53 protein-coding genes, 7 pseudogenes and 1 riboswitch (2 of these 61 running past the window's edge) are annotated in these 54770 nt (G+C 69.4%); of the genes and pseudogenes, 27 read left to right on the top strand and 33 right to left on the bottom strand.

Features of this window, described 5'->3' with window-relative positions; all coding sequences use genetic code 11:
* Positions 1-179, top strand: partial view of a hypothetical protein gene (locus ACZ5WE_RS07405; RefSeq protein WP_467684872.1) — the 3' portion only. The gene continues 61 nt to the left of window position 1, outside the view; 179 of the gene's 240 nt are visible here — the last part of the coding sequence; its start codon lies beyond the left edge, outside the window; it ends in the stop codon at positions 177-179.
* A gap of 89 nt (positions 180-268) precedes the next feature.
* Here ACZ5WE_RS07405 and ACZ5WE_RS07410 read toward each other — a convergent pair whose 3' ends face one another.
* Positions 269-556: a methyltransferase domain-containing protein gene (locus ACZ5WE_RS07410; RefSeq protein WP_467684870.1), complete on the bottom strand. Its 288-nt coding sequence runs from the start codon at positions 554-556 to the stop codon at positions 269-271.
* Between ACZ5WE_RS07410 and ACZ5WE_RS07415 the strand changes: the two genes are divergently transcribed.
* A complete protein-coding gene (locus ACZ5WE_RS07415) occupies positions 481-2151 on the top strand; it encodes an amidase family protein (protein WP_467684868.1) in 1671 nt (556 codons plus the stop codon). The two genes, ACZ5WE_RS07410 and ACZ5WE_RS07415, sit on opposite strands and share 76 nt — an antisense overlap.
* A gap of 36 nt (positions 2152-2187) precedes the next feature.
* Here ACZ5WE_RS07415 and arsB read toward each other — a convergent pair whose 3' ends face one another.
* Together arsB and ACZ5WE_RS07425 are read right to left on the bottom strand one after the other, a co-directional pair.
* The gene (gene arsB, locus ACZ5WE_RS07420) at positions 2188-3321 is read right to left on the bottom strand and encodes an ACR3 family arsenite efflux transporter (protein WP_467684866.1); all 1134 of its coding nucleotides are present in this window, start codon (positions 3319-3321) and stop codon (positions 2188-2190) included.
* Complete coding sequence (locus tag ACZ5WE_RS07425; RefSeq protein ID WP_467684864.1) at positions 3321-3626, bottom strand: ArsR/SmtB family transcription factor; 306 nt, start codon at positions 3624-3626, stop codon at positions 3321-3323. Before ACZ5WE_RS07425 ends, arsB begins: the two co-directional genes overlap by 1 nt.
* 104 nt (positions 3627-3730) lie before the next feature.
* Here ACZ5WE_RS07425 and ACZ5WE_RS07430 point away from each other — a divergent pair, with 104 nt between their 5' ends.
* Entirely contained in the window at positions 3731-4150 is a 420-nt protein-coding gene (locus tag ACZ5WE_RS07430) for an arsenate reductase ArsC (RefSeq protein WP_467684862.1), read from the top strand.
* A gap of 90 nt (positions 4151-4240) precedes the next feature.
* Here the strand turns inward: ACZ5WE_RS07430 and ACZ5WE_RS07435 are convergent, their stop codons facing one another.
* The gene (locus ACZ5WE_RS07435; protein ID WP_467684860.1) at positions 4241-4717 is read right to left on the bottom strand and encodes a DUF488 family protein, N3 subclade; all 477 of its coding nucleotides are present in this window, start codon (positions 4715-4717) and stop codon (positions 4241-4243) included.
* Between the two features lie 80 nt (positions 4718-4797).
* Entirely contained in the window at positions 4798-5193 is a 396-nt protein-coding gene (locus ACZ5WE_RS07440; RefSeq protein ID WP_467685197.1) for a RidA family protein, read from the bottom strand.
* Positions 5194-5329: 136 nt separating this feature from the next.
* Here ACZ5WE_RS07440 and ACZ5WE_RS07445 point away from each other — a divergent pair, with 136 nt between their 5' ends.
* Positions 5330-6310: a helix-turn-helix transcriptional regulator gene (locus ACZ5WE_RS07445; protein WP_467684858.1), complete on the top strand. Its 981-nt coding sequence runs from the start codon at positions 5330-5332 to the stop codon at positions 6308-6310.
* A gap of 82 nt (positions 6311-6392) precedes the next feature.
* On the opposite strand, the gene ACZ5WE_RS07450 is transcribed toward ACZ5WE_RS07445, so the two are convergent.
* Positions 6393-7067: a hypothetical protein gene (locus ACZ5WE_RS07450; protein WP_467684856.1), complete on the bottom strand. Its 675-nt coding sequence runs from the start codon at positions 7065-7067 to the stop codon at positions 6393-6395.
* A gap of 310 nt (positions 7068-7377) precedes the next feature.
* Here ACZ5WE_RS07450 and ACZ5WE_RS07455 point away from each other — a divergent pair, with 310 nt between their 5' ends.
* Both ACZ5WE_RS07455 and ACZ5WE_RS07460 read left to right on the top strand, forming a co-directional pair.
* Positions 7378-7611, top strand: a complete 234-nt coding sequence (locus ACZ5WE_RS07455; protein WP_467684854.1) for a hypothetical protein — start codon at positions 7378-7380, stop codon at positions 7609-7611.
* An 893-nt stretch (positions 7612-8504) separates the two neighbouring features.
* A riboswitch (cyclic di-AMP (ydaO/yuaA leader) is annotated at positions 8505-8661 on the top strand.
* A 2-nt stretch (positions 8662-8663) separates the two neighbouring features.
* On the top strand, positions 8664-9389 hold the full coding sequence (locus tag ACZ5WE_RS07460; RefSeq protein WP_467684852.1) for a LysM peptidoglycan-binding domain-containing protein: 726 nt from the start codon (positions 8664-8666) through the stop codon (positions 9387-9389).
* 68 nt (positions 9390-9457) lie between these two features.
* On the opposite strand, the pseudogene ACZ5WE_RS07465 reads toward ACZ5WE_RS07460, so the two are convergent.
* The 5 genes and pseudogenes from ACZ5WE_RS07465 to ACZ5WE_RS07485 all read right to left on the bottom strand — a co-directional run.
* Positions 9458-9760: pseudogene (locus ACZ5WE_RS07465) on the bottom strand (DoxX family protein); the annotation flags it as partial.
* A gap of 138 nt (positions 9761-9898) precedes the next feature.
* The gene (locus ACZ5WE_RS07470; protein ID WP_467684850.1) at positions 9899-10750 is read right to left on the bottom strand and encodes a carbohydrate ABC transporter permease; all 852 of its coding nucleotides are present in this window, start codon (positions 10748-10750) and stop codon (positions 9899-9901) included.
* Positions 10747-11700, bottom strand: coding sequence for a carbohydrate ABC transporter permease (locus ACZ5WE_RS07475; protein WP_467684848.1), 954 nt, complete (start codon positions 11698-11700; stop codon positions 10747-10749). The genes ACZ5WE_RS07470 and ACZ5WE_RS07475 overlap by 4 nt, the downstream gene beginning before the upstream one ends.
* On the bottom strand, positions 11697-12953 hold the full coding sequence (locus ACZ5WE_RS07480) for an ABC transporter substrate-binding protein (protein WP_467684846.1): 1257 nt from the start codon (positions 12951-12953) through the stop codon (positions 11697-11699). The genes ACZ5WE_RS07475 and ACZ5WE_RS07480 overlap by 4 nt, the downstream gene beginning before the upstream one ends.
* 859 nt (positions 12954-13812) lie before the next feature.
* On the bottom strand, positions 13813-15060 hold the full coding sequence (locus ACZ5WE_RS07485) for a glycosyltransferase (RefSeq protein WP_467684844.1): 1248 nt from the start codon (positions 15058-15060) through the stop codon (positions 13813-13815).
* 417 nt (positions 15061-15477) lie between these two features.
* Here ACZ5WE_RS07485 and ACZ5WE_RS07490 point away from each other — a divergent pair, with 417 nt between their 5' ends.
* The 5 genes from ACZ5WE_RS07490 to ACZ5WE_RS07510 all read left to right on the top strand — a co-directional run bounded on the left by ACZ5WE_RS07490 (position 15478) and on the right by ACZ5WE_RS07510 (position 18889).
* Positions 15478-16524, top strand: coding sequence for a YncE family protein (locus ACZ5WE_RS07490; protein ID WP_467684842.1), 1047 nt, complete (start codon positions 15478-15480; stop codon positions 16522-16524).
* A 194-nt stretch (positions 16525-16718) separates the two neighbouring features.
* Positions 16719-17852 carry an ATP-binding cassette domain-containing protein gene (locus tag ACZ5WE_RS07495; RefSeq protein WP_467684840.1) on the top strand — a complete coding sequence of 378 codons (1134 nt, stop codon included), beginning with the start codon at positions 16719-16721 and terminating at the stop codon, positions 17850-17852.
* Positions 17782-18408: an ABC transporter ATP-binding protein gene (locus ACZ5WE_RS07500; protein ID WP_467684838.1), complete on the top strand. Its 627-nt coding sequence runs from the start codon at positions 17782-17784 to the stop codon at positions 18406-18408. Before ACZ5WE_RS07495 ends, ACZ5WE_RS07500 begins: the two co-directional genes overlap by 71 nt.
* Before the next feature lie 11 nt (positions 18409-18419).
* Positions 18420-18713, top strand: coding sequence for a hypothetical protein (locus tag ACZ5WE_RS07505; protein WP_469157282.1), 294 nt, complete (start codon positions 18420-18422; stop codon positions 18711-18713).
* Positions 18710-18889 carry a hypothetical protein gene (locus ACZ5WE_RS07510; RefSeq protein WP_467684834.1) on the top strand — a complete coding sequence of 60 codons (180 nt, stop codon included), beginning with the start codon at positions 18710-18712 and terminating at the stop codon, positions 18887-18889. Before ACZ5WE_RS07505 ends, ACZ5WE_RS07510 begins: the two co-directional genes overlap by 4 nt.
* A 14-nt stretch (positions 18890-18903) precedes the next feature.
* On the opposite strand, the gene ACZ5WE_RS07515 is transcribed toward ACZ5WE_RS07510, so the two are convergent.
* From ACZ5WE_RS07515 to ACZ5WE_RS07530, 4 genes and pseudogenes are all read right to left on the bottom strand, one after another.
* Positions 18904-19416, bottom strand: a complete 513-nt coding sequence (locus ACZ5WE_RS07515) for a hypothetical protein (RefSeq protein ID WP_467684832.1) — start codon at positions 19414-19416, stop codon at positions 18904-18906.
* Between the two features lie 33 nt (positions 19417-19449).
* Positions 19450-20154 (bottom strand): annotated as a pseudogene (locus ACZ5WE_RS07520) (GNAT family N-acetyltransferase).
* Between the two features lie 94 nt (positions 20155-20248).
* Complete coding sequence (locus tag ACZ5WE_RS07525) at positions 20249-21361, bottom strand: ABC transporter substrate-binding protein (RefSeq protein WP_467684830.1); 1113 nt, start codon at positions 21359-21361, stop codon at positions 20249-20251.
* Between the two features lie 210 nt (positions 21362-21571).
* Positions 21572-22285, bottom strand: coding sequence for a haloacid dehalogenase type II (locus ACZ5WE_RS07530; RefSeq protein ID WP_467684828.1), 714 nt, complete (start codon positions 22283-22285; stop codon positions 21572-21574).
* An 80-nt stretch (positions 22286-22365) separates the two neighbouring features.
* On the opposite strand from ACZ5WE_RS07530, the gene ACZ5WE_RS07535 reads away from it, so the two are divergent.
* Both ACZ5WE_RS07535 and ACZ5WE_RS07540 read left to right on the top strand, forming a co-directional pair.
* On the top strand, positions 22366-22905 hold the full coding sequence (locus ACZ5WE_RS07535) for a CGNR zinc finger domain-containing protein (RefSeq protein WP_467684826.1): 540 nt from the start codon (positions 22366-22368) through the stop codon (positions 22903-22905).
* 30 nt (positions 22906-22935) lie between these two features.
* Positions 22936-23526, top strand: a complete 591-nt coding sequence (locus ACZ5WE_RS07540; protein WP_467684824.1) for a TetR/AcrR family transcriptional regulator — start codon at positions 22936-22938, stop codon at positions 23524-23526.
* A 3-nt stretch (positions 23527-23529) separates the two neighbouring features.
* On the opposite strand, the pseudogene ACZ5WE_RS07545 reads toward ACZ5WE_RS07540, so the two are convergent.
* Positions 23530-24103: pseudogene (locus ACZ5WE_RS07545) on the bottom strand (SMP-30/gluconolactonase/LRE family protein); the annotation flags it as partial.
* Between ACZ5WE_RS07545 and ACZ5WE_RS07550 the strand changes: the two are divergent.
* The 3 genes and pseudogenes from ACZ5WE_RS07550 to ACZ5WE_RS07560 all read left to right on the top strand — a co-directional run.
* Positions 24097-24831, top strand: a pseudogene (locus tag ACZ5WE_RS07550) (NAD(P)/FAD-dependent oxidoreductase); the annotation flags it as partial. The pseudogenes ACZ5WE_RS07545 and ACZ5WE_RS07550 overlap by 7 nt on opposite strands.
* Before the next feature lie 219 nt (positions 24832-25050).
* Positions 25051-26598 carry a glycine betaine/L-proline transporter ProP gene (gene proP, locus ACZ5WE_RS07555; protein ID WP_467684822.1) on the top strand — a complete coding sequence of 516 codons (1548 nt, stop codon included), beginning with the start codon at positions 25051-25053 and terminating at the stop codon, positions 26596-26598.
* Positions 26599-26662: 64 nt separating this feature from the next.
* Positions 26663-26935 carry a hypothetical protein gene (locus ACZ5WE_RS07560; protein ID WP_467684820.1) on the top strand — a complete coding sequence of 91 codons (273 nt, stop codon included), beginning with the start codon at positions 26663-26665 and terminating at the stop codon, positions 26933-26935.
* Positions 26936-26947: 12 nt separating this feature from the next.
* Here ACZ5WE_RS07560 and ACZ5WE_RS07565 read toward each other — a convergent pair whose 3' ends face one another.
* Positions 26948-27448 carry a carboxymuconolactone decarboxylase family protein gene (locus ACZ5WE_RS07565; RefSeq protein ID WP_467684818.1) on the bottom strand — a complete coding sequence of 167 codons (501 nt, stop codon included), beginning with the start codon at positions 27446-27448 and terminating at the stop codon, positions 26948-26950.
* Between the two features lie 162 nt (positions 27449-27610).
* Between ACZ5WE_RS07565 and ACZ5WE_RS07570 the strand changes: the two genes are divergently transcribed.
* Positions 27611-28669: a vWA domain-containing protein gene (locus tag ACZ5WE_RS07570; RefSeq protein ID WP_467684816.1), complete on the top strand. Its 1059-nt coding sequence runs from the start codon at positions 27611-27613 to the stop codon at positions 28667-28669.
* A 30-nt stretch (positions 28670-28699) separates the two neighbouring features.
* Here the strand turns inward: ACZ5WE_RS07570 and ACZ5WE_RS07575 are convergent, their stop codons facing one another.
* Both ACZ5WE_RS07575 and ACZ5WE_RS07580 read right to left on the bottom strand, forming a co-directional pair.
* On the bottom strand, positions 28700-29503 hold the full coding sequence (locus tag ACZ5WE_RS07575) for an MBL fold metallo-hydrolase (protein WP_467684815.1): 804 nt from the start codon (positions 29501-29503) through the stop codon (positions 28700-28702).
* Positions 29504-29588: 85 nt separating this feature from the next.
* On the bottom strand, positions 29589-30041 hold the full coding sequence (locus ACZ5WE_RS07580) for a winged helix-turn-helix transcriptional regulator (protein WP_467684813.1): 453 nt from the start codon (positions 30039-30041) through the stop codon (positions 29589-29591).
* 106 nt (positions 30042-30147) lie between these two features.
* Between ACZ5WE_RS07580 and ACZ5WE_RS07585 the strand changes: the two genes are divergently transcribed.
* Positions 30148-31395, top strand: a complete 1248-nt coding sequence (locus tag ACZ5WE_RS07585; protein ID WP_467684812.1) for an MFS transporter — start codon at positions 30148-30150, stop codon at positions 31393-31395.
* Here ACZ5WE_RS07585 and ACZ5WE_RS07590 read toward each other — a convergent pair.
* Complete coding sequence (locus tag ACZ5WE_RS07590) at positions 31388-32644, bottom strand: glycosyltransferase (protein WP_467684810.1); 1257 nt, start codon at positions 32642-32644, stop codon at positions 31388-31390. The two genes, ACZ5WE_RS07585 and ACZ5WE_RS07590, sit on opposite strands and share 8 nt — an antisense overlap.
* Positions 32645-32919: 275 nt before the next feature.
* Between ACZ5WE_RS07590 and ACZ5WE_RS07595 the strand changes: the two genes are divergently transcribed.
* The 4 genes and pseudogenes from ACZ5WE_RS07595 to thpR all read left to right on the top strand — a co-directional run bounded on the left by ACZ5WE_RS07595 (position 32920) and on the right by thpR (position 36012).
* Positions 32920-34089 carry an acyltransferase family protein gene (locus ACZ5WE_RS07595; RefSeq protein WP_467684808.1) on the top strand — a complete coding sequence of 390 codons (1170 nt, stop codon included), beginning with the start codon at positions 32920-32922 and terminating at the stop codon, positions 34087-34089.
* Positions 34090-34094: 5 nt separating this feature from the next.
* Positions 34095-35010 (top strand): annotated as a pseudogene (locus ACZ5WE_RS07600) (RNA polymerase sigma-70 factor).
* A 268-nt stretch (positions 35011-35278) separates the two neighbouring features.
* Complete coding sequence (locus ACZ5WE_RS07605) at positions 35279-35413, top strand: hypothetical protein (RefSeq protein ID WP_467684806.1); 135 nt, start codon at positions 35279-35281, stop codon at positions 35411-35413.
* Positions 35410-36012: an RNA 2',3'-cyclic phosphodiesterase gene (thpR, locus tag ACZ5WE_RS07610; RefSeq protein WP_467684804.1), complete on the top strand. Its 603-nt coding sequence runs from the start codon at positions 35410-35412 to the stop codon at positions 36010-36012. Before ACZ5WE_RS07605 ends, thpR begins: the two co-directional genes overlap by 4 nt.
* On the opposite strand, the pseudogene ACZ5WE_RS07615 reads toward thpR, so the two are convergent.
* Positions 36005-37501: pseudogene (locus tag ACZ5WE_RS07615) on the bottom strand (glycoside hydrolase family 30 protein); the annotation flags it as partial. The gene thpR and the pseudogene ACZ5WE_RS07615 overlap by 8 nt on opposite strands.
* A gap of 335 nt (positions 37502-37836) precedes the next feature.
* Here ACZ5WE_RS07615 and ACZ5WE_RS07620 point away from each other — a divergent pair.
* Entirely contained in the window at positions 37837-38379 is a 543-nt protein-coding gene (locus ACZ5WE_RS07620) for a TetR family transcriptional regulator C-terminal domain-containing protein (protein WP_467685195.1), read from the top strand.
* A gap of 108 nt (positions 38380-38487) precedes the next feature.
* On the opposite strand, the gene ACZ5WE_RS07625 is transcribed toward ACZ5WE_RS07620, so the two are convergent.
* From ACZ5WE_RS07625 to ACZ5WE_RS07660, 8 genes and pseudogenes are all read right to left on the bottom strand, one after another.
* Entirely contained in the window at positions 38488-38676 is a 189-nt protein-coding gene (locus tag ACZ5WE_RS07625) for an antitoxin (protein ID WP_467684802.1), read from the bottom strand.
* Positions 38677-38804: 128 nt separating this feature from the next.
* Positions 38805-39845 carry a LacI family DNA-binding transcriptional regulator gene (locus ACZ5WE_RS07630; RefSeq protein WP_467684800.1) on the bottom strand — a complete coding sequence of 347 codons (1041 nt, stop codon included), beginning with the start codon at positions 39843-39845 and terminating at the stop codon, positions 38805-38807.
* A gap of 62 nt (positions 39846-39907) precedes the next feature.
* Entirely contained in the window at positions 39908-42355 is a 2448-nt protein-coding gene (locus ACZ5WE_RS07635; RefSeq protein WP_467684798.1) for a glycoside hydrolase family 3 C-terminal domain-containing protein, read from the bottom strand.
* 41 nt (positions 42356-42396) lie between these two features.
* Positions 42397-44151, bottom strand: a complete 1755-nt coding sequence (locus ACZ5WE_RS07640; protein WP_467684796.1) for a discoidin domain-containing protein — start codon at positions 44149-44151, stop codon at positions 42397-42399.
* 89 nt (positions 44152-44240) lie between these two features.
* Entirely contained in the window at positions 44241-45329 is a 1089-nt protein-coding gene (locus ACZ5WE_RS07645) for a DUF1996 domain-containing protein (protein ID WP_467684794.1), read from the bottom strand.
* Between the two features lie 243 nt (positions 45330-45572).
* Entirely contained in the window at positions 45573-46151 is a 579-nt protein-coding gene (locus ACZ5WE_RS07650; RefSeq protein WP_467684792.1) for a hypothetical protein, read from the bottom strand.
* 132 nt (positions 46152-46283) lie between these two features.
* Positions 46284-46636 (bottom strand): annotated as a pseudogene (locus ACZ5WE_RS07655) (hypothetical protein).
* 76 nt (positions 46637-46712) lie between these two features.
* Complete coding sequence (locus ACZ5WE_RS07660; RefSeq protein WP_467684790.1) at positions 46713-46952, bottom strand: hypothetical protein; 240 nt, start codon at positions 46950-46952, stop codon at positions 46713-46715.
* 119 nt (positions 46953-47071) lie between these two features.
* On the opposite strand from ACZ5WE_RS07660, the gene ACZ5WE_RS07665 reads away from it, so the two are divergent.
* Positions 47072-48088 (top strand): YdcF family protein, encoded by a 1017-nt coding sequence (locus tag ACZ5WE_RS07665; RefSeq protein WP_467684788.1) that lies wholly within the window; start codon positions 47072-47074, stop codon positions 48086-48088.
* Between the two features lie 33 nt (positions 48089-48121).
* On the opposite strand, the gene ACZ5WE_RS07670 is transcribed toward ACZ5WE_RS07665, so the two are convergent.
* On the bottom strand, positions 48122-48961 hold the full coding sequence (locus ACZ5WE_RS07670) for a LysR family substrate-binding domain-containing protein (RefSeq protein ID WP_467684786.1): 840 nt from the start codon (positions 48959-48961) through the stop codon (positions 48122-48124).
* A 58-nt stretch (positions 48962-49019) separates the two neighbouring features.
* Here ACZ5WE_RS07670 and ACZ5WE_RS07675 point away from each other — a divergent pair, with 58 nt between their 5' ends.
* From ACZ5WE_RS07675 to ACZ5WE_RS07685, 3 genes are all read left to right on the top strand, one after another.
* On the top strand, positions 49020-49418 hold the full coding sequence (locus tag ACZ5WE_RS07675) for a DUF5997 family protein (RefSeq protein ID WP_467684784.1): 399 nt from the start codon (positions 49020-49022) through the stop codon (positions 49416-49418).
* Positions 49419-49545: 127 nt separating this feature from the next.
* Complete coding sequence (locus ACZ5WE_RS07680) at positions 49546-50310, top strand: YqjF family protein (RefSeq protein WP_467684782.1); 765 nt, start codon at positions 49546-49548, stop codon at positions 50308-50310.
* Positions 50311-50452: 142 nt separating this feature from the next.
* Positions 50453-50743 (top strand): hypothetical protein, encoded by a 291-nt coding sequence (locus tag ACZ5WE_RS07685; protein ID WP_467684780.1) that lies wholly within the window; start codon positions 50453-50455, stop codon positions 50741-50743.
* A gap of 54 nt (positions 50744-50797) precedes the next feature.
* Here the strand turns inward: ACZ5WE_RS07685 and ACZ5WE_RS07690 are convergent, their stop codons facing one another.
* The 3 genes in view from ACZ5WE_RS07690 to ACZ5WE_RS07700 are tightly spaced (each overlapping or abutting the next) and all read right to left on the bottom strand, a layout consistent with a single transcriptional unit that may run on beyond the window.
* The gene (locus tag ACZ5WE_RS07690) at positions 50798-51949 is read right to left on the bottom strand and encodes an XdhC family protein (protein WP_467684778.1); all 1152 of its coding nucleotides are present in this window, start codon (positions 51947-51949) and stop codon (positions 50798-50800) included.
* Positions 51942-54068, bottom strand: coding sequence for a xanthine dehydrogenase family protein molybdopterin-binding subunit (locus tag ACZ5WE_RS07695; protein WP_467684776.1), 2127 nt, complete (start codon positions 54066-54068; stop codon positions 51942-51944). Before ACZ5WE_RS07695 ends, ACZ5WE_RS07690 begins: the two co-directional genes overlap by 8 nt.
* Positions 54065-54770: the 3' portion of an FAD binding domain-containing protein gene (locus ACZ5WE_RS07700; protein ID WP_467684774.1), read on the bottom strand. It continues 287 nt past the right edge of the window; only the last 706 of its 993 coding nucleotides appear in the window; the start codon falls outside the window, past its right edge; its stop codon occupies positions 54065-54067. The genes ACZ5WE_RS07695 and ACZ5WE_RS07700 overlap by 4 nt, the downstream gene beginning before the upstream one ends.

Genomic DNA, 54770 nt, shown 5'->3' on the forward strand with positions numbered 1-54770 from the left:
AAACCGCCGCCGAGGAAGTCCTCGACGAGGCCGAGGAAGCGGAGACCCGTGTGCCCGGCGAGGAACGAGACAGCGAGAGGGACGGCGAAGCCGCGGACGCGCTCACGCCCAACCCGTCCGCACAGGCGGACGTCCAGCGCGGCAACGGCCACAGGACGCACGACTCCGACGAGCGGTAGCGACCCCCAGGAGGGGGTACGACGGCGTCGCCTACCGTTTCGACGCGGCGTAGATGTTGTACCGCCATGCTTCCTGGCGCCTGTAGAGCTCAACACCGCTCATCGCGTTCACAGAATTCCGTCAGGGCCCCCACGGGGTCGGGGGAATGCACGAACGTCTCCATGGTGTAGAGCCCGTCGAAGGAAGCGTCCCGGAAACGGAGTTGGGTGGCCCGGCAGGATGTTGCCCGGCTGCTGAAGTATCCGAGTGGGGACCCCGCACCCTTGCGCCGGGCGGTGGCCGTGTAGTCCGCTGATCCGCATGGGGAAGAGAAGCATTGCCGCAATGACCGCAGCCCTTGCCGCGGGGTCCCTTCTGACCGGCCTGACGAATGCACCGAACGCCGGTGCGCGAGCCGCCGAGCATGGCACCGCCGGCTCGTCGCCGCCGACCGGGGCGCCACTCGCCGCCGGGGTCGACCTGGACACCGTGACGATTCCGGAGTTACAGGCGCGCATGGCGGGCGGTTCGCTGACCTCGTCGACGCTGACCCGGTCCTACCTGCGGCGGATCGAGGATATCGATCCCAAGATCCACTCGGTGCTGCGTACCAGCCCGACGGCCCTGCGCGATGCGGCCGCCAGCGACGTGAGGCACCGGCGTGGCAAGACCCTCGGACCGCTGGACGGCATCCCCGTTCTGCTCAAGGACAACGTGAACACCCGTGACATGCCGACGACGGCCGGGTCGCTCGCGCTCGCCGGGAGCCCGCCGGACACCGATGCCGCGCTGGTGACCCGGCTGCGGAAGGCGGGGGCGGTGATCCTCGGCAAGACCAACCTGTCCGAGTGGGCCAACTTCCGTGCGACCAAGCCGACTTCCGGGTGGTCGGCGGTGGGCGGACAGACCAACAACCCCTACGTCCTCGACCGGAACCCGTGCGGTTCCTCCTCCGGCTCGGCCGCCGCGCTCGCCGCGTCGTTGTCGCAGGTGGCGATCGGCACCGAAACGGACGGCTCCATCGTGTGCCCGGCAGGGATGAACGGCGTCGTCGGCCACAAGCCCAGCCTCGGCCTGGTCAGCCGATCGGGCGTGGTGCCGATCTCGGCCGAGCAGGACACGGCCGGGCCCATGGCTCGCAACGTGATCGATACCGCGCTCACGCTTTCGGTGCTGAGCGGGGGCGAGGGCTCGCGTGGAGGACCCCCGGGCCTCCCCGGCCACCCCGGCCTCAAGAGCCGGCCGGACGCATCGGACCTCCCGGCCGAGGACGCGGTGGCAGGCTTTGGCACCAGCCTCCGCGGCAAGCGGATCGGCCTGTGGCGCCTGCCCTCACTAGGACCCGACGTGGACGCGGTGATGACCCGTACGGCGAAGAAGCTGCGCAAGGCCGGGGCCATGGTCGTCGAGGTGACTCCCCCGTACCAGGCGCGGCTCGCCGAACTCGAATTCCCTGCGCTGCTCAGCGAGTTCCACCGGGACATCGACGCCTACCTCGGCACGCGCGAAGGCCCCCGAGGCCTCGCCGAGCTGATCGAGTTCAACCGCGGTCACTCCGAGGAAAAGACCTGTTTCGCCGGCCAGGAGCTGTTCGAGCAGGCTCTCGCCGCGCCGCCCACCACCGACCCCGAGTACCGGGCCACGCGCGCCGAGTTGAAGGACCTCTCCCGACGCTCCCTCGACGAGACCATGGTCTCCCATCGCCTGGACGCCATCGCCGCGCCCACGAACCCGCCCGCCTGGACGACCGACTGCGCGCGCGGCGACAACGACGTCATCCCGTCCTCCACACCAGCGGCCGTCGCGGGATATCCGTCCCTCTCGGTACCCGCCGGGACCGTGAACGAACTGCCGGTCGGTCTGCTCCTGATGGCCCAGGACCGCCAGGACGCCGAGCTCCTGTCCCTGGGAGCAGCAGTGGAGCACCGGCTGAAGGCCTGGCGAGCACCGCGCTACCTGCCGACGGTCGGGTCCGGCGCTTCAGGTCGATGACCGGCGTGCCGGAGACCGCGCCGAGGCCCACCACCGTCAGTTGGCGGCCTTGGACGGAGTCGATGGCGCAGGAGGTTCTACAGGAGAGAACTTCTTGCGCCAGGCCAGTGAGACGTACACCAGAGCCACAAGAACCGGGACCTCGATCAGCGGACCGACGACCCCGGACAAGGCCTGACCGCTGGTGACACCGAAGGTGGCGATCGCCACCGCGATGGCCAGCTCGAAGTTGTTGCCCGCCGCGGTGAAGGCCAGGGTGGCGGTGCGGTCGTAGGCGAGCCCGATCGCCTTGCCCAGCGCGAAGGTGCCGAACCACATGACCGCGAAGTACACGAGCAGCGGAAGGGCGATCCGTACGACGTCGAGCGGCTGTGAGGTGATCGTCTTCCCTTGCAGGGCGAAGAGGATGACGATCGTGAAGAGCAGCCCGTACAACGCCCACGGACCGACCCTGGGAAGGAAGTTGGACTCGTACTTCTCGCGACCCAGCTTCTTCTCGCCGACGCGGCGGGTGAGGAAGCCCGCGAGGAGTGGGACGCCGAGGAAGATGACGACGTTCAGCGCGATCCTCCACATGGAGATGTCGAGGTGCTCGCCGTCGCCGAGCCCGAGCCAGCCGGGCAGCAGGTCCAGGTAGAGCCAACCGAGCAGGCCGAAGGCGATGACCTGGAAGACGGAGTTGAGCGCGACCAGGACGGCGGCGGCCTCGCGGTCGCCGCAGGCAAGGTCGTTCCAGATGATGACCATCGCGATGCAGCGGGCCAGGCCGACGATGATCAGACCGGTGCGGTACTCGGGCAGGTCGGGAAGGAAGATCCAGGCCAGTGCGAACATGACGGCGGGGCCGACGAGCCAGTTGATGACCAGCGATGACGCCATCAGCTTCTTGTCGCCGGTGACCGTGTCGAGCTTGTCGTAGCGCACCTTCGCAAGGACCGGGTACATCATCACGAGCAGACCGAGCGCGATCGGCAGGGAGATTCCACCGACCTCGATCCTGGCGAGTGCGTCGTTCATGCCCGGGATCATCCGGCCCAGGCCCAGGCCGACGGCCATGGACAGGAGGATCCACACGGCCAGGTAGCGGTCGAGGGTGGAGAGCTTCGCCACGATGCCCTCGCCGGACGCCGCACCCCGGTCCACGTCCCGGGTGATGACGGCGCGGCTCATCAGCAGGCCCTCTTGTTGTCAGCGGCAGTGCGGGCGGAGGCGGCCAGCTCGGCGAACCGCGCGGAAACCGAGGCCAGCACCTCGGGGCGCAGTTTGTAGTAGGTGAAGCGGCCGCACGGCTCGGTCTCCACCAGCCCCGCCTCGCGCAGCACCTTCATGTGGTTGGAGAGGTTGGTCTGCTTGGCGCCGGTCTCCTCCACCAGGTGCGTCGTGCAGAGCGTCTCCTGGGCGAGCAGGGTCATGATCTTCATGCGGAGCGGGTCACCGAGGACCCGGATCGCATCAGTATCGACTGAAGTCAGCATGGGCTGATACTCTCACATCACCCGGAGCTGATACGAGTCCGCACGGAACCGCAGGGCCCCGCGAAAGGGACCCCCTCATGACCACATCGGCGAAGGAAGACCTCATGCCCCCCGCTCCCCTCGCCTCCGTGCTCTTCGTCTGCGTCCACAACGCCGGGCGTTCACAGATGGCCGCCGGATTCCTCACCCATCTCGCGGGCGACCGGATCGAGGTCCGGTCCGCAGGCTCGATCCCCGGCGACGAGGTCAACCCGGCCGCTGTCGAGGCCATGCGGGAGGCCGGCGTCGACATCGCCGCCCAGCAGCCGAAGGTCCTGACCACCGAAGCCGTCCAGGCGTCCGACTACGTCATCACCATGGGCTGCGGCGACGCCTGCCCGATCTTCCCCGGCAAGAAGTACCTCGACTGGGCGCTGGAAGACCCCGCAGGCCAAGGCGTGGATTCCGTGCGCCCGATCCGCGATGAGATCAAGACCCGCGTCGAAGCCCTGATCGCCGAAATCGACGCCGTACCGGGCGAGTGAGGACGCCGGGGCGCCGGACTGCTGCCCTGCGCATGGGCTGTCGTGGCGACGGCGACTCGTCCGTCACCACGGGCACCACGGGCTCGTGCATCAGCACGGGCGCAGGTGCTCGATCGTGACGCGGTGTTGCTCGGCCAATCGCCGGGCGATCAACGAGCGATGGCAAGCCTCCGGGTCGCGCTCGACACAGAACAGCGCTGCGACCCCACCCTTCGACAGCGCCGACACGATCGGCGTGAGGTCGGCACTGTCGAGAATCTCGGCACAGTAGCGGCGGGTGTACTCGGGGGCGAGTTCGCGGCGCGAACGCTTGCCGACCCCCTGGCGATCGTCCTCGGCGTACTGGAGCCGGCGCAGCTCGGTGGTCGGCGCGAGCTCGAGATGGTGCTCGTAAGCGATCCGGGCTCGAGCGAGGGCCGCCTGCAGCCGGCGTGAGTTCGCCCAGGCGTATTCAGGTCCACGGACACCGCGGCGCTGACGTACATCGAGCAGCAGGCGGACGTCTGCACGCCGCAGGCGTCGCAGGAAGGACTCGGCGTCGAGGCCATAGACGCCGATCGTCACCATTCTGAGCACAGGCGATCCCCCATCTGTCGGCTCCTCGTGCCGGCTCGACCGGCACGAGGAACAGGGGCGGCGAGGTCGCTTCACGCGACGGCGGTTCCCTCGAGCTCGACCATCTGGCCGGCGATCGCCAGTCGCGTCACGCCGACCATCGTGGTGGTCGGCGCCACCCCGGCGGCGCCCAACTGCCCCGCCAGGACACCGTAGTGCTGGAACAGCAGGTCGACGTCGGTCGTGTGGACGTTGAGCCGGACGAGGTTCGCGAGAGACATGCCCGCCTCGCCGAGCACGGCCCGCAGGTTGTCGACACTCAGGGCCAACTGCGCCGCCATGTCGCCGTCATGTTGAGGCTTGCCCTCGTCGCTCATCGCGGTCTGACCGGAGATGTACAGGGTCCGGGTGTGTCCGGAGACGACCTCGCCCTGGTTGAACCCCATCTCCACCGACCACGTCACCGGGTTGACCGCCGTTCGTTCCACTGCCACGTCAGCTCCATTCGATGCATGGGGAGTACGTACGGCCTTCGGCTCGGTAGCCGCCGGCTTCGACGTCGTGTGGACGAGCCTCGCAACGAATCACGACACCCTTGGTCATGTATTTCGATAAAGTTCGCGCATGCGCGCCGACCGGTTGGTCTCGCTGGTGCTGCTGCTGCGTCAGCGCGGTCAGCTGACTGCGGACACACTCGCCCGCGAGCTTGAGGTATCCACCCGCACTGTCCTGCGCGACATCGAGGCGCTGTCCGCGGCCGGTGTCCCGGTCTACGCCGAACGCGGCCGGCACGGCGGTTTCGCCTTGTCGCCCGGGTTCCGAACCGAGCTCACCGGTCTGAACCACGAGGAGGCCCTTGCCCTGCTGACCGCCGGGTCAGGGCGTGGCGAGCAGACGTTCGGCCTCGGCTCGGCACTCGCCTCGGCCATGCGGAAGGTGGTCGACGCGCTGCCCGAAAGCCACCGGGCCACCGCGAGCGACGCGGCCAAGCGATTCCTCGTCGACCCGGACACCGACCTGCTCTCACGCCGGTTGACCACAGAGGAAGTACCCGACACCACCATGATCGAGGTCCGGCGCGCGGTGCTCGCCGGACGCAAGCTGCGCATCCACTACGCGGCCACGGGCCAGCCACCGCGGTGGCGCACGGTCGACCCGATCGGCCTGGTCACCGCGCGCGACCGGAGCTACTTGCTGGCCACGAGATCCGGCGAGGACCGCACCTACCGGCTCTCGCGGGTGCTGGCCGCCGAGGAACTCCCCGAACCGGCCCAGCGACCCAAGCGAGTCGATCTGGACCGGATCTGGCGGGACCGCTCCACGCAGTTCCTCTCCGGGGGCAACCACATCACGGCGCTCGTACGGGTCGACCCGACGCGGCGGGAGGAGTTGCTCGACACCGCGCTGGCCGTCCGCGCGGAAGAACCCGACACGGACGGCCGGCTGCGACTGGAGGTGACCTTCCAAGATCTACGACACGCCGAGTGGGCGCTGTGGCAGCTCAGCACGGACGCGGAAGCTCTGTCCCCGCAGTCGTTGCGCGCCTCACTGCGCCACCGGGCCGCGGCGATCGCCACCCGCTACGCAGACGCGTCCCGAGACTGACCCACCCCCCGACGGGTCGACGCCGAGCCGCGTCGAGCCCGACTCAGCAGCCGCCCACTGCCACGTGCCGGCTCACCTCCGGTCAGGTCGCGGGTGCGTCGAGAAGGTCGGTGACGAATTTGCGCAGGCGGCCTGCACCTACGGGCAGGACGCCATGGATGACCTGGGCGCCATAGGCGACGGCTACGCCGGGGCCGGCGTCGGTGATCCAGCGGCTGCGTGCCGCGTCGCGCAGCCACTCCGGCTCGCTGTCGTGCTGGTGGACGTCCGGGCCCGGTGAGTGCGGCAGCTTGTGGGTAAGTGCTGTGCCCGGCTGGAAGCCGTCTGCCTCGCCGGCCACCGCTCCGGTCCAGACGCCGTCGTGGGAGGTGGTCTCGACGTAGAACTCTCCGCCGGCGTCCGCCTCTTCGAGCACGACTCCGATACGGCCGATCCGGTGCGGGATAGTGCCGAGGGCGGGGATGCCGTCCAGGTGCGTGGGGACTCGGCCGCCGGAGGTCAGTTCGGTGTATCCCCAGTCGGCGCAGGCCTGGATGGACGGCATGGCCCGTTGGATGGCGGGCAGGGCGCGTTCGGTGGCGTGCCGCAGGAGCTCCTGGGCTGCTGGGGGGACGAGGACGACTTCGGCCTGGAAGCGGGGCGTCCAGCCGGTGGTGTGCTGCTCGTCGTCCATGATCTTGCGGAGCTGGGACAACTCCTCGGGTGTCAGGAAGTCCTCCACGGTCTGCAGGACGAGCGTTTCGCTGATGTGGATCACGGGCTCTCCTTCGCAGGGGAAGCTACGGCTACTTCGCCCACCCTCCTGAGAGACGATGACCGGGTCCAGCGAGCGCGTCGGGCGCATCGGAGCATGCCTTGTCGCCTTGCGCGCCGTCGGCTTCCCCCTGTGCTGCGCCCACCGACGCCGCGTGTCCGCCAAGGTGTTGAACGCCGTCCTGGAATGACCCCCTGCCCCGCTCGGGGTACGAAGCAAGGGGTCGCTGCGCATCTGCCCCTGATCCGTGCCGGGATGCACAGATCACCCGGTCGGCGCAGCGTCCCTTCGGTCGGTCCGCTACGGTCGGTCCGTGATGATCCATTCCGGCGGGGCGCGCAGGCTCGGCGTGCCGGTCCCTCACTGGGGCCTGACGCACTTCCTCCTGGACGGCCACCACAAACTGGAGGCCGCGGCCGCAGTCGGCCGGCCGGTGCAGCTCCTGTCGCTCCTGGCCCTGGGCGAAGGCCTGGCCACGTCCGAAGACTGCGCCCGGCTGCCCGCCCTGCGCGCTCAACTCCGCTCGCCCCGAACGCCCGGCGCCTGAGCCCACGCCGAATGGATCACGCCTGCCGACGCACACCCGGGCGAACGTCCGCGTGAACACCGACACCACACCCAGGTAACTACCCAGTGTGCACTATCAGTTCGGTCAAAAGACGGCCCGCAATTGGTTGGAGCCGCCCCGATTTCCTCTCACCCCCTCCCCCACACATATGAGTTGCTGTAACCGCTCAGGTCATTTGCTTGGCTCATGGGGGAATTGTTGGTGCATTCCCATCCGCCTGCGGTCCGGCGCGCTCCCGCCCCCCCCTCGCCGGGACGGCGTCAGCCACAGGGATAGGGTCGATGCCATGACATCCGATCGGCCCCAGACGTTGGCCATGGCGTTCCTGGAATCTCAGGAGATAACGACGACGGACTGCCGCCGGTGCGGCACGGAGGTGTCAGGCGTCAATGGCCGCTACGCATGCGGGGTGTGCGGATGGGTCAACAACTGGACTGAGGGCCACAACGAACTACCCAGCGGCGACAGCGACATTTAGCGTCGTGACAGCTCGCAGCCATGTCCGGCTTGCCCGCAAAACATCCTGTTTCAAGCGATTAGTGGCGCATATAAAGCCCCGCCCTTATTGCGGGACACTCACACGAAATGGCGTAATCCGATACGCCGTCGAAGCGCCTTCAAGTCCGGCCCCCAAACAGTGGAATGGGTCACACCGCCAGTTCGGGACCCCAGGGCAGTCACTGAGCGCATTTCCGTTCTGCGCAAACAAAGTTGGGGCTTTTCGATCAAAGAGGGTGAGGGGTTCCGGTCACCTGGGACGGTCCTCGCGCATTCCCTATTCGAATTCAGCTCTTGTTCCGTCCGGTCTTTCTCGCTTAACGTCACCCTCAATCCGGATGGAACGCCGAATCCTGCCGCTGTCCGGAAACCCTTCCCATCAATCACTTACGCCCGGCAGGAGCGGGGGACCCAGGTAAGCCGCCGTTCCGGATTCCGGAACGGCTCGGGGTGAAGACGCATGCGCAGTGCGACCGGACATCTCCCGTCCGAACCCGACAGCTCACCTCGTAGGCGACGGAGAGGAATTCGTCATGCCTGCAAAGGGTAAGCACCGCCGTCCCAAGTCCAGCTCCCTCAGCCGGGGCATCGCCGCCGCGGGCACAGGCGGGGCCGTGCTCGTGCTCCCGGTGCTCGGCGCGACCGCCGCCGGCGCCGCGCAGGCCGCTCCGGCCGCCAAGCCCGCCGCCGCCCCGAAGACCTACGTCGTCGCCGCGGGCGACACCCTCTCCAAGATCGTCCGAGAGCACTCGCTGAGCGGCGGCTGGAAGAAGCTGTACCAGGACAACCGCGACGCCCTCGGTGGCGACCCTGCACTGATCCACCCCGGTCTCGAGCTCACCCTCGGCGAGAAGGCTCCGGCCGAGCGCGCGGACCGCTCCGAGCGCAAGGACGCGCCCGCCGCCAAGCCCGCCTCCGCCCCGGCGAAGAAGTCGTACACCAACGACCTCGACGGCTGGATCAAGGAGTCGCTCGACATCATGGCCCAGCGCGGCATCCCCGGCTCCTACGAGGGCATCCACCGCAACATCATGCGCGAGTCCTCCGGCAACCCGCTGGCTATCAACAACTGGGACTCCAACGCCGTCGCCGGAACCCCCTCCAAGGGTCTCCTGCAGGTCATCGGCCCCACGTTCGACGCCTACCACGTGCCCGGCACCTCGCTGGACAGCTTCGACCCGGTCGCCAACATCACCGCCGCCTGCAACTACGCGGCCGACCGGTACGGCTCGATGGACAACGTCAACGGCCCGTACTAGGCCGCATCCCCTCTGAGCCCCGGCCCGCCAGGTGTCCGGGGCTCAGGCCTGCCTGCGGCCACGCACCGCTACGGATTCCGGCGGGCGCGCTGACGAGGCATCAGCCGGTCCAGGGACAGGGCGCCCGGCCCGGTGAAGACGAGCAGCAAGAACGCCCAGCAGTGGAACGCGGCGACCTCTCCGCCGTTGTCCAGGGGAATCAGCCCCTGGGACGCATGGGTGTCGAAGTACGCGTACGCCATCTCCGCGGAACAGAGCAGGGCCGCCGTACGTGTGCCGAGGCCGAGCATCACCAGCGTGCCGCCCACGAGTTCGTTGACGCCCGCGTACCAGACGGGCCATGCGCCCGGAAATGCATGGGCCGTCTCCATGTGCAGGCCGGTCGGACGAAGGTGAGAACCGCTCTGCCGTCCTCACCTTCACCCGAGGCGTCCCCGCCGCGCGTCGTACGGCTGATGGCGGCTGTCCTACTCCCTGGGTAGTACGAGTTCGCCCTCTGCCCGGCCAGGTCAGTCGTCGATGCCCGACCGCTCCACCCCCGCCACGATCCACCGCTGGAAGAACAGGAACACCACGAGCAGCGGCACGATCGACACAGCGGCCGCGACGAAGAGTTCGTGCAGTCTGATCACCTGGGATGTGGTGAACGACGACAACGCCACCTGCACCGTCCACGCGTTGCGGTCCTGGCCGATGACCAGCGGCCACAGGAACGAGTTCCACGCGCCGATGAAGACGATCGTGCCCACCGCGGCGAAGACCGGCCGGGAGTTGGGCACCACCACCCGCCAGTACGTGCGCCAGTATCCGAGCCCGTCAACGCGCGCCGCGTCCTCCAACTCCCGTGGGAATCCGAGGAAGTACTGCCGGAAGATGAAGCACGCGAAGGCGGAGAACAGAGTCGGGACGATCAGCCCGCGCAGCGTCGACACCCAGCCGAGCGACGACACCAGGACGAACGTCGGCACGAAGGTGACGGAGGCCGGGACCATCAACGTGCCGAGAATCGCGTAGAACACCTTGTTCGCGTGGCGGTACGGGATGCGGGCCAGGCCGTAGCCGGCCAGCGAGGCCAGCAGCAGCGTGCCGACCGTCGTCGCGACCGCGATCAGCGAGGAGTTGAGCAGAGAGCGGGCGAACGGCACCGACGTGTCGTCGAAGAGTTCCTTGATGTTCCCCCACCGCAGCGAGGAAGGGAAGAATGTCCACTCGGGCGAGGTGATGTCACTCTCGGACGACAGGCCGTTGCGTACGAGGAGGTAGAAGGGGATCAGGAACAGGAGCGCGAGCGCGATCAGCAGCGAGAGCCGCAGCGCGCGGCCCGCCCTGACCCTCGCGTCGTCCCTCGAGTGGTCTCTCATTCCGCCTCCTTCCTGCCGAGCCCGAACCACTTCGCCTGACCCACCGTCACCACCGCGATGATCAGGGCGAGCAGTACGGCGCCCGCGCTGCCGAGGCCGAGGTTCTGTCCCTGGCCCAGTGCCGTGTAGTAGAGGTAGACGAGTGGGGGTCTGGCGTAGGGCGGGTAGCCGCGGGAGTCCGAGAGCAGGTTGTAGAACTCGTCGAATGCCTGGAAGGCGTTGATGACGAGCAGCAGCACGACCGCCACGGACGTGGCGCGCAACTGCGGGAACGTGATGTGCCTGAAGACCTGCCAGCCGGGCCGCGCCCCGTCCACCGCCGCCGCCTCGTAGAGGGTCGGGCTGATGCGCTGGAGTCCGGCGAGGAAGAGCACCATGTAGAAGCCCGCCTGGAGCCAGAGCCGCACGGTGACGATGACGGCCCAGTACCAGGGCGGGTCGGTGGTCGAGAGCCAGGCGATCTGGTCGCCGCCGAACCAGCCGAGGACGGTGTTGGCGAGCCCGAACCGCACTCCGTTGAAGATCGACATCTTCCAGATGAGCGCGGCCACGACGTAGGAGCAGGCCGCGGGCAGGAAGAAGACCGAGCGGAAGAAGGCCTGGGCGCGGCGTTGGCGGTGGACCATGAGGGCGAGGGCGAGCGAGAGCGCGTAGGTCGTGGGCACGATGAAGAGCGAGAAGACCAGGAAGGTCCACAGGCTGTCGGTGAACGCCTCGTTCTGCAGCATCTCGGTGTAGTTGCCGAGGCCGACGAAGTCGTTCGGGGTGACGGTGTTGTGTGCGTCGAAGAAGCTGAGGTAGACGCTCCAGCCGAGCGGGATGTACGTGAAGACGCCCAGGCCGAGCAGGAAGGGCCCGACGAACACCCAGAACCACAGGGTGCGGTTCTGGTGACCCCACAACTTCCTTCGCGCTGTTGCCTTTTGCTCGCGAGGGTCTGCTGTGGTCACGACTTCTTCTTCACCCGGCCGAGCTCGTCGGACACCTTGCGCACGACCTTCTTGAGCTCGCCGTCGGGGCTCGCGCCGTCCTTGATGATGCGGCTCAGGGCGTCCTGGTAGGCGCTTCTGCTGGCCGGGGTCCACAGGAGGGGCTCGGCATGGCCGTAGTCCGTGCTGTAGCGGACGGCGTCGGCCGCCGCGCCCTTGCTGAGCTTCTCGGTCTTCTTCGCCAGTGACATGCGGGCCGGGATGTGGAATCCGTAGGAGAGGGCGAAGTCCTCTTGGCGGTCGGTGCTGTCGATCCACAGCCACTTGAGGAAGTCCATGCCGGCCTTCTGGTGCTTGCTGCGCGTGCTGAGCGCGGCGGCGTACGCGCCGACCGGCACCGAGGGCTTGCCCGCAGCTCCGTCCTTCGGGAACGGCAGGACGCCGAAGTCGTCGCCGAGTTCCTTCTGCACGGTGGGCAGCGCCCACAGACCCGACCACTGCATGGCGGTCAAACCCTGGACGAAGGCCGACGGGTCGGACCAGTCGGCGGGCGCACCCAGGAGCAGCGACTTGTCGGCGTACAGCCGGTGGATCTTGCCGAGGGCACGGGCGGCGGCCGGGTCGTCGAAGCCGACCTTGCCGTCGGCGGTGACGAGTTCGAGGCCGGCCGCGTTCAGGGGCGTGCCGCCCAGGACGCCGGCGCCTCCGTCGTTGCCCAGGAACAGACCCTTCGTCTTCTTCGACGTGAGCTTCTTCGCGGCGTCCACGAGTTCGTCCAGCGACTCGGGCGGCCGGACACCGGCGTCGGCGAGCAGGCTCTTGCGGTAGTAGAGCATCTGCATGTCGATGACTTGAGGGATGCCCCAGATTCTGCCGTCGTACGTCTTCGGGGCGAGGACGGCAGGGTTGAAGTCGTCCTTGACGCCGTCGAACAGCTCGGTGAGGTCGGCGACCTGCTTGCCCTGGATCTGGTCGAGGGACGGTCCGTTGACCTCGAAGACGTCCGGTCCGGAGTCGGTGAGAAGTGCGGCCGCGGTCTGCTCGTCGTAGTTTCCGGGCCGCCACTGGACGGTGACGTTCGCCTTCTTGTAGGCGGCGGCGTACCTCTTCACGGCCTGCTCGGTGCCCTGCTCGCCGTACTGGTGGTACCACTGCGACAGCTTCGGCCCGTCACCTGAACCCCCGTCGTCCCGGCCGGTGTTGGAGCCACACGCGCTCAACAGCCCCAACGCCGCGCCCGCCCCGAGCAGTCCCCTGCGGCTGATGGTCGTCATGGGTAGTCCCCCTGTTCGGTGCACGGCTGATTCCGACGGCCCAACGATCAACCATGCAGGCGGATTACGACAGAGGGACTACGGCCGTGTGTCGGCTGATCCGCGGGGGTGGGTCCGCCCCGCCGGACGGCCACGGCCCCGGGCGTCGGCTTCCTGGCCATCCGCCGGGCAGAGAAGTGGACCTTGGGAAGCCAGTGAGCGCGCTCGAAGGAAAGCGATGAGTTCCGGGAACGGGCACGGGCTGTATGTATGTGCAAACACCGGCCTGTGGGCCGGCTCCGAGGACATCGCCGCGCGCTACGGCCCGGGGGACGCATCGGCGGTGTCATGGGGCCAGCGTCCCGCGTCGCCCTCCACGAGGGAATTGAGGCGTGCCCGGGGTCGGGGACTACTACCCCTCGGCGGTGGCCCCGGGGGACGTGCGCCTGCGCTCACGGAGGGCCTTGCAGAACTCCAGGCACACCCAGATGCCCACGGCACCGACGGTAGCCAGGATGGTAAGGCCCACAATACCTGGGATGATCATACGGTGAGAGTAACGCCCCCCCCTGTGCCGGAGGTGACACCGCCCGTCCCATCCCGCCTGCTCAGGCCCGTTCCCGGGGGCTCCTGGCCGTCGGCCACGTCACCTCATCCGTCAGCCCTCATCCGTCCCCGGCCCTCGACGCCGACCCCGATCAACGCACCACGCGCCCGCGCCCACCACTACGGCCGCTCCGGCGGCGTACACCGGAAACCACAGGGTCGTAGTGGCTGACAAGCGCGATGCCGATGACCCCCGGCTGGTCGGTAGCGTCATGGCCCGCTCCGGAGGGTCCCGGCTTCCGGCTGCCCCGAGTCCCGCGATCGTCCACCGTCCTCACCGCCGGCCGAGACGCTCGATGGCCTCGAGGACCTGGCGGGTGCCGTCCTCCCGGGCGAGGACTGCGGCGGTGGCGCGGGCGCGGGCGCGCAGGACCGGGCTGTGGACGGCTGTGGTGATCGCCTGGGAGAGACGGTCCGCGGTCAGGCGCTGGTAGCGCACCGGGCGCGGTGAAAGGCCCAGGGTGTGCAGTCGAGTGGCCCAGAAGTTCTGGTCCAGCTGGACGGGGACGGGAACCGAGGGGGTTCCGGCGCGCAGTCCGGCCGCGGTGGTGCCGGCGCCCGCGTGGTGGATGACGGCGGAGGTCTTGGGGAACAGCCAGGCGTGGGGGACTTCCTGGACGGTGATCAGGTCGTCGTTCTCGGCGTGCAGACCGCTCCAGCCCGCCTGGATGATGCCGCGCACCTTCGCGCGGCGCAGGGCGTCCGCGAGCAGGGTGCTCAGCCGCTGGGAGTCGGCGGTGACGAAGCTGCCGAAGCCGGCGAAGACAGGCGGCGGGCCTGCGTCGAGGAAACCCACCAGTCGCGGATCCGGCTGCCAGTCGGAGGCGGTCGGGGGCCACCAGTAGCCGCCCACCTCGTGTCCCGAGGGCCAGTCCACGGGGCGGGGGACGATCCGCGGGCTGAAGCCGTGCAGGACGCCGCGCCCGCGCGGAAGGCCCAGCGGACCGCTGAATCTCTGGCGCGGCAGGCCCAGTTCGCGGCGCAGGGCGCTGACCGCGGGGGCGAAGATCGGGTCGCTGCCGAGCCACAGGGCCTGGGCGGCCAGGCGGTTGCCGCGAGCTCCGAGGGAACGGGCGCCGCTGATGAGCGGAGGGAAGGCGCCCGTGGGGTGGACCGGCTGGAGGTAGACCCCGATGCTCGGCAGGTTCAGTGCCTCGCCGAGTGCCGCGCACATGGGGTCGGTGACCGTGGAGCTCAGCACCACATCGGCGCCTTCTCGCACAGCGTCGGCGACACCGGCCGTCAGCCGGGGCATGAACGCCCGTGCCATACGCATCAGTCGCGCCATGGCCACGGGTGGACTGACCGCTCTGGCCAGGCCCTGGCCGTCCTGCGAGGCCAGTTCCTGCCGCGGGTCGACCGGCAGGGGTCTGAAGCCGAGGCCGTGGGCGGTCACCGCCTGCTCGAAGCGTTCATGGGTGGCGAGGACCACCTCGTGTCCCGCCGAGCGCAGTCGCACGCCCAGTCCGGTAAAGGGGGCGACGTCGCCCCAGCTTCCCGCCGTAACGATCAGTACGCGCACCGCGTCAGGATGTCAGACCACGAGGTCGTGCGCCGAGCGCTTCTGGTCTGATCACCAGCGTGTCGGCGCATGAAGCCGGGCCCGCGCCCCCTGCGCCCATGGACGCCGGCGCATTCCCGCTTCGCCGGCGTCCATGGTCGGACTGCACCGGCCGTGGAGGGGAGCTCGTCGCGGTCGGTACGCCCTACCCCTACCGTCCTCCCCTGACGCAGTCGAAAACAGGCTGACCCTGCGCATTTCTTCTACGCCACAAGGCTCCGGCCCCACGGGCGACAGCTGCTGGCCGAAACCTCCGCGCATTCCGGACGGGCCGTCTGGACGCGACGCTCCCGCTTCACGCAAGCTCTTGCTCGCGCGCGAGGGAAGCGTCCTCGCCGAAGGCGAGGGCAGGCCGGCGAGAGAGCGGAGTGCGGGACTGTGGCAACGCGTCGAGCAGTGATCAAGGCAGTGGGCGCGGGGACGTTGGCGAGCGGGCTGTCCACGCCCGCGTCGGGCGCCTCCCGGGCGGCAGAGGCCGACGTACTGATGGTGGTGGAGAAGAGCAGCCACGCGGTCAGCTTCTACGACGTCGAGTCGGGGCAGCGCCGGAAGACTGTCCGGCTGCCCGACTACCCCCATGAGATGGTCGTCGACTCGCGCAGACGATTCGCCTACGTCGGGCACTACGGCGTGCGCATGTCCTCCACCGTCGGCGAGGGCGGCGCCGCCGTCTTCGTCATCGACCTCGCCGAGCGATCGCTGGCCCGGACGATCGACACCCGGCCCTTCAACCGCATCCACGGCATGGGCATCGACCATCACGACCGGCTGTACGCCCTGAGCGAGGAGAAGGCGGTTCTGCTCGGTTTCGACGATCCGTCCACCGACCTCGCACCCACCAGGGCGGTGCCAACCGGCGGGGTGAAGACCCACTTGTTCACGCTCAGCCGTGACGGCGAACGGGCCTATGTCACCGGCCTGTTGTCCCACACGGTGAGCCTTGTGCGCCCTCACGACGCCGCTGTCCCGCCTGTGCTGGTCACACCCGGTCAACTGCCCGAGAGCAGCTGTCTGAGCCGGGACGAGAAGACGCTGTTCGTCGGGGCTCGCAGGAGTTCCTCACTGGTCGCCGTGGACGCCCGTTCCATGAAGGTGCGGCGGACCAGGAAGACGGGCGGAGACCCGCTGCGGGTCTACACGCTCGATGACGAACGGCTGTTGGTGACGGACATCGTCGCCAACACCCTCGCCCTGTGGGGAACCGATCTGCGGCCCATCCGTTCCCTTCGACTCGACGGAACCCCCGCCGCGGTGACGCTCCATCCGGGCAGGCCACTCGCTTACGTATCCCTGTTGGGCACTCATCGGATCGCCGTCGTCGATCTGGACCGGTTCGCCGTCGTCGGCGGCTTCGGCACCCAGTCGGAACCGGACTCCGCGGTGCTGTTGCCCGCTGCTTCCGGCCGGGATGCGCACGCTGGGTGACCGCGCCCGCTGTCCCCCGAACGGACCAGCGCTCCTGCTGGCCTGATCGTCATGGCACGAGGTATCTGGTCGCAGAAGGTCCGCTCCGCCCGCTGACGGTGGCGCCTTCTGACTGCTGAATTCGCCGCCGTTCCGGTTCCCGCCGGGCGGCCGTTTCCTGCTGCCCGGCTCCACTGCGAGCTGCGGAGCATCCGTTGAACCTCACTCCTTCCCCCGAAGCCATGCCCCTGCCCGTCGAGGCGGGTGGCAGTGCGCATGTCCGCGCCCAGGGCCTGGGCGTCACCCGCGGGTCCCGGCGCGTCCTGAACGACGTCTCGGTCACGCTCTCCGCCCGGTCACGTATCGCCGTCGTGGGCGAGAACGGCCGGGGCAAGACGACGCTGCTGCATGTCCTGGCCGGTCTGCTCACGCCCGATGAGGGCGCCGTGCACCGGGCAGGGACGATCGGCCTTGCCCGCCAAGAGCTGTCGGTGGGCGACGGGGAGACCGTCAACACCCTGACGTCCCAGGCGCTGGCCGCTTCGCTCGCGGCCCTCTCCGCGCTGGACGAGGCCACCCTCGCCATGGCCGAGGGCGACGTCGCCGCCGACGACCGCTATGCCGCCGCGCTCGACGCCGCAACCCGGCTCGACGCGTGGGACGCCGTACGCCGCGTCGATGTCGCCCTGGAGGCGCTCGGCGCGTGCACCGACCGCGATCGGCCCCTGTCGACCCTGTCGGTCGGGCAGCGCTACCGGGTCCGCCTCGCGTGTCTGCTCGGCGCGCGGCACGACATCCTGCTGCTCGACGAGCCGACCAACCACCTCGATGCCGCCGGGCTGGATTTCCTGACCCGCAGGCTGCGCGAGCACGACGGCGGCCTCGCTGTCGTCAGCCACGACCGGGCCTTGCTGCGCGACGTCGCGAACCGGTTCCTCGACCTGGACCCGTCCCGCGACGGGAAGCCGCGCCTGTACGCCGGCGGCTACGACGCATGGCGCAGCGCCCGGCGTCGCGAGCGGGAGCGCTGGGAGCAGGACCACGAGGAACAGCAGGTCGAGCACCGGCGGCTGCAGGACTCCGTGTCGGCGGCTCGCGACCGTCTCTCCACCGGCTGGCGACCTGACAAAGGCACCGGCAAGCACCAACGCCAGTCCCGTGCACCCGGCGTCGTACAGGCCCTGAAGCGGCAGCAGGATGCCCTGGAGGCGCATCGGATCGATGTGCCGCAGCCGCCGCCCATGGTGCGGTGGCCGGACCTGGATGTCCGGCCCGGGCGTGCCACAACTGCGGGCGCACGGCGTCGCGGTCGACGGGCGTCTTCGCGGGCCGGTCGACCTCACTCTTGACGGCGGCGAGCGGCTCCTTGTCACCGGACCCAACGGCGCCGGGAAGTCCACGCTGCTCGCGGTGCTTTCCGGCGCCCTCCAGCCCACGCACGGGCACGTCCGGACGGCGCAGGGCGCCCGGATCGTCCAGGTCACCCAGGAGACCGCCCGGCAGGACCCCCACCTCACCGCCCGCGAGGTGCACGCCCGTCGCGTGGGACGGCTGGTGGCCGGTGGGGTGATCCGCGACGCCGACGCCGTACCGCTCGGGGCGCTCGGGCTGCTGGACTCCGAGGCGATGCGCACCCCGGTCGGGCGGATGTCACAGGGCCAACAACGGCGTCTCGACCTGGCACTGGCACTGGCCGGGCGGCCCGGCCTGATCCTGCTCGACGAGCCGACGAACCATCTGTCGTCGACGCTGGTCGACGAGTTGACCGAGGCGCTGCGTGCCACCACTGCCGCCGTCGTCCTCGCGACGCACGACCGGCAGCTTCGACGGGACCTCTCGCACTGGCCGCGTCTCGAAGTGGGCGAAACCACCGACCGCTACAACCAGTCGTGTTCCCGCGCATAGCGCGCTGCTTCGTGCCGGGTTCGGGTCACGGTGACCACGCTGGCCTCGCGGCGTCAGACCCTCTTCCTCACGCGGCTGCGGTCCACGCCGGGGGCGACGCCGGCATCCTCTCCGGCCTGGTACTTCCGGTCACCGTCCTCGCGCTGGTCCAGGTGACCGCGATCCTCGCCGTGCTCGCCGCGGTCGCCGGCGAGCCGGACAACATACTGCTCCTGATGGCGGCGGTTCTCTCCACGTTGGTCATGATGCTCGGTCTCGGCCTGGCCACGCGGGGCTGTCCAACTCCCCCGAGCACGCCCAGGTGACCACGCTGCCCGCCGTCAGCCTCGGCGCCATCGCCGTCGCCAACTGGGTGGCCATCACCGGCACTGGGGAGCAGGCCCTGCTCAAGCGGCTGCTTCCCGGCGGCTCGGCCACCGAACTCGTCCTCAACGCCTGGAACGGCGGCGTTCCCGTCGCGGAATCCCAGGCCCTTCCCTGACGGCTCCGGAGCCGTCAGGGAAGGGCCTGGGGCGTCTCCTGCGGACCCTCCACGCGCCCCGCCTTCCCCTCGGTCCGCGTCCGGTACTCGTCCACAATCCCCACCGCGATCAGCAACAGCACGGCAACCAGGGAGAACGCGGCGGCCATGACGTTGAGCGAGCTGTAGAGCCCGCCGGCCTCGACTACGCGGCCGCTCTCCAGCAGACAATCGAAGCCCAGCGGGAAGTAGGACGGTTCGTGGCCGGTGAGTTGGTCGAGTGTGCCGGGCGGGAGGGAGCGGCAGGGAACGGCGGGAGAGGATCCCGCGCCGGACTCGGCTTCGCTCGCGTCCGCCTGGACCAGGCCGATGCCGTACGCGTACACGATGACGGCTGCGGCGGCCCCCATGCCCGCGCCCCACAGCAGCAGGTCTCTGAGCCAGTCCGGTCGGCGCCCGGGGAGGACGACCGATATCAGCTTCACCACGACCGCGACGGACCAGAGCGGTACGGCGAACATGGCGCCGTACATCAGCAGGATGAGCATGTGGCAGCTGCCTCTCGGGCGTAGCCCCGGCGGCTACGCGTCACGGTATCGGTCCCGGGTCTCCGGGAGTTGCTGGAAGCCTGCTGACCTGTAGGCGGCGACGGCGACGGCGCCGGCATGCGAACTCGGCGTGCTGACGATCGCGCTCGACGAGCCCATCTCCCGGAGTGCGGCCACCCGCGGCGACAGTGATCGCCCTGCCGTAGCCGTGACCGCGATGTTCCCTGTGCACGCCCATCGGTTCGAGCAGCCCGGGCTTGCCCGGTCCGGCCGACCACACCGTCACCGCGGCCACCGCGTCGCCCTGTTCGTCGTACGCGACCAGACATCGGGCGTCGGCGTACGGCGCTCCGGCCGACGTCGCGTGCCAGTGCCCGCCCGTGAACGTCGCCCCGTCGAACGATGCCCGCTGCGCAAGTCCTGGACCCGTGCGTCCATCGGCGCCTCGATGTTCGCCTTCCCCGCGGGCAGTACGCCGCGCTCCGGCTCGGTCACGTCTTCGACCAGCTGCCGCGCCAACTCCTCGTCCCGCTGAGCGTCCGGCGCGATCGTGAGCCGCAACAGCCCGGGGCCCTCCAGCAGCCCGACGGTGAGAACCCGGGCGTCGCGTCTCCGCGTCCTGACCGCCGCGGCCGTCGTCTCCGCACCGAACCGCCAGTACCAGCCCAGGTCCCCCGGACGCGGTTGCGCGAACCGGAGTCGACGGGCTGAGCGAGGCTGTGGGGCCACAATCGCCATGCCCTGATCACACATCACCTCCTCGACTGTCCTTACCCGGTTTCCCGACCCGATTTCCAGTCAGCGGGCGAGGTGTCAGGCCCCCTGCCCTGGTTCAGTCGGCGTGGAGAATCCGAAAGCGGTCCGGTTTCGCGGGATCTCGGTCGACGACCTGGATCGGCGTCCGGGGCCATTGCCAGACGCCGATGCCCGGCGTGCGGGAGAACTCGATGCGCCCCCGGGTGCCTTCGACTGCGACGCGCGGCCAGGATGCGGCGATGCCCGCCCTGTCCGCGCCGTGGGAACGCAGAACGTCGGCGAGGACGGCGACAGTGTCGTAACCCTCGTAGACGACGAAGGAGGGTGCTTCGCCCAGCCGTTGGCGGAGGTTCGTCCCGACTCGTGTACCGAGAGGGCCGAAACTCTCGGGCAGGTAGCGCAAGAACGGGATCGCGGCGCCGTCGTCGCCCAGCAGCTGCGCCCATTCGGCGAACTCCGGTTGTCCGGCCGGAGCGCCGATCAGGACCTCGGCGAGGCGCTGGTCGCGACGGACGGACCTGACGATCGGCACGGCCGGTTCCGGGTGGCCGACCAGCAGAAGGAGGGCTGTCGCGCCACTGTCGAGGAGTTCGTCGCACACGTCCGAGGGGGAGAGCGTGTTCATGTCGAGTTCGAGGACGGTGCCACCGCGTGGAGCGAGGCAGTCCCGCAGAATGCGGGTCCCGGATGCCCAGTAGACACTCGGCTGGGCTGCCACGGCGATGCGGCTGTGACCCGCGGCGAGGAGGAAGTCCGCGTAGACCTGCCAGCCGCGGGACTGCGGCGGGGAGAGGCGCGCGACCCAGGGTGTCGGCTGCTCGGTGAGCGCGTCGAGAACGGCCGACGAACAGAGGTACGGCAAGCCGAGGGCGTCGGCCCTGCCGGCGGCGGCGCGAGCGACGACGCTGTGATACTCTCCCACCACGGCAGCCACGCCCAGGCCGGCCAGTTCGTCCACGGCAGCCTCAGCCCTGTGCGGATCGGCCGCAGTGTCCCGTAGGACCAACTCGAGTGGCTCTCCCTCGATCCCGCCCGCGTCATTGACTTCGCGAACGGCCAGCTCCAGCCCGGCGAGCAAATGCCGGCCTGCCTCGACCCAGCCGGGTCGAGTGAGCGGAACGAGAGCGCCGATCCGGACGGATGATCCGTCAGTCCACTCCGCTGCGGGTATCGATGGTGGCGTAGTCATGCGTGGTCGTCTCCGGTGGGGCGATTCGGGATGATCATGCCGAGCATTGCATCCTCCACCTCGGCGTTGGAAGGGCCGGGCCTCTCAAGCTAAAGCTAGAGCTGAGGTTGAGGTTGAACGTCGAGATGTCTGCAGTGGATCACTCGATGTGACCACCCGTCACCACTCCAGAGCTCGACACCCCGTGTCCATCCGGTCGCGCCCGCGCCTCTACGCCGCCTTCAGCACAGCCGTCAGCTCATCCAGGCTCTCCACCCGCCAATCGAAGGTGTCCGTACTCCTCGGCGGGTCCCCCACCGGCCGCTGGACATAGGCCGTTCGCATCCCCACCGCCTGAGCTCCCCGCAGATCCCACGCGTGCGCGGCAACCATCAGCACTCGCTCGGCCGGACACCCCGCCGCCTCTGTCGCGAGCCGGTACACCTCCGGCATGGGCTTGTAGGCCTCCGCCTCCTCGCCGGACAACGCCTGATGCCAGCGCAGGCCCGCGTACGCGTTCAGCCGCAGGAGCACCCCGCGACTGGCATGAGAAAGCCCCAGCACAGGAAAACGCTCCGCGAGGCGCGCAAGTCCGGCAACGGAATCACCCCAGGGCCGCAGGCGCTGCGATACCCCGGCCAGCCGCCCGATGGCCACCGGATCGCTCAGCCCGGCGTACCCGGCCACGCGCTCGGCCGCCTCCCGGTCGATGACGTCACTCTTCGCGTACGCCCGGTCCCCCGCCCCGATGCGCCGCTGCTCACGCTCGACATGCCCCCGCCAGACCTCGAGCAGACGCTCCACAGTCACCCCGCCGGACGACCGGGCTCCTGACGCGGAGACCGCCTCCGCCAGGGCCGCACGCAGTCCGCCGGATTCGTCGACCATCGTTCCCAGCACATCGAAGACGATCACCTCGACCTCGGTGTCACCTGTCCCGGACATTCGTCCACTCCCCTGCCTCGTCACCGGTTCAACTGGTGACGAGTGTTGCTCCACCATCCGTCACCGGTCAAGATGGTGACGTGCACTTCGCCTTCGTGAGCGGCAACCCCGCCCTGGACCTGGTCGCCACCGTGGAAAGCCGCCGCGCCCGGCCCCGCGACCTCCTGACCACCCCCACCGCCCTCGAACAGTGGGTCACGGCCTGCGCCGAGCTTCCCGACCACGTCACCGCCGACAGCGCGGCGCTCACCCGCACGCATCAACTCCGCGAGGCCATCCACCGGCTCGCCCTGGACCGCATGCGAAGCCGCCGTTACGAGGCGGCCGGCCTGGATGTCCTCAACAACGCCGCCGCCGGGCCACCCCCCGCTCTCCACCTCAGCGACGCGGGCATCCTCCGGACGGGAGATCTGGCCTCCGCGCTCACGCACATCGCCCGCCGCGCGATCACCGTGCTCGCCGATCCCGACGCCTGCCTCAAGGAATGTGGCCGCCCGAGCTGCACCCGCCTGTACCTCGACCGCTCCCGCGGCACGCGCCGCACCTGGTGCGGCATGCAGGCCTGCGGCAACCGCGTGAAGGCAGCTGCCTACCGAGCCCGCAAACACGCCACTCCATGACCCGCCAAGTGGCCGTACTACCCTTCGAGCGTGACGAACCCAACCGACCCCCGAGGCCCGCGCCCGGCCAACCAGGGGCGGCGGGTCGCGGCACGCAATCGCGCCGACCTCATCGCAGCCGCCCGCGAAGTGTTCGCCGAGCAGGGGCTTGACGCACCGCTTTCGGCCGTCGCGCGTCGCCCCGGGGTCGGGCAGGGCAGCCTCTACTGGCACTTCGCCGACCGGGTCGCGCTGGCTTCCGCCGTCCTGGACGAGAACGTCCAGCAGATCGAACAAGCCGCGGACGAACCCGACGCGAGCCTGGCGAGCGTCCTGGGCGTGGTCACCTGGCATCTGACCCGGTCGACGGCTTTCGTCGACCTGTTGCGCATCCGCGGCGCGCGGGGCGACGGAGAGCAGGCCAGGGCGCTGGCCGCGCGCGTCCACAGCGTCCTTTCCCGCTGCCTTCCCGCAGACCATCGGCTCTCCGCCGACGACGTCATGCTCGCTGTCGCGATGGTCTCCGGGGCAGTCACCGGCCCCACTCCGGCCGAGCGGCAGCGGCGCGCTCTGGCGGCCTGGCGCCTGCTCGGCGTCGAGGTGGGGCCGATGCGTCCCGTCGGGACGGCCGTGGCCGTGTGACGCTCAGCCGCCGTTGGACTGGCGGACGCCTTCGCCGAGCGCGGTGAAGCGGAAGACGTACCCGCCGTCGGGGCCGCTGACGGTCATGTAGGCCTTCGTGCCGCCCGGGGTGATCGCGACGTTGGTCGCCGACTCCAGGCCCTTGGCGGCCATGACGGGGACTTCGACGGTGGCCAGCCGTTCGCCGTCGGGGCTGTAGACGGCCATGGCCGGTCGGCCGTGCAGCGCCTGGTAGAGGTTCCCGTCGGCGTCCACGGCTATGGAGTCGGTCTGGGCCACGCCCGCGTCGACGTGAAGGGCCTCGTGCTGGGAGGTCACGGCGGTCTTGTCGTCGTTGAGCAGCAGGTAGGAGACCGTGTTCTCGGCGAGTTCGCTGATCCACAAGCCGCGCAGCCCGGGGTCGAACATCACCCCGTTGGGGTGGGCGAGCCCGTCGGCCAGGACAGTGGTCTGTCCGCCCGCGGTCGATACGCACGATGCGCCCCTCGGCCTTGCCCGGCTTCATGCCGTGCAGGTCGCTGACGTACAGGTTGCCCGCGTCGTCGAACGCGATGTCGTCGAGGTTCATGGCGGAGCCGTGTGGCCGCCGAAGTCACCGATGCCGCCACCGCCGCGACCCTCACGCCCTGGTACCGGTACGCGTGCAAGCGACCCACCTTCTCCGACACGTACCTGCCCGCCTTCAACCGCGACAACGTCACCCTGGTGGACACGGCCGACACCCACGGCATCGAGCGCATGACCGAGCGCGGTGTCGTCGTGGGCGAAGTGGAGTACGAGGTCGACTGCCTGGTGTTCGCCACCGGGTTCTCCGTGGGGCTCTCCGGCATCACCTCCGGGAGACTGCCCGTGTCCGGGCGCGACGGCATCCAGCTCCTGCACGCCCTGAAGCAGCGGGGTCCGCGCACTTTGCACGGTTTCACCCGCAACGGGTTCCCGAACCTGATCCGGATGGGCTCACTGCAGAACGCCGGCAGCGTGAACTTCACGCACATCCTGGACGAGCAGGCCGTGCACGCCGCCGCCCTGGTCGCCGCCGCGGAGGAGAAGGGCGCCGTCGTGGAGCCCTCCCCCGAGGTGGAGGACGCGTGGGTCGGCGTCTGTGCGCAGGGAGCCCCCGACCACGCGTGGTTCCACGCCGAGTGCACCCCCGGCTACTACAACGGCGAAGGTCGCGGCCGCCCGAACGGTCCCACGGCCTACCCGCACGGCGCCGTCGCCTTCCATGAACTGCTGCGCCGCTGGCGCGAGGAGAACATGGGCGAGGCTCTCCGGGCCCGGACCGAGGCGGCCACCTCGGTCTGATCCCGCCGATTCTCCGCGTTTGCCGTTCTTCTTCGCGTCTGCCGGTCTTCTCTGCGTTTGCCGGTCTCTCTTGGTCAGCCTAATTTTGCGGCGACACAGCTTTTTCTCAGGCAGGAGGAGAAAAGCTTCATGGTGAGAGGCCTTCCGCACAGAACGCCCCGGCGCCCCCGGGGGCCGGAGGCGGAATCGACGCGCACATCGCGGTCGGAGACCGACCGTATGGCGCGCACGCTGCTGCGTCGCCGGAAGAAGGCGCTCAGTGCCGAGGACGTGATGGTCTCGGACCGCCCGAAGGTGCGGCGCGCGGTGACGGCCGCCGCACTGGGGAACACCATGGAGTGGTTCGACTTCGGCGTCTACGCCTATTTGGCGGGCACGATCGGGAAGGTCTTCTTTCCCTCCAGTTCGCCCGGGGCCCAGGTCGTCGCCACCTTTGCCACGTTCGCCGCGGCCTTCCTCGTCCGCCCGCTGGGCGGCCTCGTGTTCGGGCCGCTCGGTGACCGCATCGGCCGGCAGAAGGTGCTCGCGGCCACCATGATCATGATGGCCGCGAGCACGTTCGCCGTCGGTCTGCTGCCCTCGTACGCCTCCATCGGGTTCGCCGCCCCGTTGCTGCTCCTCCTTTGCCGTCTGATCCAGGGTTTCTCCACGGGCGGCGAGTACGCTGGCGCCACCACCTACATCGCCGAGTACGCCCCTGATCAGCGGCGCGGCTTCCTCGGCAGCTGGCTCGACTTCGGGACCTTCGTGGGCTACTCCCTGGGCTCGGGCCTGGTGACGGTCCTTACGCTGACCCTCGGGACCGACGGTCTGGAGAGCTGGGGCTGGCGCATCCCCTTCTTCATCGCCGGTCCGCTCGGCCTCATCGGCCTGTACATGCGGCTGAAGCTGGAGGAGACGCCCGCCTTCCAGCAGGAGGCGGCCTCCGCCGCGGCGGAGCGGGAGGCGGGTCCCGAGAGCGGCGAGGAGGATCCCGTCGAGCAGGCTCGCCAGTCCGGCAAGGGACGACTCAAGGAGATCTTCACCCGCCACTGGCAGGCGGTACTGATCTGTATGGGTCTCGTGCTGCTCTACAACGTCACCAACTACATGGTGACGTCGTACCTCCCCACGTTCATGACGGTGACCCTGGGCGAAAGCGACACGACAGCTCAGTTGCTGGTGCTCGGCACCATGCTCCTGGTCGCACTCGCCATCACCACAGTGGGCCGCAGCTCCGACCGGTGGGGCAGACGCCCGATGTTCATGGGCGGCAGCATCGCACTCATCGCACTCGCCATCCCGGCGTTCCTGTTGATCCGCGAGGGCGGCATCCTGCTGCCCGCGTTCGGGTGTGCCATCCTCGGCCTGCTTCTGGTCTGCTTCGCCGGCACGGCGGCGGCGACACTGCCTGCCTTGTTCCCCACGCGTCTGCGATACGGCGCGCTGTCGATCGCCTACAACATCTCCGTCTCCCTCTTCGGCGGTACCACCCCCTTGCTCGCTTCCTTCCTGGTCGAGAAGACCGGCAACACCCTGGTGCCGGCCTTCTACCTGATGGTGGCCGGAGCGATCGGCCTGGTCTCGACGTTCTTCCTGCACGAGACGGCCGGCCGGCCGCTGCGCGGCTCCGGCCCCATGGTCGAGACGCACGACGAGGCCCGCGAGATGGTGGCACGCAGCCGCACGGAAGCCGGGCGGCACGCGCGCGACGTGTGGCTGCGGTTGTGGCATCCGCGTGGGGGCGGCCGCAACAACTCCACGAAGGCCCGTAAGCCCAGGGACTGACGCCAACCCTTCGAGTACGGCGCGAGGTTGGTTCGCTCACCGAGCCGGGGGCACTCGGTGACGTATGACGACTCATGATGAGCATCGTGACGCGCCCGACCTCGGCGAGATGGAACGAGGTACTCCGCAACGCCTCGCAGCGCGCAACCAGATGTGGACGCTGGCATGGACCGCCCTGTGCGTCCTGCTCGCCGTCTGGTCGCTGGCCTGGGGCGTCGGCGCGGCCAGGGGCAGCACCAACGCATGGGTGTACTGCTTCGCCGGCCTCGTGCTGCTCGGCTGCGCGCTGTGGGCCCGCCGCTCGGCCATCCGCAACAATCCGCCGCTCCGCCTGTGACGCCTATGACCGTTACTCGCCCTCGACCGTCACCTCGAAGGTGTTGAGGAAGTCGCAGACGAGTTGGTAGAAGCCCACGGTGATGACGAGGTCCGCGAGCTGGTTCACCGTCAGGAACGCCAGCAGTTCTTCACGCGTGGCCTCGTCGAGGGTGTGCCGGGCGAGCAATCGGTCCGTGGCGGCCAGGACGGCCGTTTCGGGGCCGGAGAGTTCCACGGCCGAGCCGGTCTCGGCGGCAGCGAGCGCGTCCTCCCCCAGCCCGACGGCCCGAGCGATCCTCTCGTGGTGGTGCACCTCGTAGGCCGCTCCGTAGACACGGCCGACCCGCACGATGGCGAGTTCGCGCAGGGTGTCCGGCAGCGAGTTCCGCTGCAGGACCGCGTCGCCGAGCGTCAGTACGCCCGGTGCCAGGGACGGCGAGTGCATCAGCATCCGGAAGACGTTGAGCGAGCCGTACTCGGCCACGACCTCCTGTAGCTCCACGGGCAGTGCGGAGAGATCCGGATACTCCATGTCGGCTCCGTTCGAGAAGGTCGACGGTCGAGAGGTCGACGGTCGGGAGCAAGGGTGCGGCGGCCGGTGATGGTGCGTCAAGGCCGTTGTCAGTGCCTCCCCATAGAGTGGAAATCACTCGGGAAGCAGCTCGGGCAGCAGCCTTGGAGAAGGAGCAGAAACATGTCCGCCAACAGGATTCAGCACAAGGTGAATCACGTCGCGCTGGTAGTGGACAGTTCGGGTTCCATGCGTCCGCACCAAAGTCAACTGATCCGTGTCGTGGACGAGTTCGTGGCGGGTTTGAAAGCCGAGTCGGACAGCCTCGGTCACGAAACCCGCATCAGCCTCTACTCCTTCGACCACAGGGTGGAGAATCTCGTCTGGGACATGGATGTGAAGCATCTCCCCTCCATGCGTGGGCTCTACCAAGTCAACAATGGAGCTACGGCCCTCATCGAAGCCTCACTGAAGTCTCTGGACGACCTGGGACACATCTGGGAGGAATACGGCGAGCACAGCTTCCTCCAGATCGTGGTGACGGACGGCGAGGAGAACGCGTCCGGCGGCGACCGGCGGCACGACGGCGACATGACGATCCTCGGCCCCTGGCTCGACAAGATCGCGGCGACGATGGGCGGGCTCCCGGGCCACTGGACTTCCGCCATCCTCGTGCCGAACTCCCTGGCCAAGCGCACCGCGCAGAACTACGGCTTCCCGGCAGGCAACATAGCCATCTGGGACGCGGACTCCCAGGAGGGCGTCGAGGAGGCCATCGGTACGGTGCGTGCCGCCGCCACCAGCTTCCTCCGGGCCCGCGAGAAGGGCGTACGCGGCACGAAGAACCTCTTCGCCGTCGGCCAGGACATATCGATCGACGAAGTGCGGGCGAATCTCGAACCGATCGCAGCCGACAAGTACCGCCTTCTGAAGGTCGACAAGGAAGTCGAGATCCGCCCCTTCGTCGATTCGCATCCCGGTGTGGCTTACGAACGCGGTTCCTGTTACTACCAATTGGGCACCCGAGCTCAGGTGCAGCCGAACAAGGAAGTCATCGTGGTCGAGAAGGACACCGACCGCGCTTATACGGGCGACGCGGCGCGCAGTCTTCTGTTCGGGTCGGGAATCCAGGGGACCGTTTCGGTGAAGGCGGGTAACAACCCCAAACTGGAGGTCTACGTACAGAGTCGTTCGGTGAACAGGAAACTCAAGCCGAAGACCCGCCTGCTCATCATGCTCTGAATGCTTCGACAGTATGCCGGGCCGGGTGGGTCAACGGGCGATGAACGGCTCGGTCAGGTGCGGGGTCGCGAGGTAGAGGGTGTCGGCGGTCCGGTTGAGGAGCACCTGTTCCCTTGACGCCCTTGCCTGCTCAGGGTCCATCTCGTGGGCATAGGCGAGTTCGGGGTGGAGCAGCTGGATCGCGTGCACGAGCAGGTCACCGGTGACGGCGACCTGCTCGCGCCCGGACGCGATGAGCACGCTCTGATGCCCGGGTGTGTGACCGGGCGTGGCAATCACGCGCTCGCCGGCGCGCAGCGGGGTGTCGCCGTCGAGCAGCCGCAGCTGACCGGCCTTTTGGACCGGGTCGATCACAGTGCAGCGCAGCTGCGGGTTGACCTCCTCGATCGCATCCAACTCGGCCTGCTGCAACAGGTATTCGGCGTTCGGGAAGAACGGTCGCGCCTGCTCGCCACCGACGACGGCCCAGCCCACGTGATCGGTGTGGAGGTGCGTGAGCACCACGGTGTCCACTTCGGATAGTTCGATACCCGCGGCGGCCAGCGAAGCCGGGAGCGCCCCGGGCACGGGTGCCCACGAGGCCGCCGGGCTGTCGGCCGGCCCGATCCCCGCGTCGACCAGCGTCACGCCCTGGTCACCGCGGATCGCGAACGCGCGGAACTGGAGCCGCCAGCGCCCGTCGGCGCCGAGCGCGCCGGGATCGAGCCGGTCGGCCGCAGCCCACCCCTCGGTGGTGGCGCCGGGGAACGCCTCCGCTCGGGGAGAGAAGAAGGGGCCCGCGCCGTCGGCGAGCGCGATGACGGTGTACGGGCCGATCTGAAGGGAGGGGGGCATCCCGCAGATCATGCCACCGGCGGGCGGCCCAAGGCCAGGCGGGTTGCCCGGAGTTCACGGCGGCTCGCGACGAGGCGGCCTCAGATCACTGAGGGGAGACCTTGTGGACGGTGGTGTCGTCGGCGTTCAACCGCCGCCCGTCCGCGGAAAGCACTTCCAGCGGACGGAGACCGTGCCCCTGCCGACGGTCGACCAACTGTGAGTGCGGTTCACCGGGGGCGAAGAAGTTCTGTTCGCCCCACTGCCGCAGTGCCACGATGACGGGGAAGAGCGCCTCACCCTTCGGCGTCAGTACGTATTCGCGGTAGGCGCTGCCGTCCGAAGCGGGGACGGTTTCGAGGACTCCGCCGGCGACCAGATTGCGCAGACGTACGGTCAGGATGTTCTTCGCCACCCCGAGGCTGCGCTGGAACTCCCCGAAGCGCCGGCTTCCGTCGAAGGCGTCCCGCACGATCAGCAGGGACCACCAGTCGCCGATCGCGTCAACCGATCTGGCGACAGGGCATTCGCTGTCGTCGAAGCGCGTCCTGGTCACCATGACGTCCCTCACCCACTCTCACGATGGTTGCAACATGCTACCAACAACGCTACCTTCGCAGCCATCATTGGTAGCAAGATGCAACCAGCAATGTGGAGGGGTGCCGATGTCCGGCAGCAGCGAGGCTCTGAGACGACGGACCAGGGACCGAGGCAGTGAGAGCTCCGCGTTCGTCCTGACCCGTGGCGTCGTCGCGCTGTTCGCCGTCGCCTGCGGGGCTTCGGTGGCCAACGTCTACTTCTCCCAGCCGCTCCTGGTGACCATGGGCCAGGACCTCGCCATGAGCCCGGCGCTTGTCGGCAGCGTGGTCACCCTCACCCATGTCGGATACGGGCTCGGGCTCTTCTTCCTCGTACCGCTGGGCGACATGGCCGACCGCCGACGGCTGATCGTGGTCCAGTTGCTGCTCCTGGTGGCGGCGTTGGCCGTGGTGGCCGCCGCCCGCACGGCGGCGATCCTCCTCGCGGGCATGGCCGCGACGGGGCTTCTCGCGGTGGTCACGCAGACGCTGGTGGCTTTCGCGGCGTCGCTGGCACCTGCCGCCCAGCGCGGCCGGGTCGTCGGAATGGTCACCAGCGGCGTGGTCATCGGAATCCTGCTCGCCCGCACCGCGTCCGGTTTCATGGCCGATCTCGCGGGCTGGCGCTCCGTCTACCTCGCCTCGGCGTCGCTCACCGCCCTGCTCGCCCTGTTCCTCTTCCGGGTACTGCCACATCACAGCGCCGCTCCGCCGACACCCCTGCGCTACGGGCAGCTCCTGCGCTCCACCGTCATCCTGTTCGCACGGGAACGACTGCTCCGGCTCCGGGCCCTGTTCGGTCTGCTGATCTTCGCCGCCTTCAGCACGCTGTGGAGCAGCGTCGCCCTGCCGCTCAGCGAGGCCCCGTACCGCCTGTCCCACAGCGCGATCGGGGCGCTGGGGCTCATCGGCGTCGTCGGCGCCCTGGCCGCGACGGCGGCGGGCCGCCTGAACGACCGTGGTTTCTCCCGGCACACCACCGGCTTCGCCCTGGCGCTGCTCGCCGCCTCGTGGCTGCCCCTGGCCTTCACCCGCAGCTCACTGTGGGCCCTGGTCGTCGGGGTGATCCTTCTCGATCTCGCCGTGCAGGCGGTCCATGTCACCAACCAGACCCTGATCTACGCGCTGCACCCGGACGCGGGCAGCCGGCTGATCGGTGGATACATGGTCTTCTACTCGATCGGCAGCGCCACCGGCGCCATCGCCGCCACCACCCTCTACACCGCGGCCGGGTGGAGCGCCGTGTGCGCACTGGGTGCCGCGTTCAGCTGCCTCGGGCTCACGCTCTGGGCGGTCACGGCCCGGGGCAACTACCGCACCCCGCACATCAGTTGAGTCGCTGCTTCACCGCGTCCTTCACGCCGTAGGCTGCGCCGATCACGGAGCCTCGGGTCTGGTGCACGACGGCTCTGAGAGCTCCGCTCGTGCCGCGCCGCCTCGTCAGCCCGGCGCAGGTGTCGGCGAAGCGGGACGCGATGAGCGCCGGCTCGTATCGCGCCGACGAGGCTCGTGCCGCGTCGGCCATCCGCTGACGGAGCTCATCACTGTTGATGAGCTCCAGGAGGTTGTGAGCAAGAGCCTCCTCGTCGCCCATCGGTACGAGACGCCCGTCCACTCCATCGGAAATGATCTCTCTCGGCCCCAGGGGGCAGTCGGTGGAGACGACGGGCACCCCGCACCGCATCGCTTCAACGATCGTCATGCCGAAGGACTCGTGGTCCGAAGCACTCGCGGCAAGGCCCGCTTTGAGCCACTCGGCATCCAGGGGCGAAACCGCACCCATGAGGGAAGCGTGCTCCTCCAGGCCCAAGTCCTCGATGAGCCGCTGGAGTTGCGCTCCGTGGCCTCCCGTGACCCCTGGGCCGAAGATGCGGAGAACCCAGTCAGGGCGATCGGCACGGACCCTGTCGAATGCTCGAATGAGGAGGTCGTACCGTTTCGTGGGAACGAGTCTCCCGGCAGCGACAACTGCTTTGTCCCTGCTGCCCGTCGGGGCACTGGCTGGCTCCGGTACAGGATTGGGAAATGCTTCGATACGCACTCCCGGAAGTGTCATCCGCGTGCGATAGGTCTCCGCGTCGGCCAGCGTCGTCGTCGTCAGCATGTCGAGCCGCGGATACAGCCGACGCAACGCGAGCCGCAGCGGCCGCGGATGGTTGTGGAATGTCAGGTGCTCCTGCCCCACACGCAGCGGCCCCCGCTTGGCCTGCAAGCAGATATGCGCGTTCAGGCCTGGTCGAGTCCCCACGATGACGTCACTCGTCAGCGTGCTCAAGTGCTGAGCGATCCGCTGATCGGTCAGAGCGCTGTAGTACGGGTACTGCGTCTCGCTCCTGGGGAAAACAGCAGCGGGTCTCCGGGATTCGGGCAGGTCCCCCTCATATCCCGGGGTCCCTTCCCGCAGATCGACCAGATGCCGAATCCGAATACGAGGATGCACGGGGAACACTGGTGAATCCCTGTGTCGGTAGACCGACACGATCTCCACATCATGCTGCTCAACAAGCGCGTTGGCGAGGTTGATGGTGGTGCGGATCGTGCCACCGAAACCGAAGGAATTGTGGATGAGAAATGAGATGTGCAAGGTGCCGTAGCTCCCGTAGCCGCACTCCGTACGGAGTCGCCAAGGCCCCAGCACAACAGAAATTGCGGAGACGGGGCCACTCGTCTTGCCAACGACAGGACCGACTGAAGGTTGCGAGCCGGATACCCCCCTCGGATGAGTGAAATTATCCGGCAATATGGAGGGACTCGTGCGCATGAACCGTATCGGCCGCGCGCGCAGTGCTGTCGTCCGTCATCTGTTCTTCGTCGCGGAGCCGCCGTCGCGACGTTGGTGACGAGAGGTCGGCTCAACTCATGCGCAGCAGTAACCGGCAGTACCTCGTGTCCGTGGATCACTTGCGTGCCTACGCTGCCTTGCTGGTGCTCCTCTGCCACGGTACGCACATGATCTCTCCGTATCTCAGGGAGATCCCGAACAGTGACCCGCACGGCTGGCTCTATTCGGAGAACCCCCTGGCCACTCTGGTACTGGAAGGCCATTCCGGGGTGGCGCTCTTCATGGTGCTTTCCGGATTCATCTTCACCATCGGCACGCTGGGCAAGGACGTCCACTACGGCCGGTTCCTTGGCAACCGGGTGCTGCGGATCTTCCCGCTCTACATCGCGTTGATCGTCCTGGGTATCGGCGCGCACAAGCAGGGGGCGGGCCTGCTGGCGGTTCTCCAGTCACTGGTCGGACTGGGAAACCTGCCCGGGTCCCTCAACCTGGGGGCCGTGTCGAGCATGTGGTGGGCCATCGCGGTCGAGTTGCAGTTCTATCTGCTGTTCCCGCTGCTCAGCAGGCTCCTCACCAAGCGCGGACCTGTGGCCCTGTTCAAGCTCCTGGCCGCCGTCGCCGTGATCCGCGCCCTGGTGTGGGCCTCGGCCGCCGGCAGCATCAGTGTGAACTCGATGCTCTACTACAGCCTCGCCGGCAGAATCGACCAATTCCTGCTGGGCATGGTGGCCGCCTGGTTCTTCGCGCACCACCGGGAACGGTTCCGGGGTCCACTGAAGGTGGCCATCGCGACAGCCCTGGCCACGGGCGCGATCTGGGCCTTCAACCAGACCCACGCCTTCCACGAACGGCAGGCCACACGCCTGCTCTGGGTCGACGTCGAAGGAGTCCTCTGGGCCCTGGTGGTGCTGACCTACGTGGCCACCGTCTCCTCGACGGGGATCGTGTCGAGAGGCATCGCCAAGGTCGGCGAGATCAGCTTCTCCGTCTATCTGCTCCACTACATGGTCGTCACCGCGCTCATCTCCCGCCGCTGGTGGTTCGAGCTGACGGGGCGCCCGGTAGTGGATGCCTTCCTCACCGCGGCGGCGGCAGTCCTGCCCATCACCTTGGCCGCGGCTGTGGTCACGTTCCATGGCATCGAACGGCCGTTCCTCCGGTGGCGTCGCGCCTACCTCCTGACCGACCCGCCCAAGCCCGCCGCGCTCCCCCCTGCCCCCAAGGCCGCAGTCGTCTCGCCCCGGTAGCCACGATTGTGGTCGACGCTGAGGACGCCTTCACCGAGCACCGTCCGCTGCTTGTTCACCATCGCCTACGAGATGCTGGGCAGCGCCGCCGATGCCGACGACGTGCTGCAGGAGAGCTACCTGCGATGGAGCGCGGTCGAGCACGCCACGGTCGAGCATCCGCGCGCGTACCTGGTCCGCGTGGTGACCCGGCAGGCCCTCAACCACCTGCGCGCGGTCAAGGCACGGCGCGAGGACTACGTCGGCCCGTGGCTACCCGAGCCGATCCGCACCGCACCGCACCCGAGGTGAATGAAGACGCGATCCTGGCCGAGTCGGTCTCGTTGGCCATGATGCTCGTCCTGGAGACGCTCAACCCCACCGAGCGCGCGGTGTTCGTGCTGCACGACGTGTTCGGCTGCACCCACGGTGAGATCGCCACCTCGGTCGGCAGGACCGAGGTCACCGTCCGGCAGATCGCCCACCGCGCACGCAGGCACGTCCACGCGCGCCGTCGCCGCTTCGAGCGCGACTCCGAAGCCACGCGAGCCATCGTCCAGCGGTTCCTCCTCGCGGCGACGACCGGTGAGATCCAGGGCCTGATGGACCTGTTGGCGCCCGACGTCGTGGAAATCTCCGACGACGGCGGGAAAAGCGTCCGCCGCACGCCGCCCGATCACCGGCCGCGACGAAGTCGCCCGCTTCACCCTCGGTGTGGCACGCACCAGCATCACCCCGGCCACCCGCATCGAGCACGGCCTCTACAACGGCATGCTCGCGGCCCTCTGCCTCACCGACGGCGCACTCGACTGGCTGCTCGCCTTCGAGATCCACGACGGCCGGATCACCGGCCTCTACGCCATGCGCCATCCCGACAAGCTGCACCGCGCCCAGACGCTGCACCCACTCGACAGAGGAGAACACCAGCCATGGAAACCATGACCGTCGAGCGCACCGTCCACGCCTTGATCGACGACGTGTTCGCCTGGCTCACCACGACGACCAACTACACACGCTCGCCCCTCGTGCTGCGCTGCCGCCTGCCCCACCACGGCGACTGTGCGCCGTACGGTGTCGGCGCGGCGACCCGCCCTACTGCACCGAGTACGTCGTCGACCGCCGCGTCCCGCCGTCCCGGCACGAACTCGGGCGCATCACGTTCACCGAGACCGAAGGCGGCACTCTGGTCAACTGGACCACGCGCGCCGAAATGCGGGCCCCGCTCGTCGGCGCCTTCCTCACCCGGCGCCTCGTACGACCGATGATCACCCGCAGCTTCCTCAGCATCCTCGACGCCGCCGACACCGCGCTGAGCAACGTCGATGCGGTACGAAGTCTTCCGTGAACGAAGAAATCCGGCCCGCGTCCGTTCGTGTGTTCATCGCTCTCGCTCCGCCCGACGAGGCGAAGCAGGAACTGGAGCGGGCGCTCGCCCCCGCCTACCAGGCGCATCCACGTATGCGGTGGAACCGCATCGAGGACTGGCACATCACTCTGGCGTTCCTCGGCGAGGTCCCCGTCTCCGTGATTCCGCTGCTGCGTACGCCGCTCGCGCGTCTCGCGGCGACCCGCGAGCCCCTGACCCTGGCGCTGTGCGGTGGCGGGCACTTCGACGAGCGTGTGCTGTGGAGCGGGATCGACGGGGACCTCGAAGAGCTGCATCTGCTCGCCACCGAGGTGCGTGCCATCGTCGATGACCGCGGTGTCCCCCATGTGGGTCGGCCGTTCCGCCCCCATCTGACGCTGGCCCGCGCCCGCAGGGACACCCCGTCGTGCGCGGTGGAGGCCGCCGCCGGGCTCGCCGGGTTCACCGGCCGCCCCTGGCAGACCGAACGCCTGCACCTGGTCGCCAGCAACGTCGGTCGCGGCCCGGGGCCCATCCACTACGGCGATGTCGGCGGCTGGAACTTCCTCACCCATCCCCCCGTCAGGGGCGCCAGGTGAAGGTGGCCACCGCCCCTGCGGGCAGTGTGTAGGTGAAAGTGCGCCCCGCGTCCGTGACCGAGAAGCCCTTCGCCGCGGAGCCGGTGTTCACCGCGTACACGGCCCGCGATCCGTCCGGGTTCTGGAACGCGACGTTCTGGATGGTCGAGTCCGCGGTGGAGCCGATCCGGGTCGCCCCCTCGTCCACGAACTTGGTCAGATGGCCCAGCATGTAGAACTCGGCGTTCCTGGTCACCGTGCCATCGCGCTTGGTCTCGACGACGCCGTTGCAGCGCGTGCCGCACAGTCCTTGGTGCGGGCCGCCGTTCTCGTCGAGCGCGAGGTTCCAGCTGACGACGGTCTCGCCGCCACTGCGCATGTTCCGCACGACGAGGTTCTCGGCGTGCCACTTCAGGGTGTCGCCGAACGTCGCGGACGTGTCGGAGGAGTCGGTACCGGAGCACTCGGTGAAGAACACGCGCTTGCCCGCGTCGCGCACCTGCTGCTGCGCCTCCGGGCTGCCGCCGTAGCAGTGGAAAGCGGCGCCGATGAGGCGGTTCATCCCCGCGGTACGGCTGAACACGTCGAGCGGGTAGTTCGGGTGGTCCCAATTGTGGTCGTAGGCAAGGACGTTCGTGTCAAGGCCCGCATCGGTCAGGGTCTTGTCGAGGACCTTGAGGAAGGAGGCCTGCTCGGCTGACGTCATCGACATCGACGGGTAAGTGGAGTTGGCGAACTCCGGCTCGTTCTGGACGGTGAGGTCGGTGAGCTTCACTCCCTCGACCTGGTACGCCTTGATCGCCTTGACCAAGTAGTCGGCGTAGTCCTGGTGGTGAGCGGAGTCGAGGCTGCCGCCCTTGAGCGAACCACCCGTCTTCATCCAGGCGGGCGCCGACCAAGGGGATCCCATGAAGCGGATCCTGGGGTTGACGGTGAGGGCCTCCTTGACGACGGGGAGGGTGGCCTTCTTGTCGCGGTCGATGGTGAAGGTGCCCTTGGTGTCTTCGTACGTGGTGAAGTTCGCGTCCGTGTTGAAGTCGCTGCTGCCCAGGGGCTGGCGGAGGTAGTTCAGGCCGATGCCGTCGCCGTCGCGGGAGAACAGGGACGTGAGGAGCGCTTTGCGTTTGTCGGCGGGCAACTGCCGGATGAGGTGGGCGGATGCCTCCGTCACCGAGGCGCCCGCGCCGGTGAAGCGCTGCCCCGTGGCGCCCGGGTCGATGCGGATGTCCGTGCCCTGGGGCCGTCCGGTGAAGGGCGCCTCGCCCGCGTGCGTGAGTCTGCTGCTCCCGTCCCGCGTGGTGATCCACACCTGCGCCGCCGGATCGGCTGCCGCATGCCGGGACTTGCCGTCGGCCGCGGCGGCCGGGCGGGCCCCCGCCTGGTCGAGCGGGCCGTAGGCGATGGCCACACCGGTGAGCGCCAGGGCGGCTGCCGCCCCGGCGGCCTTCAGCCTTACGCGGCGGCCCGTACCGGTGGCTGCCGTGTTCCCAGCCCTGCTGCGTGTTCTCATGTGCGGCTCCTTGGTCTGCGACGGACGCGTACGTGGTGGGGCCGGCCCTTCCTCTGGTTCAGGCCGCCGCGAGCCCTGCCGCACGGTGCGGCAGGGCCTGGCGGGGCGAGAACGGGTGCAACATGGAAGCACACTTACTAAGTACTCAGTAAGTGGTCGGGGCGCGGTTCTTTCGAGGCGATCAACTCACGCCTAGAATCCGCACGGTGAGCACGCAAAAGGCGGCGAAGACCGCAGACGCGAAGGCTTCAGCAGACCGTCGACGCGAGGGGGCCACCCGCCGCGGCCGCAGTCAGGCCGCCCAGGAGCGCCACGACGAGATCCTGCGGATCGCCATGGAGACCTTCGCGGCCCGTGGGTACGGCAAGGCGTCGCTGGCGGAGATAGCCGATCGCGCGGGTCTTACCCAGGCGGGCGTCCTGCACTACTTCCGCACCAAGGAGAACCTCCTCACCGAGGTCCTCGAGCTGCGCGACAACGCGGAGATCGCACCGCTGGGCCCGCAGCGGCCCCGCGGGCTCGCCTTCCTGCGCCACCTCGTGGACACCGTCCGCCACAACACCGAACGCGAGGGCATCGTCCGGCTCTACACGGTCCTCTGCGCCGAGAGCGTCACCGACGACCACCCGGCCCAACCGTATTTCCGGCAGCGCTACGCAGGCTTGCGCACCTTCATCACCGAGGCGCTCACCGAGGCCTGCGAACTCGACGAGGCACGGTCCGACCTGGACATCGAGAGCACCGCCAACGTGATCATCGCCGTCATGGACGGCCTGCAGGTGCAGTGGCTCCTCGATCCGGCCGCGGTGGACATGGCAGCCGCCACAGAACAGGCGGTCGACGCTCTGCTCGCGCAGATCCGTGCCCACGGTTCCTGACAGCCGAGTGCCCCGCCCCTGCATCACGGGGGCGGGGCGGCAGCGCTGCAGCCACAGCGCGGATGGAAGACTCCAGGCTAGCGGCGGGCACTGACAATCGGCGGCAGGTTACTGCTGCGGGGGCCGGTCCTGGTCCCTGCCGAACTGGTCCTTGAGCTTGTCCTGGGCGGTGTCGACCTGGCCCGAGTACTTGCCCTGGGTCCTGCCGTCGACGAAGTCTCCCGCCTTGTCGATGCCCGTTCCGGCCTTGTCCTCGTGGCCCTTGAGCATCTGCTTGAGCTTGTCCATGACTGACATGGGCAGCCGCCTCTCTGTGTCGCCCCCACAACCAGGCTCACACCGCGGGGCGTGATCCGCATCTGGTGGCCCCGAACACCCCCTCTGCCTGCGACAACGCGGTCGCCCGCCCCCTGTCGCGTCGCGCGCTAGGCCGACTCACGCACCACGAGTTCCGGCTCGAAGATCACCGAGGTGGGCTCCGTCCGTACGCCCTCGATCTGTTCCTGCAGCAGCCGTGCCATCTCCGCGCCCATCTCCTCGATGGGCTGCCGCACCGTCGTCAGCGGCGGCACGCAGGTGACCGCCACACACGAGTCGTCGAATCCGATGACCGCCACGTCCCGAGGGGCCTGCTTTCCCTCTTCCCTCAGGACCTGGCACGCGCCTTGTGCCATCAGGTCGTTGGCCGCGAACACCCCGTCGATGTCCGGGTGCTCGGCCAGCAGCCGCCGCATCGCCTTCGCTCCGCTCTCCAGGGTGAACCCGCCCTCCGCGACGGGGGTGTAAGGCTGTCCGCCCCGCTCCATCCCGTCCTGGAACCCGGCGAGCCGTTCGCGGCCCGCGGGGATGTCGAGCGGGCCCGAGATCGTCGCCACCCGTCGGCAGCCGCGGGCCAGCAGATGCTCGGCGGCCAGCCTCGCCCCGTCCCGGTGCGCGAAGTCCACGTACGTGACGCGGGCCCGCAGAGAGGGGCGCGCGAAGAACACCGCGGGCGACCCGGCTTCGGCGAGCAGTGCCGGCAGCGGGTCCTGGGCGTGGGTGGAGACGACCAGGGCGCCGTCCGCGTTGCCGTGGCGCAGGTAGGTCAGGACCTGTTGCCGGGAGTCCTCCGTCTCCGCGAACATCAGCACCGGATGCATGGCACGCGGGCGCAGGAAACCCACCACCCCACTGACGGCGCGACCGAAGAAGGGGTCCGCGAACACCCGCGCGGCGAACGCGTTCTGGGCCGTGTCCGTGTGATCTCCGGCGCCCGACACGACCAAGGCGATGGTGCCCGCGCGCTGGGTCACCAAAGAGCGCGCCGCACGGTTGGGCGCGTAACCCGTCCGCTCGATGGCCGCCCGCACCACGTCCTGGATGGCGGGGGCGACATTGCGCACGCCGTTGACCACCCGGGAGACGGTGGCGCGGGATACCCCCGCTTCGCGCGCCACGTCCTCGAGCGTCGGCATCTGTCTGTCCATTCGGGAACCCTAACGCCCCGCGACCAGGCGTCATAGAGCGCTCTCCCGTGCCCGCCCGGAGGCTAGAGGCGGTCGTTCGACCTGCGGACAGCCGTCGTCGCCCTCAGGGGCAGGTCTCCGGCGCTGCGCCCGGCGAGGATCTGCCAGGCGCCCGCCTCGGTTCGCCATCGGTGCTCCTCCACGTCCCAGTGACGCAGCATCCTGGCCGGCACCTCCACCGATGCCGTCACTGTCTCCCCCGGCTCCGCGCGGACCGCCGCGAAGCCCGCGAGCCAGCGGACCGGGCGCTCCACGGCGGAGTCGGGACGCGCGATGTAGACCTGTACCACCTCACGGCCAGGGCGCATGGAGCCCGTGTTGCGCAACCGCACCTCCACGAGCAGGGCTTCTCCCTCGTCGTGTGTGCAGCGGACCCGGAGGCGGTCGTAGCTCCACGTCGTGTAGCCCAGGCCGTGACCGAACCAGTAGGCAGGTTCGCGGCCCGCCCGCAGCCAGGCCCGGTAGCCGATGTGCAGCCCCTCGGCGTAGGCGAGCACGCCGTCCCGCGGGCGGGTCTCGCTGACCGGTGCGTCCGCCAGCGCGGCTCCCCACGTGGTGGGCAGGCGGCCGCCCGGCTCGGCCTGACCGAAGAGGACGTCGGCGAGACCGCTCCCCGCTTCCTGCCCGGGGAACCACGACAGGAGCACGGCCCCGGCCTGTTCCCGCCAGGGCAGCTCCACGGGGCCGCCCGAGTTGACGACGACCACGGTGCGCGGATTCGCGGCGGCGACCGCCGCGACCAGTTCGTCCTGACGGCCGGGAAGGGTGAGCGAGGCGCGGTCGTGGCCCTCGGCCTCGCTGCCCTCTGTGGTGCCGACGACGACCACGGCCACGTCCGTGTTCCGCGCGGCCTCGACCGCTTCGGACAGCGCCTGGTCGGGATCCGGTTCGGGCGCCGCGGCCGTCACGACGACGGCGCGGCCGGTGCCGGGCGCCAGTTCGCGGCGGGCCACGACGTGCGCGGCGTGGTCGGCCGGCAGCCATACCGAGGCGTGCTGTCGTGGAGGGTCGAGGTGAATGACCGCGGGGTCCTCGGTATCACGCGTGAACTCCCCTTCCACCAACGGCTGTCCGTCAACCGCCAGACTCATCCGGCCATAGCCGCCGACTCCGAACGTCCACTTTCCTTCGCCGGCCGTGCGTACCAGCGCACTGATCTCGATGGTGTGGGCTTCCGGGGGAAGAGGGGGCTCCAATTGCCGTCCGGAGCGGCGGTGTTCAGCGGTGAGCTCACGTCCGCTCGCCGTCAGCACCCGCAGCAGCACTCCAGGCCTTCCGGTGAGGGGGTTCTCGCACCGCGCGGCGTCGAGCGGCCGCGGCTGCCCGCCCAGGGCCGGCCCCGGCACGTGCAGGACCCGGGCCCGCCCCCGCAGCCGGGCCCGGATTCCGTCCAGCGGTGTCACGGCGTCTGCCGGGAAGACTCCGGCGCTGCCCTCTCCCTGGAGCCGCGGTGCCGATGCGTGCCGCCCGATGACCACCACGCTGCGCAGTGCGGAGACGTCCAGGGGCAGGACATCCTCGTTGCGCAGCAGTACAGTGCCGGCCGCCACGGCCCGTTGCAGCAGCCTGCGTGCGGTGCCGCTCGGCCACGCGCGCGGCGGGAGCCTCCGGCCGCCGCCGAGCGCGCCGACACGGTCGGCCAGGGCGAGCAGACGCACCACCTTGTCGTCGATGTCCTCCTCAGGAACATTCCCGCTCCGGACCTGCGCCACCAGAGCCGCTCCCCACGGGCCCTCCGGCCCTGGCATCGCGAGGTCCTGGGCCGCCGCGGCACTCTCGGCCGTCAGGCGCACCGCGCCCCAGTCGGAGACGACGGCCCCGTCGAATCCCCACTCTCCTTTCAGAGGTTCGGTCAGGAGATCGTTGGCGGTCATCGTCGTGCCGTTGACGCTGTTGTACGCGCTCATGACGAGCCATACGCCCGCGTCGACGGCGGCTTCGAACGGGGCCAGATACACCTCGCGCAACGTCCGCTCGTCCACCCGTACGTCCAGGGTGAGCCGGTCGGTCTCCGAGTCGTTCGCCACGTAGTGCTTGGCGGTCGCGGCCACCCCGTGCGCCTGAATGCCGCGGATCAGGGCGGCTCCGGTGCGCGCGACCAGTTCAGGGTCTTCGGCCAGGCACTCGAAGTGGCGCCCTCCCAGCGGACTGCGATGGAGGTTCAAGGTGGGCGCAAGGACCGCGTGCACCCCCTTGCGCAGTGCCTCGAAGGCCAGCAGTTCGCCGAGCTCGCCCACCAGTTGCTCGTCCCACAGGGAGCCCAGCGCGGACGCGGAGGGCAGGAGCAGGGAGGGGCGGCGCTCGTCCCACTCCTCCCCCCGCACACCGGCGGGGCCATCCGAGAAGACCATCTCCCCTAGCCCCACGGCCGGTTCGGCCCGGGTGCGCCACACGGTGGCTGCGGTCAGGAGCTCCACCTTCCGCTCCAGTTCCAACGTGCTCACAAGACAGAGCAGTTCGTCGCGCGTCATCCTCTACTCCTCCCGACCTCTCCTGGCCCCGCACCGGTGGATCAGTTGTAGACGCCGAACTCGTAGAGCGAGTAGCCGTATCCGGTGCCTCGCTCCGTTCCGTTGACCCGCACGTAGCGGCCGGAGCCGCTCACATCCAAGTCGTCGACGCCGCCGTTGCCGCCGCGCACCTCGTGCACGGTCTTCCAGTTCTGTCCGTCGTCCGAGGTCTGGATCGTGTACGTCTTCGCGTACGAGGTCTCCCAGTTGAGCTGGACGTGCTTGAAGGAGGTGGTGGAGCCCAGGTCCACCTGGAGCCACTGCGGGTCGCTCCAGTCACTGGCCCAGCGGGTGTTCTGCTTTCCGTCGACAGCGTTGGCCGCGGTGCACGGGCAGTCGCCGCTGCCGGGCTGGAAGGACGAGGCGGTCGCGGGCTTGCCCTGGGCGACGTTCGTGCCGTCGACCGGTGGCACCACCACGCGCACGGACCGCGTCTCGATGCCGACGTTGCCCTTGCCATCGCTGACCTTGACGTAGATCTTCCAGACACCGGGCTTGTCCGGGGCCGTGACCTTCAGGCGGCCCGATCCCTGGTCCGTGACGGCCAGCGGGGTGAGGTCCTTGTTCTTGTCCATGTACATGCTGTTGGCGAGCACCTCGTAGGACAGCGCGTCGCCGTCGGGGTCGCTGACCTTGGTCGTGAGCGTGAGCGGGCTGCCCGCGGGGACCTTGCCCGCGTCGCCGTCGACGGCCAGTTCGGAGATGACCGGTGCGGTGTTGTCACCGGCGGTGCTGCCCTTGTAGGCCTTCTTCACCGCGTAGTACGAGAGTCTCTTCTGGCCGGCGGGAAGCAGGTTGAACCAGACTCCGCCGAAGTCGTACTCGGTGCCGTAATGGAACATCGTGGCGCCGAGCGCGACGCCTCGGTGCCCGGTGACGCAGTCCCATGCCTTCGTGTAGCCGGCGGCCTTGGCCTGGTCGGTGGGCTCCTCGGGGACCCCGTTGGCGTCGTCGGGGACCTCCCACTCGCCGGCGGGCCCGGTCTCGGTCACGATGTAGGGCTTGTTGTAACCGCCCTGCTCCCAGTCGGACTTGACGTCACACGTGGCGTCGTAGGCGTTGACGGCGTACAGGTCGAGGTCAGGCGCGTTCTTCTTGTAGTACGGCCAGGCCCCGGTCCAGGCGTCGGTGGAGGTGACGGGGTGGTTGGGGTCCACCGCGTGGATCTTCTTGGCGATGTCGTTGACGAAGGTGGTGTACGCGTTGCGCTGCTTCTCCAACTCGTCCCCGGCATAGCAGTTCTGCAGGCCCAGCACCGACTCGTTGCCCACGTTCCACATCAGGACACCGGGGTTGTCCTTGTAGGTGTCCACCCACTTGGGGAACTCCTCGAGCATCTTGTTCTTGTACGCCGTGTCCGTCAGGTAGTCGACACAGCCACCGCTCCCCGGGCCGCCGCCGGGCTGGAGCCAGAAGCCCGCGACGACCTTGATGCCGTGGGCGGCCGCGGAGTCGAACAGCGGTTTGCTGGAGGCGTCGGTGCCCCAGGTCCGGATGGTGTTGACGCCCATGGACCGCAGGTCGGGCATGTACGTGTCGGCGTCCGCGACGGAAGGGCCCCAGGTCAGGCCCTTGACCTGGTAGGGCGAGCCGTCCACGGTGAGCTGCCAGTTGCCTTGCGAACCGGTCACCTTCACGACGCTGCCTGCCGCGTGCGCCTGCTGAGCGGGGAGCACCAGGGCTCCGGTCACGAGCAGGCCCGCGGTCGCCGGGGCCACGATGCTGCGGAGAAAGGGAGCGGTGCGGGGTCTGCGCATGGGGGTCTCCTGGGCGAGGGGGGAGAGTGCGGGGATCGGCGGGTTGCCTGCGAAGGGCGGGAGGGGGCCCCGCCCTTCGCAGGCCGGGGTCACGGCAGTTCGTAGTTCTCGTCGAGCGCCGCGCCCGCTTCGGGGTGCGTCTGGTCATAGCCGCGCGGGTCGCACTGCAGACCGCCGACGATGCAGTGGTCCACCAGCGCCTTCAGCGTCGCGTCGTCCCACGCGTTGAAGAAGTCGTAGTGGAAGGAGTGGCCGGTCCCGCTCGCCAGACGGACCTTCGACATGTCCCCGTTGACCGGGAACGCCATCTTGAACTCGACCATCGGCAGGGCGACGGGGTGGCTCGTCGGGCACACGTTGTCGTTGGTGCCGTCCTTGACCACCGGGTAGGACATGTGGCTCTGGTGGTCGGGGGCGTCCAGTGTCCTGCCGTCCCAGCAACTGGGCGCCTGGAAGCGGATGTTGAGCTGGGTGTCAGGCGTCGTGGGGCAGTCCTTGGGAAAGTCCACGTTGAAGTAGCTGGTCCCGCACTCCCACCCTTCGACGAAACCGGGGTGATCGCGGAACTCCTGCGCGCTCTGCATCGGGCTGCCCACGACGAACCTGAGCCCCTTGGGGAACGGCCGCACGCTCGTGTAGTCGGTGACCCCGGCCTTGTAGTAGATCGTCTGATCCCCTACGGGCCGTATCTCCTTGTCGCCGTTGTACAGCGTGGGCATCCAGTACGCCGACCTGTCGCCGGGGGCAAGGCACTTGGTGGACCCTGAGTCCAGGGATCCCGTGGTGCTGCTCGCGTTCGTCGTGGTGTTGCCCATGAACGTGTGGTCGTGCGACTTGCCGGGCTGCCCCGGGTAGACGATGGGGTCATCGGGGGCGGTGTGCGACACCGAACAGTGCGCCTGGAACTCGTGGAAGTAGCGGTGCGGCGGCTGCTCGGCCGACGGTTCGACACCGGCGACGGGCGACTTCGCGGGAAGGTACCCGTCCGCGTCGGCGTCCTCCGCCGCCGCGCGGGTGGATGCGGCCATGGTGTGACCCGCGTGCGACGTCGCGGCCTGCGACGTCCGGGACTCGGACGCGTGGTCGGCGCTCACCGCGATGCCGCCGATTCCGAGCGTGCTCAGTAACAGGGCGCCCGCGATCAGCGCTCCCGAGATCGTCCTCGATCTCCGTGCCATGGAGACCTCCTGCCACGTGGAGAGGGATGTGGGGACCGGCCTGCCGGGAGCCGTGGCCGTGCACTCCCGAGCACCGGGTGGGGACGTACGTGGCCGAGGGCGCCCATCGGCCGCCCGAAGCCATCTGTCGCGGAGCGCCCCTGCCAGTACCGGCATTGGGAGAGCGCTCTCCCGGAGTGTTCCCATCGTGACGCGAGCGTGTCAAGAGGTCGGGCGGGCTTCGGTGTTGGGGAGCACTACCGATCACGACCTCGTACGAGCCTGGTGCCGTCGGTGGTACGACCAGGTCACCGCCGCCAGGAGCGGGCCCCAGAGAAGAAGCGGGGCGTAGGCGGCGGCGAAGAGTGCTTCACCGGCTGAGATGCCGGGGTCCGGGCCGGGGGCGGTCAGCAGTGCGCCGAAGAAGAAGACCCACCACAGGACGGTGACCGTGAGGGCTCCCAGCGAAGCGGCGAGGACCGCGAGCCGGTAGTTGACCGGACGCCCTCCGAGGAACGGAATCCAGCGTGGCACCACCTCACCCCAGGGCCGCACCAGGCCGAGCGTGAGGTACGAGGCGGTCTCGGCGACCGCGCCTATCAGCAGTACGTAAGCCATGCCGATCAGTGGAGAGTTGTCGGGAAACGCGGCGAGGAACTCATCGCGCTCCATCACCCCGACCGGTACCCCGAGCACGAGCGCGACGCGCCATACCCCGGAGGGGACGGTCGACCAGGCGGCGACATGCGCGGCACGCACCGCCCAGTGCGGAGGTGGCATGACCGGCGGCCGGGCCGGTGGCGGCACAGGGGGTCCGGGCGGGGCGGGTCTTGTCGTCGTCACCACCCGAATTTCTCGCAGCGCTCAGCCTGGCACGTCGTACCGCGTGATGATCCACCTCCGCCGCACGGGGGAGCAGAGGAGAGCGCTCTCCAGGTGGTTCGCAGACCCACCAGGGACGGGGACTGGGGATCCTCACTGGAACGTGTGGACCAGCTGAATCTCGCCGACGATGTGGGCGTTGAACTCATCGAGCTCATCGGCCGGTACCCACAGTTCGAGGATCGTCTGCCCGCCCGCCTGCTGGACGGGGTACCGACGCAGGTACTCCGATTCGACCTCGAAGCGCGTCACGTGCCGGCGCCGTCGTGCCTCACGTTCCAGTCCCCGGCGATACGGATCGCGTAGTCCTCGTTCAGGACCGGGTAGAAGGTCGGCTGCTCGGGCAGGCGGGGAGGCCTGGCACGCCAGTTCAACTCCCGCACCAGATCCAGCTCCTTGGGGCCGGTCGGGCGCCACAGGGCCGTCGTCGCGGGCCGGCCGGTCACGGGCCCGGGGCTTCGCGCCCTGGGGGACGGCGGCGGGGGCCGGGACCGAAACGGCCCGGCCCCCGCGTCCGTCGTCTCAGAGCCCCTGGGTGCTGGAGATGTCGGGGGCGACCACGCCGACGCCCGCGCCGGGCGTCCGCGGGGCGCCCTCGATGCCCTCGCCCCCCGAACCTGCGTCGCCGATCTCGTCCAGCGTGCCCACGGCGTGGGCAGGCTCCTTCGTGTCCGTCGTGTCCGCTCCCGGGGGCGGGCTGATCGCGGCGATGACAGCCCCGGCGGCGAGAGAGGCAACGGCCAGTACGCTTCGCTTCTTCATACCGGGGTCAACTCCCTGTCGTGCATAAGGGCACGGCCTGACCTCTGAGATCACCGGAGCGGACGCCTTCGGATCCGGTCCGAGGCGGGGTTGGCGTTGGCGGCGCCTACGCTGTGCGGATGTTGGTCTACGCCCCGGCGGTGCTCCTCTTCCTCGTCTTCTGTGTGCGCGTGGTGCGCGAACGCAGGAAGTTCAGCAATGCCGTGATCCTGGGGCTGGCCGCACTCTGTGGTCTTGCGGCCTGGGTGTTCCAACTGGTCCGCTCCGGCTCGGCATCGGGTCAGGCCGTGGCGTGGGCGATGCTGGTGATCGGAGCACTGAGCATCCTCGTACTGACGTGCTTCCTGTTCTCCAACGGCCTTCAGATGGTGCGCAAGGAAGGCAGGAGCCCCACCAACCTGCTGTCGCTGCTGGCCGCGTTGACCATCCTGGCGGTCGTGGCGCTGGTGGTCATGGCGGTGGTCGTACGGACACCGGTGTGGGTGGGAGTGGGAACGGCGGCCGGCGGGCTGGCCGCCTACCTCGCGTTCCTGTTTCTGTGTTTCGTCTGTTACGCGTTCCTCTACGGGCGGCTGCGCGTGCACCGCAAGGCCGACTTCGTGGTCGTCCTCGGCTCGGGGCTCGTCGGTGGGTCCATGGTGCCGCCTTTGCTGGCCAGTCGCCTCAGGCGGGCGCAAGCGGTGCACGCGCGGCTCGCCGAGCGGGGGGACGCGCCGGTGATCATCACCTCGGGGGGCCAGGGCCCGGACGAGGACGTGCCGGAGTCCCGCGCGATGGCCGACGACCTGGTCGCCCACGGGTTTCCCGCAGGTCTGATCGAGCGGGAGGACCGCTCGACGACGACCGACGAGAATCTGCGCTTCAGCAAGGCGATCATGGAGAAGGCGAAGCCGCACTACCGGTGCGTCATCGTCACGAACAACTACCACGCCTTCCGCGCCGCCCTCACCGCTCGACGGACCGGGATCAACGGCCAGGTGGTGGGCTCGCCCACTGCCGCGTACTTCTGGCCCACCGCGACCATCCGTGAGTTCGCCGCGGTTCTCGTGGCCTACAAGCGGACCAACGCGGTCATTTGCCTGCTGCTCGTCCTCGGCGGGGTGGCCGCCTGGTGGGCCCAGCAGAACGCCTCTTGAGGCCGCTGCCGCCCTTGGGCGCCGAAGTCTTGGTCACGGCCGGCGGCGGGGCTTGCCGCGCTTGCCGGTGCTCTTCGCTGCGCCGCCCTTGGATGCGCCGCCCTTCGATGCCCCGCCCTTCGATGCGCCGCCCGAACCGCTGCGGGCGCTCTTGCCCGACTTTCCGGTGGGCTTGCCCGCCGTCGGCTTACGCCGGGCGGCGCCCTTGTCGGGGGTCTTGCGCTTCGACTGGTCCGGCGCCGCCCCGGCGGCCGGGGTCTGGGAACGGCCGCGTGAGCTGTTGACGGTGCGTCCTCGCACGATCCCGATGAAGTCCTCCACCAGGTCCGTGGTCGTGTCCTCCGGCCAGGACAGCGCGATCCGCGATTCGGGGGCTTCGGTGAGCGGCCGGTAGGTGAGGTCCTTGCGGTGGTGCAGGCGGGCGAGCGACTGGGGGACGACGAGGACACCGATGCCCGCGGCCACCAGTTCGATGGCGTCGGCCGTTGTCGCCGGGCGCTCGTTCGCCGGCTTTCCCGGCAGCTTCTCCCACGCGAGGGTGTCGTCGAGGGGGTGCAGGATGATCTCGTCGGCCAGGTCCTCGGCGGTCACTTCGTCGACCGCCGCGATGACGTGGTCCTTGGGGATCACCACGACTGTCGTCTCGGTGTAGAGGGGGATCGCGCTGAGGTCCGTACGGTCGACCGGCAGCCGTACGAAACCGGCGTCGGCGCCGCCGCCGCGCAGGAGCTCGAAAGCCTCGCCCGGGTCCACGGCCACGAGGGTCAGCGGCACGTCGGGCAGCCGCTCGTTCCAGATCCGCACCCACTTGGTGGGTGTCACCCCCGGGACGTACGCGAGCCTGAAAGAAGGGGTTACCTGCGAGTCCGTCACTCCGCCAGGTTACCGGCCGTGGTCGGCGGTAGCTCACATGCTCGATACCCTGGGGACCATGACGTCGCACCAGACCACCCAGACCATGAAGCCCGCGACCGCGGCGAAGAAGCTGGGTGTGTACCTCGAGGCCACCCCCGCCGAGTTCCAGGAGGGTGTCGTCTCGCGCACCGAGCTGAACACCCTGCAGACCGAGCCGCCCGAGTGGCTCCAGGAGCTGCGGCGCAACGGCCCGCACCCCCGGCCGGTCGTCGCGTCGAAGCTCGGCGTGTCCATCGCCGGTCTCGCGCGCGGCGGGGTCACCGAGGCCCTCACCACTGAGCAGATCGAGGCGATCAAGACCGACAACCCGGAGTGGCTGCAGAAGGAGCGCGCCACCCAGGCCGAGGTCCGCAAGGAGACGGTACGCATCAAGGAGAAGAACGCCGCGGAGCAGGAGCGCCGGCCGCGTTCCTGATCTCACTCGTACCTGAGCCCCCGGACACTGACTCGATCGGCCGGGGGCTCAGTCGTGCCGCGCTGCCCCCATCCCCCGTGCCCGACCCCGTGGCCAGCGCGGCCGGGGCTCCTGCGATGCTGGGTCCGTGGTCCTCACCCCCGCCGTCCCGGAACCGATTACCGCCGATCCGCCCATCTCCGCCGAGAACCCGCTGCTCACGCAGTCGTGGTTGGACCTTGCCTTCGTGCACTGGGCCGTGGATCCCGCGGATGTCGCGCCGCTCCTTCCTGCCGGGACGTTTCCAGATCTCCACGACGGGGCGACCTACGTGGGCCTGGTCGCGTTCCGCATGCATCGGGTCGGGTGGTTTCGGCTCCCCGGCATCCCCTATCTGGGTACGTTTCCCGAGACCAACGTCCGCCTCTACTCGGTGGACGCCCATGGCCGCCGCGGCGTCGTCTTCCGCTCCCTCGACGCCTCGCGCCTGATTCCGGTGGCGGTCGCGCGGGGCGCCTTCCGGCTGCCGTACCAGTGGTCGCGGATGAGCATCCGGCGCAGCGGCGACACCGTCACGTACACGAGTGCCAGGCGCTGGCCGGGGCCGCGGGGCGCGAGCAGCCGTATCGCCGTCCGGGTGGGCGAGCGGGTCGAGGAGCCGACCGACTTCGAGCACTTCCTGACGGCACGCTGGGGCATGCACAACACGTTCTTCGGGCGGCAGATGTTCCTGCCGAACGTCCATCCGCGCTGGCCGCTGCACCGGGCCGATCTGATCGAGTGCGACGAGGACCTGATCGCGGCCGCGGGGCTGCCGCGGCCGGTGGGGGACCCGGCGAGCGTCCTGTATTCGCCGGGTGTCCCGGTTCGCTTCGGCCGCCCGGCCCGGCCGGGTGGCATTCCGACTCCCTGACGGGCACGACGACGGCGTACGACGCCGGCGCGTACGACCCTCACAGTGAGCTCGGCACGACGAACAGGCCCCAGGTGACGAGGGGGCCGATCACGCCGATGCCGAGCTGCTGTACCACGGTCACTGCCATCAGAAGGCGGAGGTGGGCACGGCCGCGACCGTGGCACTCCTGCACCGCGTCCCGGGGGTGACGGTGTCCGAACTGGACGCCGGCTGCTGCGGGATGGCGGGTTCCTTCGGCTTCGAGTCAGAGCACTACGAGGTGTCGATGACGGTCGGCCAGGACCGGTTGTTCCCCGCGATCGAGGCGGAGGACGCCGAGACGGTCGTAGTGGCCACCGGTGTGTCCTGCCGTCAGCAGATCTTCCACGGGACCGAGCGGAACGCCTGGCGTCCGGTGCAGTCGCTGTGGGAGGCGGTGGAGCCTGCGTGAGCGCGAGGGCGGCCACGGTGAACGAGCACCGCGACCGCCCCGCGCCCATCAGGGTCACGCGGCCGCGTGGGAGCCACCCGCCCCCGCGCCGCCCGCTTCGTGGTGAATCGGCGTTCCGGCCCCGGTCAGTGGAACACCCGTCCCGCCCCTTCGCGCCGCGACGATCTCCGCCGCTATGGACAGGGCGGTCTCCTCCGGTGTGCGGGCCCCGAGGTCGAGCCCTATCGGGGAGTGCAGGCGCGTCAACTCCTCTTCGGTGACGCCGACTTCGCGCAGGCGCCTGTTGCGGTCCTCGTGGGTGCGGCGTGAGCCCATCGCGCCGACGAACGCGACCGGAAGCCGCAGGGCCACCTCGAGGAGGGGGATGTCGAACTTGGCGTCATGGGTGAGGACGGCCAAGACCGTGCGGCCGTCGGTCGCCGTGTCCCTGAGGTAGCGGTGCGGCCAGTCGATCACGATGTCGTCGGCCTCGGGGAAGCGGGCCCGCGTGGCGAACACCGGACGGGCGTCGCACACGGTCACGTGGTAGCCGAGGAACTTGCCCGTGCGCACCAGGGCCGCGGCGAAGTCGATCGCGCCGAAGACGATCATGCGGGGCGGGGGCACGCTCGACTCGACGAACAGGGTCAGGGGCTCCCCGCAGCGCGAGCCGCTCTCCGAGACGTCGAACTCGCCGGTACGGCCCCCGTCCAGCATCGCGCGGGTCTCCCCCACCACCGTCCGGTCCAGGTCAGGATGACCCTCCAGGCCTCCTTCGTACGATCCGTCGGGGTGGACGAGCACGACCCTGCCGAGCAGTTCGGCGGGGCCCTGCGCGACGCGGGCGATCGCCGCGGACTCCCCGCGGGCGGCGGCCGAGAGCGCCGCCGCGAAGACCTGCCTGCCCGGCGCTCCCGCGGCCAGCGGCGTGACCAGGACCTCGATCACGCCGCCGCAGGTCAGGCCGACCGCGAAGGCGTCCTCGTCGCTGTAACCGAACCGCTCGCGCACGGCTCTGCCGTCCTTCAGGGCCTGTACGCACAGCTCGTACACCGCCCCCTCCACACAGCCGCCGGAGACCGAACCGATGACCGTGCCCTCGCTGTCGACGGCGAGGGCGGCGCCGGGCGGGCGCGGCGCGCTGCCGCCCACCGTCACGACGGTGGCGACGGCGAAGTCCCGGCCCTCCTCGACCCATCGGTCCAGCGTTTCGGCGATGTCAAGCACCCGGGGCTCCTCCCGCGTCCAGGACACGGTCGGGGCGGATGGGCAGATGGCGGTGGCGTACGCCGGTCGCATGCCAGACCGCGTTGGCGATGGCCGCGGCGGCCCCCACGATGCCGATCTCGCCGATGCCCTTGATGCCGACCGGGTCGTCCGCGTCCGTGTCCTCCACCCAGTCCGCCTCGATGACCGGCACGTCGGCGTTGGCGGCGAAGTGGTAACCCGCGAAGTCGGCGCCGACGTGGCCGCCCGTCGCCTGGTCCCGGTGGGCCTCCTCGTGCAGGGCCATGGACAGGCCCCAGGTCATGCCGCCGACGAACTGGCTTCGCGCGGTCAGCGGGTTGATGATGCGGCCCGCCGCGAAGATGCCGAGCATGCGCCGCACCCGCACCTCACCGGTGGTCACGTCGACGGCGACCTCGGCGAACTGCGCGCCGTAGGAGTGCCGTTCCTTCTGCGAGAGGGCTCCGACCGCCGAGCTGGTGTCGGACCGCACGGTGATTCCCTGCGGCGGAATGTCACCGCCCAGGGCCAGTTGCTCCCGCAGGTCGGCCACGGCCATCCGCACGGCCCAGCCCCAGGAGCGGGTGCCCATCGAACCGCCGGAGATCGCCGCCGGGCCGAAGTCGCTGTCGCCGATGCGCACCCGGACGCGGTCCTGGGGCACTTCGAGGGCTTCAGCGGCGATCAGCGTCAGTGCGGTCCGCGCACCCGTACCGACGTCCGCCGCGGTGATCCGCACCGTGAAGGTGCCGTCGGCCTCCGCCGTCACGGCTGCCGTGGACGGCATGACGATCACCGGGAACGTGGCCGCCGCCGTGCCGGTGCCAAGGAGCCAGCGGCCTTCGCGGCGCAGGCCGGGGCGCGGGTCACGGTCCGCCCAGCCGAACCTGCGGGCCCCCTCCTGGAAGGCGGAGAGCAGATTGCGGCTGGCGAACGGCAACCCGGAGACGGGGCCGACGTCCGGTTCGTTGCGGGCGCGCAGTGCGATCGGGTCCACACCGCACCGCTCGGCGAGTTCGTCGAGCGCGGACTCCAGGGCGAAAGAGCCCGGAGCCTCGCCCGGCGCGCGCACATAGGTCGGCGTCGGGACGTCGAGACGCACCACGCGGTTGATGCTGCGGTGGGCGTCGGCGGCGTACATCGGACGCCCGAACCCGGCGCTTGCCTCGACGAACTCGTGGACCGTCGACGTGAGGCTGTGCCCCTGGTGGTCGACGGCGCGCAGCCGCCCGTCGGCGTCGGCACCGAGCCGCACACGCTGGGCGGTGGGGCTGCGGTAGCCGGTGAGCGTGAACAGCTGGCGACGGCTGAGGACGACCCGAACCGGGCGGTCGAGCAGTGTCGCCGCCATCACGGCGAGGATCTGGTGCACGCGAACGCCCTTGGATCCGAAGGCCCCGCCGACGTGTTCGGACCGTACCCGGACCGAGGACGGGTCGAGTGAGAACAGCTTCGACAGCTCGTCCGCGACCCAGGTGCTGCCCTGGTTGGAGTCGACGACCTCGAGGCGGCCGTTGTCCCAGCGCGCCATCGCCGCGTGCGGTTCCATCGACCCGTGGTGCTCCTCGGGCGTGGTGTACTCCGCGTCCACGACATGTGCGGACGCGGCGAGTTCGGCCTCCAGGTCGCCCTTCTCCACCAGATGGCCATCGCCCTCGGGGGTGTAGGTGCCGGGGTGCGCGGCGGAGAACGCGACGTCGTGCGGCTCTTCCTCGTACCGCACCACCAGGGCCTCGGCGGCCTCGCGTGCCTGCTCGGAGGTCTCGGCGACGACCATGGCCACCGGCCAGCCGACGAACGGCACCCGGTCGTGCTGAAAGACCTCGACGATCGGGTCGGGCGGGCCGAGGACGCTGACGTAGTTCCCGTCGACGCGCGGCGCGTTGCCGTGATGCAGGACGGCCAGGACACCGGGCATCTCGCGCACGGGATCCGACTCGACCGAGAGGACACGGCCGCGCGCGACAGTGGACAACACGAGCCAGCCGTGGGCGAGTTCGGCGAAGGGGATGTCACCCGCGTACCGGGCCGTGCCGGTGACCTTGTCGCGGCCCTCCACACGGGTGAACGTGGCGCCGACGGCGCTCGCCGCCGCCGTGGACGTGGTTGTCGCGGTCATCGCGCGGCCTCCTCGGTGAGCTCGGTCAGCAGGGCGACGACGAGGTTGCGCATGAGCGTCACCTTGTAGCCGTTGTCGGGCAGCGTCTTGGCAGCGGCCAGTTCGGCGTCCGCGGCGGCGGCGAACGCCTCGGCGGTCGCGGGACCTGCGGTCAGGACCCGCTCGGCCTCCCGGGCACGCCACGGCCGGGAAGCCACGGCGCCGAAGGCCAGGCGCACTTCGCGTACGACACCGTCTTGGACGTCGAGCGCCGCGGCGATCGAGCCGATCGCGAAGGCGTACGACGCGCGCTCGCGCACCTTGCGGTAGCGGGAGTGGGCGGCGACCGGCGCCGGCGGCAGGGTGATGCCGGTGATGAGCGCGCCGGACGGCAGCGCGGTCTCCAGGTGCGGGGTGCTGCCCACGGACAAGTAGAAGTCGGCGAGCGGCAGTTCGCCGGTGCCTTGTGCCGTCTCGTACGAGATGACGGCGTCGAAGGCGGCGAGCGCCACTCCCATGTCGGAGGGGTGGACGGCCACGCAGTGCTCGGTGGCGCCGAGGATGGCGTGGTTGTGGTGTTCGCCTTCGACGGCAGGGCAACCGGTTCCGGGGGCGCGTTTGTTGCACGGTTTGGACAGGTCCGCGAAGTACCCGCAGCGGGTGCGCTGGAGCAGGTTTCCGCCGACGGTGGCCATGTTGCGCAGCTGGCCCGACGCACCGGCC

This window comes from Streptomyces sp. NPDC033180, from assembly GCF_055577645.1.

Coding starts and splice junctions, on each gene's coding strand:
- ACZ5WE_RS07415 (WP_467684868.1), top strand. CDS start 481: ATGGGGAAGAGAAGCATTGCCGCAATGACCGCAGCCCTTGCCGCGGGG.
- arsB (WP_467684866.1), bottom strand. CDS start 3,321: ATGAGCCGCGCCGTCATCACCCGGGACGTGGACCGGGGTGCGGCGTCC.
- ACZ5WE_RS07425 (WP_467684864.1), bottom strand. CDS start 3,626: ATGCTGACTTCAGTCGATACTGATGCGATCCGGGTCCTCGGTGACCCG.
- ACZ5WE_RS07430 (WP_467684862.1), top strand. CDS start 3,731: ATGCCCCCCGCTCCCCTCGCCTCCGTGCTCTTCGTCTGCGTCCACAAC.
- ACZ5WE_RS07435 (WP_467684860.1), bottom strand. CDS start 4,717: ATGGTGACGATCGGCGTCTATGGCCTCGACGCCGAGTCCTTCCTGCGA.
- ACZ5WE_RS07445 (WP_467684858.1), top strand. CDS start 5,330: ATGCGCGCCGACCGGTTGGTCTCGCTGGTGCTGCTGCTGCGTCAGCGC.
- ACZ5WE_RS07460 (WP_467684852.1), top strand. CDS start 8,664: ATGCCTGCAAAGGGTAAGCACCGCCGTCCCAAGTCCAGCTCCCTCAGC.
- ACZ5WE_RS07470 (WP_467684850.1), bottom strand. CDS start 10,750: ATGAGAGACCACTCGAGGGACGACGCGAGGGTCAGGGCGGGCCGCGCG.
- ACZ5WE_RS07480 (WP_467684846.1), bottom strand. CDS start 12,953: ATGACGACCATCAGCCGCAGGGGACTGCTCGGGGCGGGCGCGGCGTTG.
- ACZ5WE_RS07515 (WP_467684832.1), bottom strand. CDS start 19,416: ATGCTCATCCTGCTGATGTACGGCGCCATGTTCGCCGTACCGCTCTGG.
- ACZ5WE_RS07525 (WP_467684830.1), bottom strand. CDS start 21,361: ATGACTACGCCACCATCGATACCCGCAGCGGAGTGGACTGACGGATCA.
- ACZ5WE_RS07530 (WP_467684828.1), bottom strand. CDS start 22,285: ATGTCCGGGACAGGTGACACCGAGGTCGAGGTGATCGTCTTCGATGTG.
- proP (WP_467684822.1), top strand. CDS start 25,051: ATGGCGCGCACGCTGCTGCGTCGCCGGAAGAAGGCGCTCAGTGCCGAG.
- ACZ5WE_RS07560 (WP_467684820.1), top strand. CDS start 26,663: ATGACGACTCATGATGAGCATCGTGACGCGCCCGACCTCGGCGAGATG.
- ACZ5WE_RS07565 (WP_467684818.1), bottom strand. CDS start 27,448: ATGGAGTATCCGGATCTCTCCGCACTGCCCGTGGAGCTACAGGAGGTC.
- ACZ5WE_RS07570 (WP_467684816.1), top strand. CDS start 27,611: ATGTCCGCCAACAGGATTCAGCACAAGGTGAATCACGTCGCGCTGGTA.
- ACZ5WE_RS07575 (WP_467684815.1), bottom strand. CDS start 29,503: ATGCCCCCCTCCCTTCAGATCGGCCCGTACACCGTCATCGCGCTCGCC.
- ACZ5WE_RS07580 (WP_467684813.1), bottom strand. CDS start 30,041: ATGGTGACCAGGACGCGCTTCGACGACAGCGAATGCCCTGTCGCCAGA.
- ACZ5WE_RS07585 (WP_467684812.1), top strand. CDS start 30,148: ATGTCCGGCAGCAGCGAGGCTCTGAGACGACGGACCAGGGACCGAGGC.
- ACZ5WE_RS07595 (WP_467684808.1), top strand. CDS start 32,920: ATGCGCAGCAGTAACCGGCAGTACCTCGTGTCCGTGGATCACTTGCGT.
- ACZ5WE_RS07605 (WP_467684806.1), top strand. CDS start 35,279: ATGCGGGCCCCGCTCGTCGGCGCCTTCCTCACCCGGCGCCTCGTACGA.
- ACZ5WE_RS07620 (WP_467685195.1), top strand. CDS start 37,837: ATGGAGACCTTCGCGGCCCGTGGGTACGGCAAGGCGTCGCTGGCGGAG.
- ACZ5WE_RS07625 (WP_467684802.1), bottom strand. CDS start 38,676: ATGTCAGTCATGGACAAGCTCAAGCAGATGCTCAAGGGCCACGAGGAC.
- ACZ5WE_RS07630 (WP_467684800.1), bottom strand. CDS start 39,845: ATGGACAGACAGATGCCGACGCTCGAGGACGTGGCGCGCGAAGCGGGG.
- ACZ5WE_RS07635 (WP_467684798.1), bottom strand. CDS start 42,355: ATGACGCGCGACGAACTGCTCTGTCTTGTGAGCACGTTGGAACTGGAG.
- ACZ5WE_RS07640 (WP_467684796.1), bottom strand. CDS start 44,151: ATGCGCAGACCCCGCACCGCTCCCTTTCTCCGCAGCATCGTGGCCCCG.
- ACZ5WE_RS07645 (WP_467684794.1), bottom strand. CDS start 45,329: ATGGCACGGAGATCGAGGACGATCTCGGGAGCGCTGATCGCGGGCGCC.
- ACZ5WE_RS07660 (WP_467684790.1), bottom strand. CDS start 46,952: ATGAAGAAGCGAAGCGTACTGGCCGTTGCCTCTCTCGCCGCCGGGGCT.
- ACZ5WE_RS07665 (WP_467684788.1), top strand. CDS start 47,072: ATGTTGGTCTACGCCCCGGCGGTGCTCCTCTTCCTCGTCTTCTGTGTG.
- ACZ5WE_RS07675 (WP_467684784.1), top strand. CDS start 49,020: ATGACGTCGCACCAGACCACCCAGACCATGAAGCCCGCGACCGCGGCG.
- ACZ5WE_RS07695 (WP_467684776.1), bottom strand. CDS start 54,068: ATGACCGCGACAACCACGTCCACGGCGGCGGCGAGCGCCGTCGGCGCC.